Annotated in this window: 45 protein-coding genes, 1 other RNA gene, 1 pseudogene and 1 riboswitch (1 of these 48 running past the window's edge); of the genes and pseudogenes, 15 read left to right on the plus strand and 32 right to left on the minus strand. The window is 69.7% G+C overall.

The features are described from left to right. Positions 1–338 precede the first annotated feature (338 nt). The 3 genes from SLW56_RS09030 to SLW56_RS09040 all read right to left on the minus strand — a co-directional run bounded on the left by SLW56_RS09030 (position 339) and on the right by SLW56_RS09040 (position 5550). Entirely contained in the window at positions 339–1556 is a 1218-nt protein-coding gene (locus SLW56_RS09030; protein ID WP_267085456.1) for a histidine-type phosphatase, read from the minus strand. A 44-nt stretch (positions 1557–1600) separates the two neighbouring features. Continuing rightward, complete coding sequence (locus tag SLW56_RS09035; protein WP_267085455.1) at positions 1601–2677, minus strand: phosphatidylinositol-specific phospholipase C1-like protein; 1077 nt, start codon at positions 2675–2677, stop codon at positions 1601–1603. Between the two features lie 86 nt (positions 2678–2763). Continuing rightward, positions 2764–5550, minus strand: a complete 2787-nt coding sequence (locus SLW56_RS09040; protein WP_320694728.1) for a TonB-dependent receptor — start codon at positions 5548–5550, stop codon at positions 2764–2766. Between SLW56_RS09040 and SLW56_RS09045 the strand changes: the two genes are divergently transcribed. Next, positions 5549–5863, plus strand: a complete 315-nt coding sequence (locus SLW56_RS09045; RefSeq protein ID WP_320694729.1) for a hypothetical protein — start codon at positions 5549–5551, stop codon at positions 5861–5863. The two genes, SLW56_RS09040 and SLW56_RS09045, sit on opposite strands and share 2 nt — an antisense overlap. Before the next feature lie 64 nt (positions 5864–5927). Here the strand turns inward: SLW56_RS09045 and SLW56_RS09050 are convergent, their stop codons facing one another. The 5 genes from SLW56_RS09050 to SLW56_RS09070 all read right to left on the minus strand — a co-directional run bounded on the left by SLW56_RS09050 (position 5928) and on the right by SLW56_RS09070 (position 14991). Beyond that, complete coding sequence (locus tag SLW56_RS09050; protein ID WP_320694730.1) at positions 5928–7877, minus strand: alpha/beta hydrolase; 1950 nt, start codon at positions 7875–7877, stop codon at positions 5928–5930. After that, positions 7874–8854, minus strand: a complete 981-nt coding sequence (locus SLW56_RS09055) for a DUF4105 domain-containing protein (RefSeq protein WP_267085464.1) — start codon at positions 8852–8854, stop codon at positions 7874–7876. Before SLW56_RS09055 ends, SLW56_RS09050 begins: the two co-directional genes overlap by 4 nt. A 59-nt stretch (positions 8855–8913) precedes the next feature. Beyond that, complete coding sequence (locus tag SLW56_RS09060) at positions 8914–9489, minus strand: TetR/AcrR family transcriptional regulator (protein ID WP_152235562.1); 576 nt, start codon at positions 9487–9489, stop codon at positions 8914–8916. Between the two features lie 83 nt (positions 9490–9572). Continuing rightward, positions 9573–12287 (minus strand): phosphoenolpyruvate carboxylase, encoded by a 2715-nt coding sequence (gene ppc / locus SLW56_RS09065; protein ID WP_295937963.1) that lies wholly within the window; start codon positions 12285–12287, stop codon positions 9573–9575. A 160-nt stretch (positions 12288–12447) separates the two neighbouring features. Beyond that, entirely contained in the window at positions 12448–14991 is a 2544-nt protein-coding gene (locus SLW56_RS09070) for a prolyl oligopeptidase family serine peptidase (RefSeq protein ID WP_226978436.1), read from the minus strand. Between the two features lie 152 nt (positions 14992–15143). Next, a riboswitch (S-adenosyl-L-homocysteine riboswitch) is annotated at positions 15144–15243 on the plus strand. 33 nt (positions 15244–15276) lie between these two features. Here SLW56_RS09070 and ahcY point away from each other — a divergent pair. The 3 genes from ahcY (at position 15277) to SLW56_RS09085 (ending at position 17568) form a co-directional block, all read left to right on the plus strand. After that, complete coding sequence (ahcY, locus tag SLW56_RS09075; RefSeq protein ID WP_152235560.1) at positions 15277–16722, plus strand: adenosylhomocysteinase; 1446 nt, start codon at positions 15277–15279, stop codon at positions 16720–16722. Positions 16723–16982: 260 nt separating this feature from the next. Beyond that, the gene (locus SLW56_RS09080) at positions 16983–17267 is read left to right on the plus strand and encodes a ribbon-helix-helix protein, CopG family (protein ID WP_320694731.1); all 285 of its coding nucleotides are present in this window, start codon (positions 16983–16985) and stop codon (positions 17265–17267) included. Position 17268: 1 nt separating this feature from the next. Beyond that, complete coding sequence (locus SLW56_RS09085) at positions 17269–17568, plus strand: type II toxin-antitoxin system RelE/ParE family toxin (protein WP_267085449.1); 300 nt, start codon at positions 17269–17271, stop codon at positions 17566–17568. A 267-nt stretch (positions 17569–17835) separates the two neighbouring features. Here the strand turns inward: SLW56_RS09085 and SLW56_RS09090 are convergent, their stop codons facing one another. Continuing rightward, a complete protein-coding gene (locus SLW56_RS09090) occupies positions 17836–18597 on the minus strand; it encodes a class I SAM-dependent methyltransferase (RefSeq protein WP_267117496.1) in 762 nt (253 codons plus the stop codon). A 533-nt stretch (positions 18598–19130) separates the two neighbouring features. Between SLW56_RS09090 and SLW56_RS09095 the strand changes: the two genes are divergently transcribed. Genes SLW56_RS09095 through SLW56_RS09105 form a run of 3 tightly spaced genes read left to right on the plus strand, consistent with a single transcriptional unit; the run spans position 19131 to position 22127 of the window. Beyond that, entirely contained in the window at positions 19131–20519 is a 1389-nt protein-coding gene (locus SLW56_RS09095; RefSeq protein WP_267103699.1) for a cytochrome P450, read from the plus strand. Next, positions 20512–21426 (plus strand): sulfotransferase domain-containing protein, encoded by a 915-nt coding sequence (locus SLW56_RS09100; protein ID WP_152235557.1) that lies wholly within the window; start codon positions 20512–20514, stop codon positions 21424–21426. The genes SLW56_RS09095 and SLW56_RS09100 overlap by 8 nt, the downstream gene beginning before the upstream one ends. Beyond that, positions 21423–22127 carry a sulfotransferase gene (locus SLW56_RS09105; RefSeq protein ID WP_320694732.1) on the plus strand — a complete coding sequence of 235 codons (705 nt, stop codon included), beginning with the start codon at positions 21423–21425 and terminating at the stop codon, positions 22125–22127. Before SLW56_RS09100 ends, SLW56_RS09105 begins: the two co-directional genes overlap by 4 nt. A 12-nt stretch (positions 22128–22139) precedes the next feature. Here SLW56_RS09105 and SLW56_RS09110 read toward each other — a convergent pair whose 3' ends face one another. The 4 genes from SLW56_RS09110 to SLW56_RS09125 form a co-directional block, all read right to left on the minus strand. Then, positions 22140–22913: a TorF family putative porin gene (locus SLW56_RS09110; protein WP_223875633.1), complete on the minus strand. Its 774-nt coding sequence runs from the start codon at positions 22911–22913 to the stop codon at positions 22140–22142. 5 nt (positions 22914–22918) lie between these two features. After that, positions 22919–25459 (minus strand): methyl-accepting chemotaxis protein, encoded by a 2541-nt coding sequence (locus tag SLW56_RS09115; RefSeq protein WP_152243915.1) that lies wholly within the window; start codon positions 25457–25459, stop codon positions 22919–22921. A 495-nt stretch (positions 25460–25954) separates the two neighbouring features. Next, complete coding sequence (locus tag SLW56_RS09120) at positions 25955–26512, minus strand: DUF3228 family protein (protein WP_017912964.1); 558 nt, start codon at positions 26510–26512, stop codon at positions 25955–25957. 246 nt (positions 26513–26758) lie between these two features. Beyond that, positions 26759–27679: a M14 family metallocarboxypeptidase gene (locus SLW56_RS09125; RefSeq protein WP_267096042.1), complete on the minus strand. Its 921-nt coding sequence runs from the start codon at positions 27677–27679 to the stop codon at positions 26759–26761. Positions 27680–28012: 333 nt separating this feature from the next. On the opposite strand from SLW56_RS09125, the gene SLW56_RS09130 reads away from it, so the two are divergent. The 3 genes from SLW56_RS09130 to SLW56_RS09140 all read left to right on the plus strand — a co-directional run bounded on the left by SLW56_RS09130 (position 28013) and on the right by SLW56_RS09140 (position 31160). Beyond that, a complete protein-coding gene (locus SLW56_RS09130) occupies positions 28013–29383 on the plus strand; it encodes an alpha-amylase family protein (protein ID WP_026143419.1) in 1371 nt (456 codons plus the stop codon). A 151-nt stretch (positions 29384–29534) separates the two neighbouring features. Continuing rightward, on the plus strand, positions 29535–30377 hold the full coding sequence (gene metF / locus SLW56_RS09135) for a methylenetetrahydrofolate reductase [NAD(P)H] (RefSeq protein WP_320694733.1): 843 nt from the start codon (positions 29535–29537) through the stop codon (positions 30375–30377). A 165-nt stretch (positions 30378–30542) separates the two neighbouring features. Beyond that, the gene (locus SLW56_RS09140; protein WP_320694734.1) at positions 30543–31160 is read left to right on the plus strand and encodes a DUF4124 domain-containing protein; all 618 of its coding nucleotides are present in this window, start codon (positions 30543–30545) and stop codon (positions 31158–31160) included. Positions 31161–31535: 375 nt separating this feature from the next. Here SLW56_RS09140 and SLW56_RS09145 read toward each other — a convergent pair whose 3' ends face one another. From SLW56_RS09145 to SLW56_RS09160, 4 genes are all read right to left on the minus strand, one after another. Continuing rightward, positions 31536–32498, minus strand: coding sequence for a Nudix family hydrolase (locus SLW56_RS09145; RefSeq protein WP_320694735.1), 963 nt, complete (start codon positions 32496–32498; stop codon positions 31536–31538). A gap of 290 nt (positions 32499–32788) precedes the next feature. Beyond that, on the minus strand, positions 32789–33163 hold the full coding sequence (locus tag SLW56_RS09150) for a VOC family protein (protein ID WP_320694736.1): 375 nt from the start codon (positions 33161–33163) through the stop codon (positions 32789–32791). A gap of 295 nt (positions 33164–33458) precedes the next feature. Then, positions 33459–36200: a preprotein translocase subunit SecA gene (gene secA / locus SLW56_RS09155; RefSeq protein WP_295972765.1), complete on the minus strand. Its 2742-nt coding sequence runs from the start codon at positions 36198–36200 to the stop codon at positions 33459–33461. Between the two features lie 163 nt (positions 36201–36363). After that, positions 36364–37311 (minus strand): M23 family metallopeptidase, encoded by a 948-nt coding sequence (locus SLW56_RS09160; protein ID WP_017916714.1) that lies wholly within the window; start codon positions 37309–37311, stop codon positions 36364–36366. Positions 37312–37321: 10 nt separating this feature from the next. Here SLW56_RS09160 and SLW56_RS09165 point away from each other — a divergent pair, with 10 nt between their 5' ends. Continuing rightward, entirely contained in the window at positions 37322–37798 is a 477-nt protein-coding gene (locus SLW56_RS09165; protein WP_017909649.1) for a DUF721 domain-containing protein, read from the plus strand. 144 nt (positions 37799–37942) lie between these two features. On the opposite strand, the gene lpxC is transcribed toward SLW56_RS09165, so the two are convergent. From lpxC to mraZ, 15 genes and pseudogenes are all read right to left on the minus strand, one after another. Further along, positions 37943–38857 (minus strand): UDP-3-O-acyl-N-acetylglucosamine deacetylase, encoded by a 915-nt coding sequence (lpxC, locus tag SLW56_RS09170; RefSeq protein WP_010340119.1) that lies wholly within the window; start codon positions 38855–38857, stop codon positions 37943–37945. Positions 38858–39109: 252 nt separating this feature from the next. Then, positions 39110–40336: a cell division protein FtsZ gene (gene ftsZ, locus SLW56_RS09175; protein ID WP_017912957.1), complete on the minus strand. Its 1227-nt coding sequence runs from the start codon at positions 40334–40336 to the stop codon at positions 39110–39112. Positions 40337–40627: 291 nt separating this feature from the next. After that, on the minus strand, positions 40628–41863 hold the full coding sequence (ftsA, locus tag SLW56_RS09180) for a cell division protein FtsA (RefSeq protein ID WP_010340121.1): 1236 nt from the start codon (positions 41861–41863) through the stop codon (positions 40628–40630). 170 nt (positions 41864–42033) lie between these two features. Beyond that, positions 42034–42714: pseudogene (locus tag SLW56_RS09185) on the minus strand (cell division protein FtsQ/DivIB); the annotation flags it as partial. Positions 42715–42835: 121 nt separating this feature from the next. Then, positions 42836–43777: a D-alanine--D-alanine ligase gene (locus tag SLW56_RS09190; protein ID WP_320694737.1), complete on the minus strand. Its 942-nt coding sequence runs from the start codon at positions 43775–43777 to the stop codon at positions 42836–42838. Beyond that, positions 43774–45210 carry a UDP-N-acetylmuramate--L-alanine ligase gene (gene murC / locus SLW56_RS09195; RefSeq protein WP_010340124.1) on the minus strand — a complete coding sequence of 479 codons (1437 nt, stop codon included), beginning with the start codon at positions 45208–45210 and terminating at the stop codon, positions 43774–43776. Before murC ends, SLW56_RS09190 begins: the two co-directional genes overlap by 4 nt. After that, complete coding sequence (gene murG, locus SLW56_RS09200; protein WP_267085440.1) at positions 45207–46454, minus strand: undecaprenyldiphospho-muramoylpentapeptide beta-N-acetylglucosaminyltransferase; 1248 nt, start codon at positions 46452–46454, stop codon at positions 45207–45209. Before murG ends, murC begins: the two co-directional genes overlap by 4 nt. Next, complete coding sequence (ftsW, locus tag SLW56_RS09205) at positions 46451–47773, minus strand: putative lipid II flippase FtsW (RefSeq protein ID WP_017910425.1); 1323 nt, start codon at positions 47771–47773, stop codon at positions 46451–46453. Before ftsW ends, murG begins: the two co-directional genes overlap by 4 nt. Further along, on the minus strand, positions 47773–48858 hold the full coding sequence (mraY, locus tag SLW56_RS09210; RefSeq protein WP_010344435.1) for a phospho-N-acetylmuramoyl-pentapeptide-transferase: 1086 nt from the start codon (positions 48856–48858) through the stop codon (positions 47773–47775). The genes ftsW and mraY overlap by 1 nt, the downstream gene beginning before the upstream one ends. After that, positions 48848–50362, minus strand: a complete 1515-nt coding sequence (gene murF / locus SLW56_RS09215; protein ID WP_320694738.1) for a UDP-N-acetylmuramoyl-tripeptide--D-alanyl-D-alanine ligase — start codon at positions 50360–50362, stop codon at positions 48848–48850. Before murF ends, mraY begins: the two co-directional genes overlap by 11 nt. Continuing rightward, positions 50359–51843, minus strand: a complete 1485-nt coding sequence (locus tag SLW56_RS09220) for a UDP-N-acetylmuramoyl-L-alanyl-D-glutamate--2,6-diaminopimelate ligase (RefSeq protein WP_320694739.1) — start codon at positions 51841–51843, stop codon at positions 50359–50361. Before SLW56_RS09220 ends, murF begins: the two co-directional genes overlap by 4 nt. Beyond that, positions 51840–53708, minus strand: coding sequence for a penicillin-binding transpeptidase domain-containing protein (locus SLW56_RS09225; RefSeq protein WP_320694740.1), 1869 nt, complete (start codon positions 53706–53708; stop codon positions 51840–51842). The genes SLW56_RS09220 and SLW56_RS09225 overlap by 4 nt, the downstream gene beginning before the upstream one ends. Continuing rightward, positions 53705–53968 (minus strand): cell division protein FtsL, encoded by a 264-nt coding sequence (gene ftsL / locus SLW56_RS09230; RefSeq protein WP_010344441.1) that lies wholly within the window; start codon positions 53966–53968, stop codon positions 53705–53707. Before ftsL ends, SLW56_RS09225 begins: the two co-directional genes overlap by 4 nt. Continuing rightward, positions 53965–55077 (minus strand): 16S rRNA (cytosine(1402)-N(4))-methyltransferase RsmH, encoded by a 1113-nt coding sequence (gene rsmH / locus SLW56_RS09235; RefSeq protein WP_320694791.1) that lies wholly within the window; start codon positions 55075–55077, stop codon positions 53965–53967. Before rsmH ends, ftsL begins: the two co-directional genes overlap by 4 nt. 14 nt (positions 55078–55091) lie before the next feature. Next, positions 55092–55538: a division/cell wall cluster transcriptional repressor MraZ gene (gene mraZ / locus SLW56_RS09240; protein WP_026144304.1), complete on the minus strand. Its 447-nt coding sequence runs from the start codon at positions 55536–55538 to the stop codon at positions 55092–55094. A 326-nt stretch (positions 55539–55864) separates the two neighbouring features. On the opposite strand from mraZ, the gene SLW56_RS09245 reads away from it, so the two are divergent. From SLW56_RS09245 to SLW56_RS09260, 4 genes are all read left to right on the plus strand, one after another. Then, complete coding sequence (locus SLW56_RS09245) at positions 55865–56659, plus strand: NRDE family protein (protein WP_320694741.1); 795 nt, start codon at positions 55865–55867, stop codon at positions 56657–56659. Between the two features lie 106 nt (positions 56660–56765). Then, positions 56766–57132, plus strand: an RNA gene (gene rnpB, locus SLW56_RS09250) — RNase P RNA component class A. 143 nt (positions 57133–57275) lie between these two features. Next, positions 57276–57506 (plus strand): DUF4160 domain-containing protein, encoded by a 231-nt coding sequence (locus SLW56_RS09255; protein WP_017914496.1) that lies wholly within the window; start codon positions 57276–57278, stop codon positions 57504–57506. Next, on the plus strand, positions 57503–57671 hold the start of the coding sequence (locus SLW56_RS09260; RefSeq protein ID WP_017911117.1) for a DUF2442 domain-containing protein. It continues 296 nt past the right edge of the window; only the first 169 of its 465 coding nucleotides appear in the window; it begins with the start codon at positions 57503–57505; its stop codon lies beyond the right edge, outside the window. The genes SLW56_RS09255 and SLW56_RS09260 overlap by 4 nt, the downstream gene beginning before the upstream one ends.

Consider the following 57671-nt stretch of genomic DNA (forward strand, 5'->3'; position numbering starts at 1 on the left):
GATCAGTCGGAAGACATGACGCCTGTTTAGGGGCGACATGTCCAGATACAAGGAGCGGCTTCGGCCGCGACATGCGTTGCTTGGAACGCGCGTCGCAACGGAAGTCGTTCCGCAGGATGGACTGGGCCTCCTTGTGGGAGGGACTTCAGTCCCGACGACGGAGGGTGTCAGTCGGCTGTCGGCGGCGCTTGCCGCGGCTGCATGACAGTCGACTCCCGCAGGCAGACACGCGCGCTACCGCATCGTCGGCGTGCGCTCAAGGGCGGCCGTACAGGCGGCACGGCATGTGTGCTTCACCTGGTCCGCCAGGCAGCAGCGATGGTCACGGCGGGAGCGCCTCAGCCGCGGCGCTGCAGCGCGGCCTGCAGCAGCGCCTGGAACTTCGGCAGCGGACACAGCCCGGTCGCGGCGTCGCTGCAACCGGGAATCTGCAGGGTCTGCAGCAGCGGCGGATGGCGCAGGCTCAGCGGGGTCAGCGCGCGCAACTGGTCCAGCGACTGCGCCTGGTAGCGCACACGCACGTAGCGCTGGCCATTGCGTGGGTCGCGCACCTGCTCCACCACCAGCGCCCCGCCGGGGGGCGCGTCGTCGCGGCCGAAACCGGGCAGGTGGAAGTGCAGGTCGAGCAGGCCGCTTAGCGCGGCGATGTGGGTGTCGCTGGCGACCAGCACGCTCAGCCGCGGCGCGTCGTCAGCGCCCAGCGTGTCCAGCAGGCGGTGCGCCAGCGGCGCGCCCGCGCGCGCGGCCATGTACTGCGGCCGTGCGTAGATCTCGAACAGCAAGGCGTGCAGTCGCGACACCGCGGCGATGCGCGCCGGCGTCGCGCGACCCCAGCCGACCTGGTCCAGCGGCATGCCTTCTGCGTACTGCAGGATGAACACCTCGGCCGTGCCCGAGGTCAGGTCCAGCGGGCCGTGCAAGGCCAGGCTGCGCCCGTTCGCGCCCGGGGTCAGCGACGAGGGCATGTGCACGAAGTCGCAGCGCTCCGTGCAGCCGAGGATCTCCTGCATGGTGCGCAGTTCGCGCGCATACGGTGCCAGCACCGCGCCCGGGCCGCCGGTCTGGCGCTGGATCGAGGCCACCGCGGCGGCGGCATCGAACTCCACCGCGCTGGCTTCCACCGGACGGAACAGCGGGTCGTCGCTGCCCTCGGCCTGGTGGCCGGCCTGCAGATGGCAGCCGGGCGCGAGGGTGTCGGCGAGCAGCTCCGCACTGACGATGGTGCGCTGATCGGAGTTGGCGTAGATGCTGACCGTGCCATCGGCCGGGCAGCCCTGCGCCGGCAGCACGCCATCGCGCAGCAGCCATTGCCGGGTGTAGTCGCCGCTGCGTTCCACCGCCGTGCGGCCGTGCGCGGTGAGCAGGCTCGGCGGCGTGTCCCACACCGGCCAGGGTTGCGGCGCCAGCGCGGCGGCCGCGGCCTCGCCCGGCAGCGGCGCGCGCACGCCGTGGCGGAACAGCATCCAGACCTTCTCCACCTGCAGCGCGGGCGCGGCCTTGGACGCCGGCCGCGCCTGCGCGCCCAATGCCGCCACCAGCAGCACGACCCACAGCATCCAACGCGTTCTTGTTTTCATCATCGTCCCCAACATGGAAAGTCTCACGGTGCGCTCGTGCCGCATGCGGCCGTGACCCGGTCGCAGCGCAGGCCCGTGGCGATACCGAGCCAGTAGCCCAGCCGCTGCGGATCCGGGGCGCCAGCGTAGTAATCGGTGCTGATCCATTGCGCGCCGGCCTCCAGCGCCGCCCGTGCGCGGCGGCGGTCGTGCGCGCGCGCCTCGCGGCCATCGGTATCGGCGCGGGTGCGCACCAGGAAGCCCTGCGTCACCAGCGCGCGGATCCGCGGCGCCTCGGCCAGCGGATCCTCGATCGACAGCACCGCCGCTTCCGGCTGGTCCGGCGCGTACCAGCCGAACATCATGCGGCCGCGCAGCGATGGATGATCCTGTCGATACAGCGCCTCGTGCCGCGGATTGCCGTCGAGCACGAACAGCATGCGGCCGCGCGCCTGCGCCACCCGCGGCCAGGCATGCGCCAGCACCGCCTCGCGCAGGCTCGGCGCGGCGCCGCGCACGTCGTCGGGCAGGATCAGGCGCGCGCGCCCGACCACCTCGACGATGTCGCGGTCCAGTGAGTCCAGGTCATGAGCGTCGAACGCGGAACGGTGCGGCCACAGGCCCGGCACCGGATCGAAATCCACCGCATTGACCAGCACCACCAGCGGCGCATGCCTTGGGTGCGCGCGCGACCAGGCGGCGAGGATCGCCAGGCAATCGCGGAAGCGCAGGCAGTGGCTGGCGTAGTCCAGGCCCGGCTGGTGCAGGACCTTGGCGCCGGGCGCGTGCATGCGGGCCCGGGTCGCCGCATCCGCGCGTGCATACGGTGCGGCGTACAGGCCGCCGTGCGGATCGGCGGCCACGTCGAGTTCGAGTTGCCGCAGCCCCAGCGCGAGCTGGGCCTGCAGCGAAGGATGGCCATAGGCCAGTGCCGGCCATTCGGCGGCGTCGTGCGCCTGCAGGCGCTGGCGCACCTGCGCGGTCGGCACCGGCCGATAGCTGTTGTGCGAGCCGAGCAGTTGCACCTGGTCCAGGCGCAGGCCGTCGATCGGCACCGTCACCGGCACCTCTGTCGACCACGCAATTCCCGGCAGGATCGTCAGCGCCAGCCAGACGAACATCGCGGCGATGCCGACAACGCCCCACCCGCCGCACGGCACAGGGCCGTGCGGCGGGTGGCGACGTCCCGCGTGCGCAGGCGCCCGCTTCAGAACGTGTACTTCACGTTCAGCAGCGCGGTGCGGCCGGCATCGACGATGTCGGAGATCGCGGTGCTGTTGTGGCCCACGTGCGCCCAGTAGCTCAGGCGGTTGGTGAGGTTGGCCACCGACAGGTCGGCGCGCAGGTGCTCGTTGAAGGTGTAGCCCACGTGCAGGTCCACGCGGGTGATCGGCTTGACCCACAGGTCGTCCCAGGTGGCGCCGCGGTTGTAGTAGTCGTACACCGAGACGTACTCGCCGGAGTAGTGATAGGCCAGGTTCACCGACAGCGGGCCCTTCTCGTAGAACAGCTCGGCGTTGGCCATCAGGTCCGGCGCGTTCTGGATGCGCTCGTCGTGGAAGCCGTCCATGCCCAGGTCGACGCGGGTGGTCTGGCGGGTGACGTTGGCGCCGATGCCGAAGCCGTCCAGCGGTGCCGGCATGCCCTGCAGGGTCTGCCGCACCGCGGCCTCGACGCCGAGCACCTTGCCGTCGCCGCCGTTCTGCGGACGCACGTAGCGCACATTGCCGGCGCCGGTGCTGGTGCCGGCGTTGGCCGGATCCGAGCCGCTCTCGTAGATGTAGTCGGTCAGGCGCTTGTAGTAGCCGGCCAGCATCGCGTGGCCGCCGTGGCCGTTGTCCCACTCGCCGGACAGGTCGACGTTGAGCGACTTGATCGGCTTCAGGTCCGGATTGCCCTCGGTGATGACCGTGGTGCCGTCGCTGGAGACGTCGTAGTTGGCGCCGCCGCCGAGCTGCACCAGCGCCGGCCGGGTGTAGCTGGTCCACACCGAGGCGCGGTACACCGCATTGCCGTTGCCCGGGCGGTAGTTCAGGAACACGCTCGGCAGCGGCACGTCGTAGCTGGTGTGGCTGCTGCTGAAGAAGCCGGGCAGTTCGTTGCCGTTGGCGTCTTCGGGCATGGTCCAGAAGGTGTTGCGGATGCTGGTGTGCTCGAAGCGCACGCCCGGGATCACTTCCAGGTCGCCGCTGCGGAAGGTGGCCATCGCATACGCCGAGGTCACCGCCTCGTCGCCACGCATGGTCGCGCAGTTCTGGTTGTTGATCGCCAGGCTGCCGCAGGTGTCGAAGCTGGCCGCGGTCAGATGCTGGGCGATCATCGCCTTCAGCCCGCCGTTGCTGAGCTTGACCGTCGGCCATGCGTACTTGCCCGGGTACACCGAGTCGTACTGGCCGACCACCAGGCCGGTGTCGCGCAGCAGGGTGCCGTCGGTGAACTTGCTGTTGGTCCAGTCGCGCGAGGTGAAGTCGCGGGAGCTGTCGACATACTTCACGCCGAACTGGATGTTGCTCAGCGCGCCCTGGTCGAAGTCGTAGCGCACGTCGAACTTGGCGCCGCCCTTGGTCTGGCCGCTGTAGGACTTGGTCAACTGGCCGTAGCGACGCGCATACAGGCTGCCGATGTCGCTGGCCTGGGCCTGCAGCGCCGGGGTCAGCAGCGGCTTGGGGAAGCCGTCGCCGTCGTAGCCGGAGAAGGTGCTGGCACCGCCGTACGGGAACTGGGTGGAGGCGTACTGGTCCACGCGCGCGGAGATTTCCACGTGGTCCGGGCGATCGTTGTCGCCGTAGCTGTAGAACAGGTTCGGCGACAGCGTCCAGTTGCCCAGTTGCTTGTCGGCGCCGAACTGGAAGGTGGCCAGGTCCGCCACTTCCGGGTTGGTCTCGTACCAGTAGCGCACCGCCACGCGGTTGATCTGCGGCTGGTACACGCCGGTGGTGCCGATCTGCGCCAGGCTCACGTTGGCCGGCACCAGCTGGGTGTAGCCGGTGTTCTGCTCGGTCTTGGCGTAGGCGTAGGTGGCGCGCGCGTACAGCTGCAGGCTCGGGTCGACGTGCCAGTCGAAGGACACGTTGCCGCCGTAGCGCGTGGTGTCGCCGGCGGAATAGCCGATGTTGGCGCCGGTGGCCATCAGCAGGTCCTGCGGATCGTAGCCGGGCGCCGGCTGGCCGCTGGCCGTGGTGCGCGAGAAGTACTTCTTGCCCCAGTCGCCACGCGAGGCGGCGGCGTTGGCCACTTCGCTGTTCACGTAGTGGCGCTCGTCGTAGTACGCGCTGGTGTACACGCCGAACTGGTTGTCGGCGCCGAACTTGGCGTGGAATTCGCCGGCCGCGCCCTTGCCCAGGCCGTTGTCGCCGTAGTCGCGCGCGCGGCTTTCCATGCGCCCGCTGGCGGTGACGCTGCCGCCCATCGCCTCGCTGTAGTCGAAGCCGCTGGGGGTGCGGTAGTCGATGGTGCCGCCGATCGCGTCGCCGTCCATCGCCGCGGTGGAGGTCTTGTTCAACACGATGGTCTGCAGGCCCGACGGCGGCAGCAGGCTCAGCTGCACGCTGCGGCTGTAGGGCAGGCCCTGGGCCACGTTGACGCCGTTGATCAGGTTGACGTTGTACTCGGCATTGAGGCCACGCACCGAGGCGAACATGCCCTCGCCGCGCGCGGCGCCGTCGACGCCGCCGAAGTACGACTGCCCGGTGTTGACCACGTTGACGCCGGGCAGCAGTCCCAGCGCCTCGGCGATGTTGTGCACGGCGGTGTACTTCAGGTCCTCGGCCGACAGCACGTTGGCCGTGTTGGTCGCGGCCATCTGCATGTCCGCGGCGTTGTAGCGGGTGACGGCGACGGTGATCTTGTCCAGGGTCTTGGCGCTGGCGTCGGACGCGGCGGTCTGCGTCTCCTGCGCATCCTGCGCCTGGGCCAAGGCCATCGGCGCGACACCGAGCAACGCGGCGGCGATCGCCAGTGACAGGCGTTTCTGAAGATGGATCGAGTGCGACATGAAAAATCCGAACGTAGGCGCGGCCAACGGAACGGGCCGCAGGCCGGGCATGGAGGGGAGAGAGGCCGTGATCGTGTTCGCGGCGGCGCGCATTGTTGGCAGGCGCGGCTGCAATTTGATGACAACGATGTCACCGCAGGTCGTCGACCGACGATTCGGCGCCTTTCCTGCGCAATTCGGCACAATTGAAACCATTCGCCGTGCCGTCTTGCGGCTGCGCCACCGATGGCAGCGCGACATCCTGGCCGCTTCCGTCGACGCGGCGGCCAACGCTCCAGCAGGCGATGCCTCGCCCAGCCCGTGGGGCGCATGAGGCGACAACGCAACCCAGCGGGCGCTCGACGAAGAACGCGCACAACCGCCCGTCACGGGCAGCGTCACCGCGTCGCGGCGGCGTCCACCTGCAATTGCGCATGCAGGATGCGGCGGATCTCCAGGATCGCCTGCGGCGTCTCCTGCACGCTGTGGCCGGAGGTGATCACCAGTTCGGAGACCGCGCCCGGCAGATGCGCGCTGCGGTACGGCACCAAGCCGTCGTCGGAGTCGGCCAGCGGCACCGCCGGATCGCGGCGGGCGATGATGGTGTGGTAGCGCACCGCCGACGAAATCGGCAGGTCCGCCGCCGCGCGCACGAACGGATCGGTGTCGCGCAGGTTGTCGATGCTGTTGGGCACGCGCATCGGCGCGCCGTCGGGGCCGTCGATCCCCTGCAGCAAGGTGTTCAAGCGATCGAGCAGCGTCACCGGCAGGCGCACCAGGCGCCCGGCCAGGCGGCCGAGGCGCCCTTCGGCGAAGGTGGTGCCGCGTTGCGGCGCGGCGATGAAGATGGCGCGGTCCACCTCCGGCAACGGCGCGAAGCGCAGCAGCGGCTGCAACTGCGCCAGCGCCTGCGGGTCCAGCGGGCGCCGGTCGCCGCGCGCGCCGATCAGGTCGTTCCACAGCGTGTCGCCGGAGTCGCTGACCAACAGGCGCCCGATCACCCCGCCCATGCTGTGACCGATCAGGACCATGTGCTGCGAGGCCGGCGCCTGCCCCTGTGGGTCGAACTGGCGCAGGGTCTGCTGCACCAGCGTCTCGATCTGCGCGCGGTTCCAGGCGATCGGCATGTTGGTCGGGTAGTAGACCTGCCAGATCTGGTAGTGGCGGCGCAGTTGTTCATCGCCCATCAGTTCGTTGGCGACGTTGACCCAGGCCTCCGGACTGCTGGCCAGGCCGTGCAGCATCAGGATGATGCGTCGGTCCGGATCGTACGGCTGCATCAGGTACAGATGCGGCTGGTCGATGCCATCCTCGCGGCCGAGCATGGAGCGCAGCGACTGCCGCGCGAAGCCGGCACGGGCCAGCCACAGGCCGTAGGCGGCAGTGAAGTTGGCCGCCAGCGGCAGGCGCTGGCCGTGCACCTCGACCTCGCCGTCGCGGTACGGGTCGTAGGGCGCGACCACCACGCTGCGGGTATCCACCACCTGCGCCAGGCTGTCGCCGTCGAAGCGCAGCAGCACCGTGGTCGGCGCATACGGCATCTCGCTGAACGCGGGCGCGTGCGGGTTTGGCGCGGCCTTGGCGGCCGCCGCCGCGGTCGGATCGCCGACCTTGGACGGCGCGATCTCCGCGACCAGTTCGGCGCCGAAGCCGTCGCGGCGGTAGGTGCTGCGCAGGCCATCGAAGCGCAGCGTCGACGCCGGCAGCATCGCGTCCGGCCGTGCCACGCCACCCGGCAGGCGGAAGCTGCCCATGTCCGCACGCACCTGCCAGCCGGCCGTACGCAGCGTGTCGTCGTCGTGCAACTCGCCGCTGGCGCTGCCGGCGCGCCAGCGCAGGAACAGCTCGCCGACCACCTGCTGCACGGCGTAGTTGTAGTAGTCGCGCACCTGGGTCTGCCGGTCCTCGAAGGCGCGCGCGCTGGCCGGGCGCTGGGTGTAGAACAGGTAGGCGTAGGCGTAGCGCGCGGCTTCCAGCCAGGCCTGCAGCGTCGCATCGTCCAGCGCCCTCGCCTGCCGCGGCGTGCGCACATTGGCCGCATGCACCCACAGCTCCGACAGGGTCGCCAGCCGCCGCTCCTGATCCAGCCCCTGCAGGGCGCGCAGCTGCGTGGCGCAGGCCGCAACGTCCGCCTCGCAGGTCTTGGGATCGAGCGCGAGCACGCGCAACGTCTCCAGACTGGCATCGCTGAGTTTGCCGGTGCTGAGCACGTCGCCGCGCTGGGTGGCGATGTAGTCGGCAGCGCTGCGCGACTGCACGCTGACCATGGCGCAGCCGCTGCCGAGCAGCAGCCCGGCAGCCAGCAGCGCGGTGCCCGCGCACCGCGCAAGACGTAAGTACCGGGTCATGGCGCGACGGCGGGATCGTCGCCGGGAATGCCGGCGCGGATGCGCGTGGAGAAGTCGTCGCCAACGCCAGCCGCGCGCGCGCGTTCGCCGATGCGGCCGCGCGTGCGCAGCGTGGCCAGGCTGTAGCCGGGCACGAAGCCGTGCTGCGCGTAGACGTAGGACGGCAGGTAGCCGGACAGCAGCAGGCGGATGTCGAGCGGCAGTGCGGGATCGAGCTTGCGCGCCAGCTCGAACACGATGGTGGTGCAATTGCTGGTGGCGGTGTTGTAGAACCGCGGCGTGCGCTGCAGTTGCTGCGCCCGCGCCACGTAGCCCAGGAACAGCTGGCGCAGTTGCGCACGCGACAGGTTGAGCCGGTACAGATAGACGTCCTCGCCGCGCACGTTGCTGCGCACCGCCAGGATGTCGCGTTCGTCGGCGGCGACCATCACCTGCTCGAAGTTGCGGAAGAACCCGGCCAGCGCCGAAAACGCCTCGCCGCGCTCCTTGCGGATCTCCAGCGAGAACACCACGCGACGGCCGTCGTCGAAGCCGAACGAGACCAGGGTGTGGGCGATCGCCGGCCCCATCCAGTACGACAGCGCGAGGTCCGCCGAGGCCAGCCGCTCCAGGTCGTAACGGCGCGTCTCCCAGCGCGGGGTGTAGTCGTGGTCGCTGCGCCAGGCGAAATTGCGCACGTTGTGCAGGGTCACCACATGCCCGTCCACCTGCGGCTGCAGCAGTTGCGCGACATCGTCGGCCCAGTCGCGGTTCTGCTGCGGCTGCAGCGCCGACCAGCCCACCGCCATGCCGGCGCAGCCGACCGCGAACAGCAGCGGCAGCACGCGGTACTCGCGCGGATGCCGCAGGCCCCACAGCGCCGCGCCGCCCAAGGCGGCCCACAGCAGCGCCGAGCCGTAGCGCACCACCGCGCCGGTATGCGGCAGATAGCTCAGGAACAGCGCGCCCCACAGGCTGGCGCCGAGCACCGCCAGCATCGCCAGTGCGCGCGCCAGCCGCCATGGCCAGGCGCGTCGACGCGCGGCGCCGTCGGCGCTCACAACTCGGCCGCCGCCGCGGGCGTGGCCAGGGCGTGGCACAGCAGGCGGCAACAACGCTGCGCCAGCGCCTTGCGTTCGGCCTCGTCGCTGCCGCGCTGGCAGGCGCCGAGCATGTCCATCGCCAGGGCCAGGTCCTGCTCGCCCAGGTCCGCGCGGCACAGGCCGGCGGCGATGGCGCGCTGCAGGTACGGCAGCAGGATCGCCATCGCCCGCGTATGCGCCGCGGCGATCGTCGGATGCTCGCGCGGCATCGACCGCCAGTAGTCGGCCAGCGGCGCCGACATCGCGATGTGTTCGGCGACGTCGTACATCAGCAGGAACAGCCCGTCCGGCCGCGTGCCGATCTCGCGCGCGCAGCCCTCCAGGCCGTCCAGGCCGCGTTCCAGCAGCGCCGCCATCAACTCGGTGCGGTCGGCGAAATGGCGGTACAGGGTGGCGCGGCCGAGGCCGGCGCGCTCCACCACCAGTTCCAGCGGCGCCAGCACGCCGTGCTCGCAGAACACCTCGTCGGCGGCGTCCAGCAACAGGCGGCGGCGGTGGGCGGTATCGGCTCGCATTTCCATGCGCGGCATTATCGGACAATTTTGTCCGCTTGCAAGCGAATCACGGCCGGCCGCCGCCGGTATCCACCGGCGGCGCCCTGGAAGCACCGGGCTCAGCCGGTGTTCTGCACGCCCTGGGCGACGCCGTTGACGCAGGCCACCAGCGCCCGCAGCAGGTCCTCGTCTTCGCCGTCGGTAGCGCGCCAGCGCTGCAGCAGGTCCACCTGCAGCACGCTGATGGGGTCGATGTACGGATTGCGCAGGCGGATCGACAAGGCCAGGCGCGGATCGTGCTGCAGCAGCGACGACTGCCCGGTCAGCGCCTTCACCCAGCCCTTGGTCAGCGCCAGTTCGTCGCGGATGCGCGGGAAGAAGCGCTCGTGCAGCGGCCCGGACAGGCGCGAGAACATCTCGGCGATGTTGAGGTCGCCCTTGGACAGGACCATGGCGATGTCGTCGAGGAAGGTGCGGAAGAACGGCCAGTCCGCGGCCATCGCGCGCAGCGCGTCCTCGTGTCCGGCGTCCACCGCCGCCTGCAGGCCGCTGCCCACGCCGTACCAGCCCGGGATCACCGCGCGCGCCTGGCTCCAGGCGAATACCCAGGGAATCGCCCGCAGGTTGGACAGCGCCGCATCCTGGCCGAGCCGCCGCGACGGCCGCGAGCCCAGGGTCATGCGCTCGATCACGTCGATCGGCGTAGCCAGGCGGAAATAGCGCATGAACTCGGCATCGCCGACGAAGCCGCGGTACGCCTGGCTGCTGTGCTCGGCGACCAGGTCCATCACCGGCCGCCAGCCGGCCTCGCGCGCATCGGCCGCACGCGGACGCAGGCTCGACAGCAGCACCGCGCCGGTCATCTGTTCGAGCGAACGCAGCGCCAGCGCGCGGATGCCGTACTTGCGGTGGATCACCTCGCCCTGCTCGGTCACGCGCAGGCGCCCGTCGACGCTGCCGCGCGGCGCCGCCTCCAGCGCGCGCGTGGTCTTGCCGCCGCCGCGCACGATCGAGCCGCCGCGGCCGTGGAAGAAGGTCAGGCGGATGCCGAGTTCGGCCGCCGCCTCCAGCAGTTCCACCTGCGCGCGCTGCAGGCCCCAGCGCGAGGCGGCGATGCCGCCGTCCTTGCCGCTGTCGGAATAGCCGAGCATCACCATCTGCACGTCGTCGCGCGCGGCCAGGTGGCGACGGTAGACCGGGTCGGCCAGCAGGTCGCGCAGGGTCGCGGTGCCGCCGCGCAGGTCGTCCACGGTCTCGAACAGCGGCACGATGTCCAGCGGCACCGCGCCGTCGGCATCGACCAGGCCGCCGCGGCGCGCCAGCGCCAGCACGGTCAGCACGTCGGCGCGGTCGTGCGCCATCGAGATGATGTAGCTGCCCAGCGCGTCGGCGCCGTGCCGCGCGCGCGCATCGGCGAGCGCGGCGAACACCGCGTCCAGCCGCGCATTGCCGTCGTCGTCGGCCGCCGGCAGCGCCTGTTCGCCGCTGGCGTAGGGGCCGAGCAGGCCTGCGCGCGCTTCCACCGCGCGCGCGTCCCAGTCCTGCGTGTCCAGCGCGGCGGCGACCGCACGCGCATGCACGCTGGACTCCTGGCGCACGTCCAGCCGCGCCAGGTGGAAGCCGAAGCTGCGCACCCGCCACAGCAGGCGCCGCACCGCGAACCAGCCGGCGTGCAGGCCCTTGTTGGCCTGCAGGCTGTCCAGGATCAACTGCAGATCGCTTTCCAGTTCGGCCGGCGCGGCATAGGCACCGGGCGCATCGTCCAGGGTGGCCTGCAGGCGCGCGCGCATCAGATCGTTGAGCAGGCGGTACGGCATGTCGCCGTGACGCGGCCGCGAGCGCGCCGCGGCTTCCGGCAGCAGTTGCCGGTAACGCTCCAGTTGCTCCAGCAGCGGCGCGCTGACCGCGACCAGGGTGGTCGACTGGCTGAGCAGGCTGGCGAGCTGCCACAGTTCCTTCAGATAGCGCTCCAGCACCGCACGCCGCTGCGCGTCGAGGGTGGCGGTGATGGTGGCGGCATCGACGTTGGGGTTGCCGTCCATGTCGCCGCCGACCCAGGTGCCGAAGCGCAGCAGCCGCGGCAGGCTCAGCGCCTGCCCGTAGGTCTGCTCGATGGCGTGCTCCAGGGTCTCGTACATCACCGGGATCACCCGGTACAGCACCTGGGTCAGGTAGAAACCGACATGCTCGCGCTCGTCCTCCACGGTGGGACGCACCGGCGAGGAATCGGCGGTCTGCCACGAGGCGGTCAGCGCCATGCGGAAGCGCGCCGCGTCGGTGGCGCGCTCGCCCGGGGTGCGCAGGCCGTCGAGGTTGTCGACCAGGCTGGCCACCATCAACTGTTCCTTCTCCAGCAGCGCACGCCGCACCGCCTCGGTCGGGTGCGCGGTGAACACCGGCTCGACGTCGATGCGCGGCAGCCAGTCGCGCAGTTCGTCGATGCCGACGCCCTGCGCCTTGAGCCGGCGCAAGGCGTCGAGCAGGCCGTCCGGCTGCGGCGTGTCGGCGCTGCTGCGCTGGTAGTCGCGGCGGCGACGGATGCGGTGCACGCGCTCGGCGATGTTGACCACCTGGAAATAGGTGCTGAAGGCGCGCACCAGCGCTTCGGCATCGCGCGGCGCGCGGCCGGCGAGTTGCTCGCTCAGCGAGGACAGCGGCGCGGCGCGCTCGCGGCGCGCGATCGCGGTGGTGCGGATGCGTTCGATCTCGTCGAGGAACTGCGCCGAGACCTGTTCGGCGAGCAGGTCGCCCACCAGGGCGCCGAGGCGGCGCACGTCGTCGCGCAGGGGAAGGTCGGGGGTGGCGAAGACGATGCTGCTGCGGGACTCGTTCATCGGGAAACGCATGGCTCGGCAGTGGGGGCGCCGCAAGCCTAACCGAAAAGGGATCGCGTTCCCGTCGGCCGCGCGACGGTTTCAAAGCGAACCATTTGCACTGCACAGCAGCGCCCTGCGCCACGGCGGCACGCACGTGCGGCCGTGGCGCAGGCGCGGCTCAGCGCGGCGTGGCGCCTGCCGCAGCCGGCATGGACGTCGGCGTGGGCGCCGGTCCCAGATAGGTGCGCAGCCAGCGCTCGCTCTCGGCCAGCATCTGCAGCACCGACTCGCGCGCGCGGTAGGCATGCGCCTCGTTGGGCAGCATCACCAGCCGCGCGGTGCCGCCGTTGCCCTTGATCGCCGCGTACATGCGCTCGCTCTGGATCGGGAAGGTGCCGGAGTTGTTGTCCTCGGCGCCGTGGATCAGCAGCAGCGGATCCTTGATCCGGTCGGCGTAGTTGAACGGCGACATCGCCTGGTACACCGGCTGCGCCTGCCAGTAGGTGCGCTCCTCGGACTGGAAGCCGAACGGGGTCAGCGAGCGGTTGTAGGCGCCGCTGCGGGCGATGCCGGCCTTGAACAGGCGCGTGTGCGCGAGCAGATTGGCGGTCATGAAGGCGCCATAGGAATGCCCGCCGATGGCGATGCGGTTGCGATCGGCGACGCCGCGCCGCACCACCTCGTCCACCGCCGCCTGCGCATCGGCGACCAGTTGCTCGACGTAGGTGTCGTTGGGTTCGCGCGCACCCTCGCCGACGATCGGCATCGACGGATCGTTGAGCACCGCATAGCCCAGCGCCAGGAACGCCTGCGGGCCCCAGTAGCCGATCGCGTTGAAGCGGTACGGCGAATCGGTGACCTGGCTGGCGGCGTCGGCGGATTTGAACTCGCCCGGGTAGGCCCACATCAGCATCGGCAGCGGGCCGTCGCGCTTGGCGTCGTAGCCCGGCGGCAGCAGCAGGGTCGCGGTCAGCTCCACCCCGTCCTTGCGCCGATAGCGGATCTGTTCCTTGTGCACGTCGCGCAACTGCGGCGTGGGATGGGTGAAATGGGTCAGCGCCACCGGCTCCGCGTTCGCAGCGTCGAGCCGGTAGAAATTGCGCGGCTCCTGCGGCGTCTCGCGGGTGATCAGCAGGCGCTGGCCGCTGGCGTCGAGCAAGGCCTGCGGTACCGCGTAGTACGGCGCCTGCGACTGGAACAGGCGCGTGCTTTTCCGCGTGTCCAGATCGTAGCGATCCAGGAACGGTCGATCGCCCTGCGGGGAGGCGCCTTCGCCGCGCAGGAACAGGCTGTGGCCGTCGGCGGCGATCAACAGGCGCGGGTTGCCGGCCGCATCGCGCTCCGTCACCGGCGTGCCCGGATCCGCGTAGCGGTCCTCCTGCGAACGCTCTACCAGCAGCTGCGGCGCCTGCGCGGGATGGTCCGGGGCCACACGCCATTGTCTGGTCTGGCGCGTCTTCCACCAGAACTCGTCGATCAGCGCCAGGTCGCCGCGGCCCCAGGCGATGCCGGCGAAGCGCGACTGCAGGCGCGCCAGCGTCACCGGCGGTGTCTTGAACGGCGCCGCCTGCAGCAGCACCGCGTCGCGCACCGCCGCTTCGCGCGCGGGGTCGCCGCCGTCCTGGGCCTCGGCCCAGACCAGGGTGGCCGGGGCGTCGCTGCGCCAGTCGATATCGCGCACACCGGTGCGCACCGCATCGTTGCCGGTCGGCAGGCCTTCCACCAGCGGCAGCTGCGCCACCGTGTGCACCGGCTTGCCGGCGCGGTCCAGCACCTCGATGGTGCGCGGGAAGCCACTGGCCGGCACCAGGTAGGAGAACGGCCGCTGCAGGCGCTGCGCCAGCAGATAACGGCCGTCCGGCGACGGCGCCAGCGACAGATACAGGTCGGGAGACGCGATGCGCTGCATCCGCCCGTCGACGTCGACCAGCGCCGGCTGCGCGCGTAGTTGATCGTCGAACTGGCGCGCGTCGGCCTCGTTCTTCAGCAGGTCCTGGTAGGTGCGCAAGGCGGTGGCACCGCCACCGGCGGTCTGCTGCACCGCCGGCCCGGTCGGCACCGCGTCGGCGGGCGGCGCCGCGCCCTGCGCCTGCGGCTGCAGCAACACCAGCAACTGGCGGCTGTCGGGCATCCACGCATAGCCCTCGCCGGACACCGTGTTGAGCCGCTCGGCGACACGTCGCGCACGCCGCGCGGCGATGTCCACCACCCACAGCTCGTTGGCGCCGCTGCGCCCGTCGACCCGGTTGAAGGCCAGATGCCGCTGGTCCGGCGCCCAGGCCATGCCGGCGATCGACAGCGGCGACGGCAAACCCTCGATCTGCAGCTCGCTGCCGTCGGCGATGCGCAGCAGCCACAGCTTGTCGCCGAAGGCGAAGCGGCTCTGCGAGCGGGTGCGCGGATGGATGCGCAGCCCGGCCAGCTTGAGTTCCGGCTGCGCGACCTGGGCGATGCCGGGCAGCGCGGGCAACTGCAGCATCGCCGCCAGATCGCGCCGCGGGCTCAGCGACAGCTGCGGCGGCCGCGGCGCATCGACGATGGCCTGCAGCGGCGCCGACGGCAGTTGATAGCCGCTGTCGGACGGATCGGCGCTCACGGCAGCCGCCGCAGGTGCCGAGGCCGCGTTGGCGGCGGCGCTGCCGGCCGCGGCCAGGGCCGCGCACAGCAGGCCGCAGACCGGCCTGGCGACACGGCGGCGCCCGCGCACTGTGATCTGGTTCATCTCTCCCCTCTCCTTCCCATCGATCGAACCGACGACGGTAGCAGGGCCGGCGCCGCCCGCCCCCTGTCGATTGTTGGGCTTGGGCATGCCATTCCCCGCACTGACCCGCGTTCAAGCGCCACACGCGGCAGCCGCTATAATCGGTTACCCCTTGCGCCGAGGGGCGCTGCGACCGGATCGAGACCGGATTCCCCGTCTCCAGATCCGGCCAGGCTCGGCGCGAGGCTTGAGCGACAACGGCGCCCGGACTTCGCGAGTTTCTCGCCATTGACCGGAGCTTTATCGATGAACGCTGCACTCAAGAGCTTTTCCACCGAGGGTGACTACAAGGTCGCCGACATTTCCCTGGCCGATTGGGGCCGCAAGGAACTGGACATCGCCGAGCACGAGATGCCGGGCCTGATGTCGATCCGCCGCCAGTACGCCACCGCCAAGCCGCTGGCCGGCGTGCGCGTGACCGGCTCGCTGCACATGACCATCCAGACCGCGGTGCTGATCGAGACGCTGAAGGACATCGGCGCCGATGTGCGCTGGGCCTCGTGCAACATCTTCTCCACCCAGGACCACGCCGCCGCGGCGATCGCCGCCACCGGCACCCCCGTGTTCGCCTGGAAGGGCGAGACCCTGGAGGAATACTGGGACTGCACCCTCGACGCGCTGACCTTCACCCTGCCCGACGGCACCCAGACCGGCCCGGAACTGGTGGTGGACGACGGCGGCGACGTGACCCTGCTGATCCACAAGGGCTATGAGCTGGAGAACGGCGCCAAGTGGGTGGACGAGCCGTCCTCCTCGCACGAGGAGCAGGTGATCAAGAACCTGCTCAAGCGCGTGGCGGTGGAGCGCCCGGGCTACTGGACCCGCGTGGTCAAGGACTGGAAAGGCGTCTCCGAAGAGACCACCACCGGCGTGCACCGCCTGTACCAGCTGGCCGAAGCCGGCACCCTGCTGATCCCGGCGATCAACGTCAACGACTCGGTGACCAAGAGCAAGTTCGACAACCTGTACGGCTGCCGCGAGTCGCTGGCCGACGGCCTCAAGCGCGCGATGGACGTGATGCTGGCCGGCAAGGTCGCGGTGGTGTGCGGCTACGGCGACGTCGGCAAGGGCTCGGCGCACAGCCTGCGTGCCTACGGCGCCCGCGTCATCGTCACCGAGATCGACCCGATCTGCGCGCTGCAGGCGGCGATGGAAGGCTTCGAGGTCAACACCGTCGAGGACACCCTCGGCCAGGCCGACATCTACGTCACCACCACCGGCAACAAGGACATCATCCGCATCGAGCACCTGACGCAGATGAAGGACCAGGCCATCGTCTGCAACATCGGCCACTTCGACAACGAGATCCAGGTCGAGGCGCTGTACAAGCTGCCGGGCGTGCAGAAGATCAACATCAAGCCGCAGGTGGACAAGTTCGTGCTGCCCAACGGCAACGCGATCTTCCTGCTGGCCGAAGGCCGCCTGGTCAACCTGGGCTGCGCCACCGGCCACCCCAGCTTCGTGATGTCCAACAGCTTCGCCAACCAGACCCTGGCGCAGATCGACCTTTGGCAGAACAAGGACAGCTACGAGAAGCAGGTGTACCGCCTGCCGAAGAAGCTGGACGAGGAAGTGGCACGCCTGCACCTGGAGAAGATCGGCGTGAAGCTGACCAAGCTCACCGACGCGCAGGCCGCCTACCTGGGCGTGCCGGTCGATGGCCCGTTCAAGCCGGAGCACTACCGCTACTGAGCCATCGGCAGCACATCGCCAGGCAGACAGGAACGGGCGCCGCGAGGCGCCCGTTTTTTTGTGCGATCGGCGCAGCAAGCGTGTGGGGGGAAGGGAGCTGGAAATTCGTACGGAGCGAAAAACCGCAGACGTCGCCACCTTGCGCCAATCCCTGCTCCAAGCGGCCTTTTCCGGCCAGTCGGCCGACGCGCCTGCCCAGCCAGGCCGTCTGTACCACACCTGTGCTACATTGATTCCACACCAATCGCCTGGAGCTCCCCATGAGCACCACCACCATCCGCCTGCCGGACGCGCTCAAGGCCCGCGTCGCCAAGGCCGCGGAAGCGGCCGGCACCACGTCGCACAACTTCATCCTGGAAGCCATCGCCGAGAAGGCCGAGCTGGCCGAGCGGCGCGTCGACTTCCATGCCCAGGCCGATCAGCGCTGGGCCGAGTTCCTGGAAACGGGTGAGACCATTCCCTGGGACCAAGCGCGTGCCTATTTCAAGGCACTGGCCGCAGGAAAGCCCGCAAAGCGGCCGGTAGCGCGCAAGCTGGAAGACTGAGGTGACGCGCGTCCGCATCGCTCCCGGCGTGATCGAGGATCTGGAGCGGATCGCTGCGTATTTGCGCGAGCACGAGAGCCAGCATGCCGAGGCGAGGACCGAGGAGATCGTCAGCGCGTTCGACGTACTGGCGGGTAATCCCTTGATCGGCCGCCCGGTCCATGGAGACAACCGCGAACTGGTGATGGGCCGCGGTGCGCATGGGTATGTGGCGTTGTATCGCTATGTGGATGTGACCGATACGGTGATCGTGATGGCCATCCGCGCACAGCGGGAGGCGGGCTATGCGCTCGGCGGATGAAACCGAGTCGACGTCCGCACCACCGCATCGACGGATGCCGGCAGGGGCATCGTGGATCGCCCTCGGGCCATCGCCAACTGATTGATCCTCACCTCGCCCCCGACGGCAACCAGTGCGGCATCTCGCTGTCGGCGGATTGGATACTGAATGACCTTCGGCGGGTACCGCCGGCATGGACACCAACCCAAAGGCGACACGGTCCTGCCGATACCGATGCCGCAATTGTAGATAGGACGCCGTCATCCAACGCCTGCAACGGCACGATCTTCAGGCCGTGCACTCGCTGGCCGGCGCGTACACCGAAATTTGAATCCGGCTGCGCGCGTGATACGGCGTGCGTGCCCAGTCGCTCCAGCGCGCCTCCAGGCGCAGGCCGGCGATCTGCGCCATCAGGTCCAGCTCCGATGGCCACACGTAGCGGCGGCGCTCGCTGAAGATGCGCGTACCGGATTCGCCCAGTACCACCACGCGCTGGTCGATGCGCTGCTGCAGCGGATCGGGCTGCGAGCACACCAGCATCACTGCCGCGCCGTCGCCCTGGGTGTCCGGCACGTCCAGCACCTGGCTGACCTTGCCGCCGCTTTCGAACAGCTCCGCACCCGGCACCGCGCTCTGGATCAGCAAGCGGCCGTCGGGCGCCAGGCAGCGCGCCGCGTTGACCATGCAACGCAGCTGCTCGGCCTGCGTCAGCAGATACCCGAATGCCGCCACCGCGTAGATCAGGCCGAACGGGCCGCATACCGGCATGTCGGCGAAATCGGCGCAGACCAGGTGCAGGCGTTCGCTGCCGGGCTTGGCACGCAAGGCCTCGAGCATCGCAGGCGAATTGTCGATACCGGTGACCGGCACATCGCAGTGCGCGAGCGGCAAGCCAATGCGGCCAGTGCCGATGCCCAGTTCCAGCGCCGCACGGCCCGCGGCCAGCTCGGCGAGGACACCGACGCACTGCTGGGTGACGGCGGCAGGCCAGCGATCGTAGAAACGGTCGTAGATCGCGGCCAGGCGATCGTACTCGTGGGTCACGGGCATCCGCAGCCACTCGTTGCCGAAGTGGCGCGACCATAGCACGCAGCGATGGCGACGCAGTGGCCACACATGCAGGGCGGCACCCTGCATGGCAGGCGCGGCGATGCGCTGCAATCGCGTGCGACACACGCCACAAAACTGCAGATGACATGCGCATTGCAGTTGGCCGCGCTTCAGTCTTTTGCTTGCGCCGCCGCATCCAAGCGAGGATGCTTTTTCCCGCGCCTGCCACGCTGAGGCAGGCGCGACAATCGCAACAGATCCCCCGCTCAATCAGGAGTATCGCCATGAAACGCCTTTTTGATTCGCTGTCGCGTTGGGTGCAGAGCCTCGGTGGCCGCAAGCTCGGCTACATCTACACCTACTGACCTCCCCCGCCACCGTCGCGTGGCATGACCGTGCGAGAGGGGGCGACCCGCCCCCTCTCCCCAGCGCTCTCCGCTTCGCACGGCCGCACGCCCGTTCGCCATCGGCTCCATGTCCCCTCCTGCGTCGCGGTGTGACCCGCCGACACGGCTATTCGTGCGGATCTGCACGTGACCGATCCGCATCCGCGCCCGCCAGGCCCGCGCGGGCACTGGGCATTCGGCAACCGGCAGGCTTTCGCCACCGATCCCCTCGGCTTCCTGCAACACTGCGCACGCACGCATGGCGACGTGGTGCGGATCGCCGAGCGCACCTATCTGCTCGCAGCACCAACCGCGATCGCCACGGTGCTCGGCGACGACGGCAGCCTCTACGCCAAATCCGATCCGGATCCGCGTGCGCGGCGCGCTGCATTTCCGGCATCGGTGATGAACAGCGAGGGCGAGGCCTGGCGGCGCAAGCGCCAGGCGCTGCAGCCCGCGTTCCGCGCCAGCCTGGTGCGCGACTACGCCGCAAAGGCGGCCGCCGCCACACAGGCGCTGCTGCGATCGCGCGACGACATCGACAACGTGCACGACCTGCGCCTGACCATGACCGCGCTCTGCGCGCAACTGGGCGCCGGCTTCCTGCTCGGCGATGCGGTGCACGCGCCGGCGCTGCTGCGGATGCTGCCGATGGTCGATGCGATCCTGCAGCAGACGCGTACGCCGTCCGCGGCGCCGGCCTGGTGGCCGAGTGCCGGCAAGCGCCGCCTGCGTGCCGCACGCGGCGCACTGGACACCGCGCTGACGCAGATCCTGACGTCGCCACATTCTGATGGCGCAGACGCCTCGGTGCTGGAGCTGCTGCGACGCGACGCTCCGCAGGCCGACGACGACTGGTGCCGCGACGAAGCGGCGGCGATGCTGATGTCGGCGCTGGAGCCGATGGCGGCCGGCCTGACCTGGACGCTGTTGCTGCTGGCGCAACATCCATCGATCGCGCAGGCCGTGGCGGAGGAAGCCGATGCCCTGCCCGGTATCGACGGCGCATCCAGCACGCCCTGCGCCGATGCGCTCGTCGAACGCCTGCCGCTGACGCGCGCCTGCGTGAAGGAGGCCATGCGCCTGTATCCGCCGGCGTGGATGACCGCGCGCATCGCGCAACGCGACACCACGCTGGGCGGCTTCGCGGTGCCGCGCGGTACCCAGCTGATCGTCAGCCAGTGGGTGGTGCAGCGCGATCCGCGTCACTTCTCCGCGCCGGACCGCTTCCTGCCGGCGCGCTGGCTGGACCCGGCGCAGACACCGGCGCGCTACACCTACTTTCCGTTCGGCGGCGGTCCGCGCAGTTGCATCGGCAGCCAGTTGGCGCTGGTGCAGATGACCGTGGTCGTGGCCGGCCTGTTGCGCGAGCGCACGCTGCACCTGGCGACGGATGCACGGCCACGGCCGTATCCGGCGCTGGTGCTGCGTCCACTCGATGTCCGCATCGCCTTGCGCCCGCGCACGACAACCCTGTCCCGCCAGTCGCCCGCGACGGCGCCCTTCCCCCGCACACCGGAAACCCCGCATGGCTGATTCCACTGCCTTCGCCAAGACCCGGGAATACTCCAACCGCTTTTTCGATTCCGCCGCCTGGAACGAACTGGAGTTTCGCGACGGCGACATCGTCATCGCCAGCTACGCCAAGGCCGGCACCACCTGGCTGCAGCAGATCGTCGCGCAGTTGCTGTTCGAGGGCGCGGCGGACGTCGACGTGTCGGCGATCTCGCCGTGGCTGGACGGTGTGTACCCGGACCGCACGAGCAAGCTCGCGCTGCTGCAGGCGCAGACCCACCGGCGCTTCATCAAGACGCATCTGCCCGCCGATGCGCTGGTGGTCAGCGATCGCGCCAAATACCTGTACATCGGCCGCGACGGCCGCGACATCGCGCTGAGCCTGTACGACCACCAGTGTGCGGTCAGCCAGGATGCGCAGGCGCGGCTGGATGCCGGGGCGGCCGAACCGGGCAAGCTGCGCGTGGTGCCGCCGCCGAGCCTGCCGATGGATGCCTACGTGGCGCATTGGCTGGCCCACGACGGCGCACCGTTCTGGCCGTTCTGGGAAGGCGTGCGCAGCTGGTGGCAGCAGCGCGCGCAGCCGAACGTGCTGCTGGTGCACTACGCCGACCTGCTGCAGGATCTGCCCGGGCAAGTGCGGCGCATCGCCGCGTTCCTGGAGATTCCGGTGCGCGAGACGGACCGGGAGACCATCCTGGCGCACTGCCAGTTCGGCTACATGCGCCAGCACGCCGCGCGCTACGTGCCGCAGGGCGCCGGGCTGTGGCGCGAAGGCGGCAAGGCCTTCTTCAACCAGGGCCGCAGCGGCCGCTGGCGTACGCTGTTGCCGGCGACCGTCGCCGCCGACTACGAGGCGCGCGCGCAGGCGGAGCTGGGCCGCGAGGCCACGCAGTGGCTGGCGCAGGGCGCCGGGGCGTCGGCATGAGCCTGTGCGTCGTCGGCGCCGGCCTCGGCCGCACCGGCACCCTGTCGCTGAAGCTGGCGCTGGAACATCTGGGCCTGGGCCGCTGCTATCACGCCATGGAACTGGCCGCGCACCTGCGCCAGGCCTTGCCGCTGTGGGACGCGGCGATCGACGGGCAGGCGGACTGGGACACGCTGTTCGCCGGCTGTACCGCCACCGTCGACTATCCCGGCTGCTGCTTCTGGCGCGAGCTGGTCGCGCGCTACCCGCAGGCCAAGGTGATCCTGACCGTGCGCGATGCCGATGCCTGGTTCGAGTCGGTGCGCAGCACCATCTTCGCCAGCGACGGCAGGGTGCCGGCCCTGTTCGGCGCCGAGGGCCAGCGGCTGAGCCAGTTCCTGCGCCGCGACTTCGCCACGCGCATCGACGATCGCAGCTTCATGACCGACTATTTCCGCCGCTGGAACCAGGCGGTCATCGCCAGCGTGCCGGCGCAGCGCCTGCTGGTGCTCGACACCGACGCGCAGACGGGCTGGGAGCCGCTGTGCGCCTTCCTGGGCGTGCCGGTGCCGGCACAGCCGTATCCACGCGTGCATGCGCGCAGCGGCGGCGGCACGCAAGCGCGCCCGCTGCCCAGCGACCCGGCGCAACGCGAGCAACGCCTGCGCGCCTACCTGGACCGGCTCGCCGTCGAGGCGTTCGCAGCGCCCGCCGACGGCTGAGCGCGCGTCCGCCTATAGCGAGAAGTTGCGCTTGATCGAGAACGACCAGGCGCCGTCGATCGGGTTGGAGACGTGCACCCGGCCCTCGCCATCCGCCACGCCGGTGGTGTAGCGGCGATAGACGCCGGCGCTGTTCCAGGCCCGTGCGTAGCTCAGGCCGAACTCGGTGCCGCGCCAGGTGCGGCTCAGGCCCACGCGCGCGTCGGTCCAGCCGTAGTCGGCGAAGTTGCGCACGTGCTGGTGGCCGGCATGCACGCTGGCCTGCCAGTCCGGCGCCAGCGGCAGCGTGGCGTCCAGCGCCAGATAACCGGAGCCGCGCGAGTGCCGGCCCTGGCCGACGCCCAGCGTGGCGCTGTTGTAGCCGAAGTAGTCGCGCGTCCAGGTGCTGGCGTAGGACAGTTCCAGCGTGCGCCAGTGCCCGGCGACGATGGCCTCGCCATAGTCGTAGCGCGTGCCGCTGGCGCTCATGCGCGCGCCGGGGTAGGCGTAGTGGTAGACGCCGGCGCGCCAGCCCCAGTCGCCATGGCTGGCCGCGTAGCCGGCATACACGTCCCACTCCACGTGCCCGCCTTCGATGAAGTACGGACTCACCCCGGATGCCCAGGTGCCGGCATACCAGCCGCTGTCCGCGGCCACGTCCAGCCCGCCCTGCAGCACCGGCCGCCCCCAGCTCTGCTCGAATCCGCGCGAGACGTAGTTCGAGGTCGCCGCCAGATTGGCGCTGGCGGTCCCGGCCCAGGCCGGTGCGGCGACGCCCAGCGCCAGCAGCAGCGCTGCGCTGCGCATGGCGCTCACGACACCAGCTCCAGCCGCGCCCGGCCCGCCGCGGCCAGGCCGCCCGACGAAGGTGCCGCGAGCTTGAACAGCGCCACCGCGCGCTGCAGTTCCTCGGCCTGATCCTCCATCGCCCGCGCCGCCGCCGTGGCCTCCTCGACCAGCGCGGCGTTCTGTTGGGTGGCTTCGTCCATCTGCACGATGGTCTTGCTCACCTGTTCGATACCGGCGCTCTGCTCCTGCGAGGCGGCAGCGATCTCGCTCATGATGTCGGTGACCCGGCGCACGCTGGCCACCACCTCGCGCATGGTGTCGCCAGCGCCGTTGACCAGTGCGGTGCCATCGTCGATCTTGCCGACCGAGGCGTCGATCAGGCCCTTGATCTCGTGCGCCGCGGTCGCCGAGCGCTGCGCCAGCGCGCGCACCTCGCTGGCCACCACCGCGAAACCGCGGCCCTGCTCGCCGGCGCGCGCCGCCTCCACCGCGGCGTTGAGCGCCAGGATGTTGGTCTGGAAGGCGATGCCGTCGATCACGCCGATGATCTCGGCCATCTTCTTCGATGCTTCGGCGATGCCGGACATGGTGTCCACCACCTGCTCGACCACCGCGCCGCCACGCGAGGCCACGCCCGCGGTGTCCTGCGCCAGGCGGTTGGCCTGATGCGCATGCTCGGCGTTCTGCTTCACCGTCGAGGTCAGCTCCTCCATCGAGGCCGCGGTTTCTTCCAGATTGGCCGCCTGCTGCTCGGTGCGACGCGACAGGTCGTCGTTGCCGGCGGCGATCTCGCTGGCGGCGGAGTTGATCGCAGTGGTGGCCTGCTGGATGCGGCCGACGATGCCGGTCAGCTGTTCCACCGTGGCATTGGCATCGTCGCGCATCTGCGCGAATACGCCGTGGAATTCACCGTGCATGCGCGCGGTGAGGTCGCCCTGGGCCACGGCACGCAACAGCGCCGACAAGGCCGAGAGGTTGCCTTCGGTCAACTCCATCAGCCGGTTCAGCCCGACCACCATGCCGCGGAAGTCGTACTGGAAGCGCTCGGCGTCGCCGCGCCGGGAGAAATCGCCGGAAGCCGCGGCCTGCGCCAGTTCGGTGATGGCCTGGTTGATCGCCTGCAGGCTGCGTTTGGTGGTGCGCATCGCCTCGGTGATCGCCGCCTTCTCGCCCGGCAGCGGTTCCATGTCCACCTGCATGTTGCCGATCGCGTACTGCGACATCACCTCGACCAGGCGCCGCTGCACGTCCACGTGCGCGGCCACCAGCGCGTTGGTGCCATGGACCATGCGTCCGTACTCGCCGGGGAAACGTTCGGCGTCCATCCGGTAGCTCATCTCGCCGGCGTCGTGGCGCTGCGCCATCTCCGCCTGCGCCTGCATCACCGCCTGCAACTGCGTCTGCATGCTGCCCATCGCATCCAGCAACTGGCCCAGCTCGTCGTCGCGGCGATGCCGGACCTGGCTGTCCAGGCGCCCGGCGGCGACTGCCGAAGACACCCGCACGGCCTCGGCCAGCGGGTCGAGCACCTGCCGGCGCAGCAGCAGGTACAGCGCGCCGCTCAGCAACAACGCCGAGAGCAGGCCGACCGCGACGATGGTCCACAACAGTGCACGCGCCTTGGCCATGACCAGCGCGTACGGCACCGAGACGCCAAGCGCGAACGTCTGCGGCGCATCGCCGATCTTCAGCGGCACGAACACGTTCAACGCATCCTCGCCGTCGGTGCGGCGATGGTCGAACACCACCTGGCCCTTGGCCACGCGCGCCAGCATGTCCTTGGACCAGGCATCGCTGCGGGTCTTGCCGACCTGCTGCGGATCGCGGCTGGCCATCACCATGCCCAACGGCGACAGCAGGCTGGCATGGCCCTCGCCCATCGGCCGCAGCGCGGCGATGCGCTGCTGCAGGGTATCGAGGGTGAAGTCGACGGTGACCACGCCCAGGAAACGCCCGTTCTCCAGGATCGGCGTGGCCAGCGTGGTCATCAGCGTGTCCTTGCCGGCCACCGGATAGTAGTAGGGCTCGATCACCACCGGCTTGTGCGTGTTGCGCGCCAGCAGGTACCAGTCGCCGTCGCCCGGCTTCTCGTAGTCGCGCAGCGCCTCGCGCACCAGCTTGCCGTTCTGCCGCGACCACCAGGTCATGTAGCGGCCGGTGGCGTCGTGGCCCTCGGTGCCGACGAAGGCCTTGTCGTTGCCGTCGAACGCGTCCGGCTCCCACATGGTGCTGATGCCCAGCCACTGCGGATGCGCGTCGAGCTGGCTGCGCAGCACCGCGGTGGCGGTGGCGCGCGACAGACCGGCGGCGTGCTGCACGCGGAAGCTGTTGGCCAGCGCGTCGCTGGCGTCGAAGGCCACGCCGATTTCGCGCGACACCCGCTGAGCCTCCACTTGCGCCAGGTTCTCGATGCTGGTGCGCGAGGTCGACAGCAACGCATCGCTGCTGCGCCAGTAGATGATCATTGCGGTCAGGCCGAAGCAGGCCAGCGCAAGCAGGCCGGTACCGAGCATCAGGCGTTTGGCGACGCTGCCGCGACGGCGCTGCGGCGACGGAGTGGACATGACGACTTCCTTGGCAAGGGGGAGGGAATACGGTCGCGGGGAACGCCCCCACGCGGCAGCCCGCCACGGCGCGCGGCACGAGTGCGCCGTGTCCGCTGCCGATGACCTGCCCGAGGCGCCTTCCCCACCGGGCCACGATGCGCGGCCGGACATTGCGTCCTGGCGCCGCTGCATGGCGACCCACCCTCTCGCTATCGTCCCGCCGTCCGCAAACTTGATGGTCATTGCGCGTCATGCCGATGAACGGACAGGGCGTCGCGGCGAGAACGCGCGGCTGCGCGCAGTTCTGTTCAGCACTTATGCGCCAGTGCACAAGCGCGTGCACGGATGCAGCACGGCGGGCCGGCGACGGCAACGTGCAGGGATGCGTGAAGGCGGCTGCGCGAATGCGTGACCGCGTCCGGAGCGATCACGCCTGCGCGCGGTAACGTGCGCCGCATGCACCGCGATGCGTGCCCGGCGAGGTCACTGCGCGCGGACCGTGTCTGGCCGCGCTTACGGCCGCCAGTTGGCGTTGTGCTCCCAGAACGCCACGCTGCGCCGATAGGCGTCGCGATCCAGCGGCACGCCCGAGCCGCCCTCCTCCACGCCCAGCGCATTGCGCAGCATGGTGATCGGCGCCATCGGGATCTCCTGCGGCTCGGCGGTATACAGGCAACCGACCACGCCCCAGTCCGCCTCGATCGGCGCGCCCTCGTGCGCGAGCTGTTCGCGGCTGTAGAGGATCGGCAGCAGGTACTCGGCCACCGGCGGCTCGACCCCTTCGAACCAGCGCACCAGGACCGGCAGCTCTTCACGGCTGCGCGCCTCGTAGCCCGAGCGCAGCAGGCGCCGGTTGGCGTCGGTGATCGGCACGGTCAGGCAGCGCGTCGAGGTCCAGTTGCGGTGCACGTGCAACTTGCAGAACGGTGCGTAGCCGTCCAGCACCTGCAGCGGCGTGTGCGCGTTGAGGTGCTGCTCGAACTGCTCGGGCGTGCAGTCCTGGATCGCATTGCGGCGGCCATCGCGCGGGAACAGACGCGTGCGGGCAAACGGCGTGAGGACGATGGACATGGGGTACATGGCAAACGAGGGCCCACAAGCGTAGCGCGCGGCAGGGTCGGTGCCCACCGCTGCCACCTTCGCAGCCGGTGGCGCAAGGCCATGCGGAACAGCGCTTAGCGGAACTTGCGATACCTCGACTGGGTGCACTGTGGGAGGGACTTCAGTCCCGACGCCGTGCAAGGTTGGGTACCCAGCAGGCGTCGCTCGTCGCAGCTGCGTGACAGGTGTCCTGCAAATCGTGCATCCACCTGGCGACTACGGATGCGCCAAGGCGTAGTCGATCGCCGCGCGTACCGCCGCCACCTGCGCGGCGTTGCACTGCTGCGGCGTGGCGCTGGCGCTGTCCGGATACACCTCGGTGGTCGTGGTGTAGCGCGCGTCGGTGATGCCTGCGCACAGACCCAGCCGCTTCACCGGGTAGTTGATGACCCCCGGCGCCGCCAGCGGCGTGCCGATGAGTTCGCCGGCGGCGTCGGCCGGCGCGATATGGGTGACCTGCGCGACTGCGGCCAGCACCGCCTGCTGGAACGCGGGCTGCGGGTTCTCGCTGTCGCCGACCAGGTAGAAACCGTCGGGAATGCCGCCCGGCGCGTAGGCGATGCCATCGCGCGCGGCCAGCGCCGGCCGGAATTCGGACTCGTCGCTGTCGGTGGTCTCGTGCAGGTCGATGTGCATGCGCACTTGATCGCGCAACGGCGCGACCAGGCGCAGCAGCGCAGCCGATTCCTGCGCCGGGCTGTCGGCGCGGAACGAACGGTTGGGATCCAGCGCATCGGCGTTCCAGCGGTGGATGCGCTCGTACGCCCACGGGCTCACGCACGGCGCCACCAGCACGTTGGCGCGGCCGGCGTAGTCCCCGGCATGCTGCTGGGCGAACTGCAGCGCGCCGTGCACGCCGCTGGTCTCGTAACCATGCACGCCGCCGGTAACCAGCATGCACGGCAAGGCGTCGTCCCAGTTGCGGCTGCGCAAGGCCAGCAGCGGATAGCGCTCCTGCGCGTACGCCAGTTCCCCGTACGCGACCACCTCCCACTGCCCGCGCAGGCCTTCGATGGCAGCGACCACCTCGTCCTGGTAGCTGCGCCGGCGCGGCTGACCCGCCAGCCAGGCCGCCTTCTCGGCCGCGCCCCAAGGCACGCCGGGGGTTCCGATCGGATAGAAGGCTGCGCTGGTCATGATGCGGCTCCGCGTCGACAGGTGAGGGCGGCGACTGTAGCAAAGGGCGTGGGCCGCGATGCGGCATGTGCCATGAATGCAGCGCGCACGGCGCTCCCGAGCGGAAGCGGATGCCGATCCCGCTTTCGTACGCTGTCGCCATGAATACGTATGTAGCGCGCGCATGTTGCGCCGCGATGCGCGCTTAGCATCCTCCGGCCGCACGCCAGCCCCGCGGCGACGTCATGCCCCTGTCCTGCAGGCGTCCTGCCTGCGCCCACGCACCGAGGAGATCGAACGATGCGCGTCCCATCCGCTGCAAATCGTCTGCTGCACCTGCACCGCTGGCGCAGCCTGCTGGTCGGCCTGCTGCTGCTCCTGGCCACCGCCAGCGCCCAGGCCGACGTCATCCTGCATGCCTTCAACTGGCCCTACGCCACCGTGGAAGCGCGTGCCGCGCAGATCGCCGCCGCCGGCTACCGCAAGGTGCTGGTGGCGCCGGCCTACCGCTCGCAGGGCGACGCCTGGTGGGCGCGCTACCAGCCGCAGGACATGCGTCTGATCGACAACCCGCTCGGCGACACCGACGCCTTCGCCAGCATGGTGCAGGCGCTGAAGGCGGTGGGCGTGGAAACCTATGCCGACGTGGTGCTCAACCACATGGCCAATGAAGCGGCCACGCGCTCGGACCTGAACTACCCGGGCAGCGCGGTGCTGGGCCAGTACGCCGCCAATCCGCAGCGCTATGCGTCGCTGCGGTTGTTCGGCGACCTCTCGCAGAATTTCCTCAGCGCCAACGATTTTGGCCCGGCGCAGTGCATCACCAACTACAACGATCCCTACCAGGTGCGCACCTACCGCATCTGCGGCGGCGGCAACGATCCCGGCCTGCCGGATCTGGTCGGCAACGACTGGGTGGTGCAGCAGCAGCGCAACTACCTGCTGGCGCTGAAGGCGCTGGGCGTCACCGGTTTCCGCATCGACGCGGCCAAGCACATGACCTTCGATCATCTGAACAAGGTGCTCGATGCGCAGGTCCGCTCCGGCGTGCTGGTGTTCGGCGAGGTGATCACCGGCGGCGGCAGCGGCAACTCCGACTACGACCAGTTCTTGGCACCGTACCTGCAGGCCACCCCGCACGCGGCCTACGACTTCCCGCTGTTCAACTCGGTGCGCAACGCCTTCGCCTACGGCGGCAGCATGGACCTGCTGGTGGATCCGGGCGCCTACGGCCAGGCGCTGCCCGGTGCGCGCGCGGTGACTTTCGCCATCACCCACGACATCCCCAACAACGCCGGCTTCCGCTACGCGATCATGGACCCGGTCGACGAGACCCTGGCCTACGCCTACCTGCTCGGCCGCGACGGCGGCGTGCCGATGGTGTACTCGGACAACAACGAGAGCGGCGACAACCGCTGGGTCAACGCCTACCAGCGCGACGACCTCAAGCGCATGGTCGGGTTCCACAACGCCGCACAGGGCCGCGACATGCAGGTGCTGGCGCACGGCGCCTGCTACCTGCTGTTCCGCCGCGGCGACCTGGGCATCGTCGGCATCAACAAGTGCGGCAATACCGTCACCGCCGCGGTACCGATGAACGGCAGCGTATTGCGCTGGAACGTCGACTACACCGATGCGCTGGGTTCCGGCAGCGTGGTGCGTATTTCCAGCGGCAGCTACACCTTCAGCCTGCCGCCGCGGCAGGCGCGGATGTGGAAGCGCTGAGCCTGGGAGCGGACGCGGCGCGCCCACCGGCGCGCCGCGCGGGGAGCGCGTCGCCGCCCCCGGGCGACGCGGCGATCGCGCGACCGCGACCTCTTGCACATCCATCCGGATGAAGAGATATACTCGCCACACCGCCCGCTGCGTTGCGCCCATGACCGCCATCAGCTTCGAGTTCTATCCGCCCAAGACCGACGAACAGCGCGCGCAGCTCGACCGCACCGCCGCGCGGCTCAAGGCCTATGCCCCGGAGTACGTCTCCTGCACCTTCGGCGCCGGCGGCTCGACCCTGAGCTACACCTCCGAGACCGTGCGCCACCTCAAGCAGCACCACCGTTTCGAGGCCGCGCCGCATCTGTCCTGCGTGGGCGGCAGCCGCGAGGAGATCCGCGAGCTGCTCAAGCTGTACCGCGCCATCGGCTGCCGCCGCCTGGTCGCGCTGCGTGGCGACCTGCCGTCGGGCATGGGCCACCCGGGCGACCTGCGCTATGCCGCCGACCTGATCGCCTTCATCCGCGCCGAGCACGGCGACGCCTTCCATCTGGAAGTGGGCGCGTATCCGGAGACGCACCCGCAGGCCCACGATGCGCTCAGCGACCTGCGCCACTTCAAGGCCAAGGTCGATGCCGGCGCCGATGCCGCCATCACCCAGTACTTCTACAACGCCGACGCCTACTTCCACTTCGTCGACGCAGTCCGCAAGCTCGGCGTGCAGATCCCGATCGTGCCCGGCATCATGCCGATCTCCAACTTCAGTCAGCTGCGGCGTTTCTCCGAGCAGTGCGGCGCGGAAATCCCGCGCTGGATCGGCAAGCGCATGCAGGCCTACGGCGACGATGCCGAGGCCATTCGCGAGTTCGGCGCCGACGTGGTCGCCACCTTGTGCCAACGCCTGGTCGACGGCGGCGCCCCCGGGCTGCATTTCTATACGCTCAACCTGGCCAAGCCCACCACCAGCGTCCTGGCACGTCTGCCCTCAGCCGTCGTCGCCGGCTGAGTGTCGCGGCCGCTGGCCGAACGCCGGGATTGGGGATTCGGGATTGGAGATTGGTAACAGCGGCGCGCGGCCTCGCTTTGGCGAATCCCCAATCTCCAATCCCGAATCCGAGCGCTCGTAAGGCATTCGCTCCGCGGTCACACCGGCTGCGGCTACGCTGCGCCGATGCGCGCCCTTCCGCCGATATTGCTGCTCCTGTGCCTATGCGTGTTCGCCCCGCCTGCCATGGCGCAGCGGGTGAACCGCTGCAGCGGGCCCGACGGCACCACCGTGTTCAGCGATCGCCGATGCGAGGACGTCGGCGCGATCGACCGGCTACCGCCACCGGCGGCGCCCGGCAATGTCGGCAGCGCCGCTCGCGGCCTGGCGCCGCCGCAGTGCGTGCGCCGGCTCAGTGTGCTGGTCCAGCAGATCCGCAGCGCCGTGGACGCCCGCGACGTCAATCGGCTATCGGCGCTGTACTGGTGGAACGGCGTTTCCGACGACGGCGCGCAACGCATCTTCGACCGTCTGGAGGCGATCGTGCGCCGCCCCTTGGTGGCGATCGTGCCGGTGTTGCCGGACACCGGCGGGACGACCGCTCCCGCAGCCGGCACGTCGTCGACAGCCGCGTCCGCGACAACGGCCACGTCGGCCGCGGCGGAGGCCGACGGTGGCGAGGCACCATCGCGCCCGCATCCGACCGGCCTGCGCCTGCAGCAGACCCTCGCCGGCAGCATCACCCCCGCCTCCACCGTGCTGGACCTGCGCCGGCAGTACGACTGCTTCTGGATCAGTTTCTGAGGAGCCGGGAATGGGGAATGGGGATTGGGGAATCGCAACAACGGCATCCCGTACGCGCCACCCTACTCTCGCGCAGGAGCGCACCGGCCTAGTTGGAGGATCACTGTGGGAGGGACTTCAGTCCCGACGCATTGCGCCATCGGAAAGCACGCCACTTCTTCTGAGGAGCCGGGATTCGGGAATGGGTATTGGGGAATCGCAACAGCGGCATCCCGTACGCACCCCCCCTACTCTCGTGCAGGAGCGGCACCGGCCTCGTTGGAGGATCACTGTGGGAGGGACTTCAGTCCCGACGCATTGCGCCATCGGAAGCACGCCACTTCGCGTTTCGCGGCTGCATGACAGTTGACCAGGGAGCGGTTGCTGTCGCCCCACTCACGCCACATCGGCCGCCAGCAGCCACAGCCCGCGGATCGCGGCGATGCCCTGGCCGCCATGGCGGCGCGCCTCGGCGACTTGCGTCGACGCCAGGCCGCCGATCGGATAGATCGGCAGGGCGACCTGCTCGCGCAGGCGCTCGAACGCCTCCCAGCCCAGCGGCGCGGCGCCTGGGTGGCTGGCGGTGGGGGCCAGCGGCCCGACCACCGCGAAATCGCAGCCGATGCGCTGCGCCGCCTGCAATTCTTCGACGGTATGACAGGACGCCGCCACGGCCTGCCCGGCCGGCAACGGGCGCGCCTGCCACTGCGGCAGCTGCTCCGCGCCCAGGTGCACGCCGACACCCAGTTCCTGTGCCAGCGCCACGTCGCGGTTGAGCAGCACCTGCGCGCCACGCGTCGCGCACAGCGTCGCCGCGGTCCGCGCCAGCGGCGCCCACTGCTCGGCCGGCAGGCTGCGCGCACGCAACTGCACGCGGCGCACGCCGGCGTCCAGCGCGCGCTCCAGCGCCGCCAACCAGGGACCCGGCTCGGCCGGCTCCGGCGTCACCAGGTAGCAGGCGGGCTGGCGCAGCATCGCCACCACCGGCTGGTCGGCCGGCGGCATCGCGTAGCGACCCAGCTTGTCGGCGCTCACCCAGGTCAGCGCCTGGCCCTCGCGGCCGCGCGGCGTGCCCTTCCACGCCGCCACCTGGCGCACTTCCAGGCGCAGCCGCTTGTCCGGGTAGCGTTGCGGCACTTCCATCAGCCACTCGCCGACGACGGCCTCGATGCCCAGTTCCTCCTGCAACTCGCGCACCAGCGCCTGCTCCGAGGTCTCGCCGGGTTCGCGCTTGCCGCCAGGGAATTCCCACAGCCCGGCGAGGTCGCGGCCCTCGGTGCGGCGGGTCAGCAGGATACGGCCACGCGCATCGGTGATGACGCCGGCGACGACATGAATGGATCTGAGCGGTTCGGACATGGCGCAAGCTTGCCGTTTCCGGCAGCGCCAGCGCAATCAACCAGGGTCACATTGGCGCCGATCGGCTGTGGAGGGCAGCGACGCCCACGCAGCCAGGCAGTCCCCAGGCGATGGTCTTTTTGGCGGCGCGCCAATGACGGCAGGCGCCTACCGCACCAACGCCAGAGCGTCATCGGAAATGGCCGTGAGTGGGCGCTGGTCCGCCTGCAACGCTGCCCGGCGCGCGCCGCGCAACGCGCTGCGGCGGCGCGCATGGCGGTGATTGCCGCACTTCCACCACCGCCGCCCGCTCAGGCGCCCAGGCTGTGGCCGATCCGCCACAGCACGCCACCGGGGTCGTGCAGGGTGAAGTCGCGCATGCCCCAGGGACGGTCCTCGGGCTCGCCCAGGCGCGCGCCGTAACGGCCCGCCAGGTCGGCTGCATGCAGCCGCCGCCACCAGGCATCGGCGTCCTCCACCCACAGATGCAGCACGAGGTTGCGCGCCAGGCCCGCGTGGTAGAAATCCTGCAGCAGGAACGCGCAACGGTCGCCATGGCGGAAGCAGATCATGCCGTCGCCGAGCGGCTCGGGCGCGAAGCCTACGTCGGCATAGAACCGCGCAGACAGCGCGAGATCCTGCGCCGGCACGAAGACCTTCAGTTCCAGGCTGGGCGAAGGCTCCACGGCAGGCCTACAGAGGCAATGGCGACATCGGCCAGCCTACGCGCCGCACGCACGATACGCCACGTCGGCAAGCGCATCGCTCCAAGCCCTTCCCAAAAACAGAATGCCCCGCGCAAGGCGGGGCTATTCGCAAACGTGTGATCGATCCGACACCTGCATCCGTCGCTCACTCCTTCACCGAAGGGAGTGCACCGGCTGGCGTGCGGATGTGATGGCCGGCGCACCGGCACCCACAGCGTGCGACGCCGAAGCGGGGCCGCCGCGCGCTTGCGCAGCGGTCCGCGCAAGGCCAGGCTCAGCTCAGCTGGCCGTGGCAGTGCTTGTACTTCTTGCCGCTGCCGCAGGGGCACGGATCGTTGCGGCCGACCTTCGGCGCTTCGCGGGTCACCTGCGCCACGGTCGGCGCACCCGCCTCGCCGCGCTGCACCTGCTCGGCTTCCTCGTCGGCGCCGTAACCGCCGGCGTCCTGGTGCTGGAACTGCGCCTGGCGCAACTGCGCCTCCACCTGCTGACGCTCCTGCGCTTCGAGCGCGGCCACTTCCTCCTCGCTGCGGATGCGCACCCGCGCCAGCAGGGTGACCACTTCGCGCTTGGCGTGCTCCAGCATCTCCGAGAACAGCTCGAAGGCTTCCTTCTTGTATTCCTGCTTGGGCTGCTTCTGCGCATAACCGCGCAGGTGGATGCCCTGGCGCAGGTAGTCCATGCGCGCCAGATGCTCCTTCCAGCTCTGGTCGAGCACGGTGAGCATCACGTGCTTCTCCAGCGCGCGCATGGTCTCGCCGCCGATCGCCGATTCCTTCTCGCGGAAATGGCGGTCCACTTCCTCGCGCACCTTCTCGACGATACCGTCCGCGTCCAGTTCCTCGTGGCGCTTGACCAGGTCGGTGATCGACAGCGACAGGCCGAGTTCGCTGGCCAGCGTGGCTTCCAGGCCCGGCAGGTCCCACTGGTCGTCCACCGAGTTCGGCGGCACGAAGCGCGAGACGATGTCGTAGATCACGTCGTCGCGGATGCCGTCGACGTTCTCCTTGACCGACTCGGCGTCCAGCAGTTCGTCGCGCTGGGCGTAGATCACCTTGCGCTGGTCGTTGTTGACGTCGTCGAAGTCGAGCAGGTTCTTGCGGATGTCGAAGTTGTGCGCCTCGACCTTGCGCTGCGCCTTCTCGATCTGCCGGCTGACCAGCTTGTCCTCGATGACGTCGTCTTCCTTCATGCCCATCATGCGCATCGCCTTCTGCACCCAGTCCGAGGCGAAGATGCGCATCAGGTTGTCTTCCAGCGACAGGTAGAACCGCGAGGAACCCGGGTCGCCCTGGCGGCCGGAACGGCCGCGCAGCTGGTTGTCGATACGCCGCGACTCGTGGCGCTCGGTGCCGATGATGTGCAGGCCGCCGGCGGCCTTGACCGCGTCGTGGCGCTCCTGCCAGGCCGCCTTCAGGCGCGCGCGCGTCGCGTCGTCAAGCTCCTCGCCCAACGCATGCAGTTCGGCTTCCAGCGAGCCGCCGAGCACGATGTCGGTACCGCGGCCAGCCATGTTGGTGGCGATGGTCACCGCGCCCGGCTGGCCGGCGTTGGCGACGATCTGCGCTTCGCGCTCGTGCTGCTTGGCGTTGAGCACCTCGTGCTTCACGCCCGCCTTGCGCAGGTGCTCGGACAGCATCTCCGAGGTCTCGATCGAGGTGGTGCCGACCAGCACCGGCTGGCCGCGCTTGGCGCAGTCCTCGATGTCGGCCAGCACGGCGTTGAACTTGCCCTGGCGGTTGAGGAACACCTGGTCCGGCCAGTCCTTGCGGATGGTCGGGCGGTTGGTCGGGATCACCACCACTTCCAGGCCGTAGATGCTCTGGAACTCGTAGGCTTCGGTATCGGCCGTACCGGTCATGCCGGACAGCTTCTTGTACATGCGGAACAGGTTCTGGAAGGTGATGCTGGCCAGCGTCTGGTTCTCGCGCTGCACCGGCACGCCTTCCTTCGCTTCCACCGCCTGGTGCAGGCCGTCGGACCAACGGCGGCCCGGCAGGGTGCGCCCGGTGAACTCATCGACGATCACCACCTCGCCGTCGCGCACGATGTAGTCGACGTCGCGCTGGTAGATCGCGTGCGCACGCAGCGCCGCGTTGAGGTGGTGCACCACGCTCAGGTTCTGCGCGCCGTACAGGCGGTCTTCCTCGTCGGCGAGGATGCCGGCGGCGCGCAGCAGTTCTTCGGCGTGCTCCATGCCCGCTTCGGACAGGTGCACCTGCTTGCCCTTCTCGTCGACCCAGAAGTCGCCCTCGCCCTCTTCGGACTCCTGCTTGACCAACTGCGGCACGATGCGGTTGACGCGGATGTACAGCTCCGGCGACTCGTCGGCCGGGCCGGAGATGATCAGCGGGGTGCGCGCTTCGTCGATCAGGATCGAGTCGACCTCGTCGACGATGGCGTAGTTGAGGCCGCGCTGGAAGCGGTCGGCCTTGGACAGCGCCATGTTGTCGCGCAGGTAGTCGAAGCCGAATTCGTTGTTGGTGCCGTAGGTGATGTCGGCGGCATAGGCGGCGTGCTTGTCGCTGTGCGGCATGCCCGGGTACACCACGCCGACGCTCAGGCCCAGCCAGTTGTACAGCTTGCCCATCTGCGCGGCGTCGCGACGCGCCAGGTAGTCGTTGACGGTGACCACGTGCACGCCCTTGTCTTCCAGCGCGTTGAGGTACACCGGCAGCGTCGCGACCAGGGTCTTGCCCTCGCCGGTGCGCATTTCCGCGATCTTGCCCAGGTGCAGGACCATGCCGCCGATCAACTGCACGTCGTAGTGGCGCATGCCCAGCACGCGTCGGCTGGCCTCGCGGCACACCGCGAACGCTTCCGGCAGCACCTTGTCCAGGGTCTCGCCGCCGGCGATGCGCCCACGCAGTTCCGGGGTCTTGGCCTGCAGCTGCTCGTCGGAGAGCTGCTCCATCTCCGGCTCCAGCGCATTGATCTTGGCGACGATACGGTGGAGCTGGCGCAGTTGGCGCTCGTTGCGGCTACCGAAAACGCGAGTAAGCAGACTGTTGATCATTGAAGGAACCGGTTGGAAAGGAACGCCTCGACGGCCCGATCCCCAGGGAATCGACGGGCCGCAAACGAAACAGGGCGCGAGGCGCCCTGTCGATGGCAAAGCACATTGTAGCTTGGGGCGGCGCCCGGCGATTCAAGCGCCGGCACGCCAGCCCCCGCGCAGCTCAGCCACGGCCGCGGCGGCCCACCGGAATGGCGCCATCGCCGAGGAACTTGGCCGGGTTCACCACCACCCCGTCCTTCCACACCTCGAAGTGCACATGGGCGCCGGTGGAACGGCCGGTGGAGCCGGCCTTGGCCACTTCCTGGCCAACCCGCACCAGGTCGCCGACCTTCACCGACAGCCGCGAATTGTGCGCGTAGCGGGTGACATAGCCATTGCCGTGGTCGACCTCGACCACGTTGCCGTAGCCGCCGCGCACGCCGGCGTAGCTGACCACGCCGTCGGCCACCGCCAGCACCGGGTCGCCGACATTGGCGTGGAAGTCGATGCCCTTGTGGTTGCCGGTGCCGCGGCCGAACGGGTCGGCGCGGCCGCCGAAGGCCGAGGTGATGTAGCTGTTGCGGATCGGCATCCGCGAAGGCACCGCGTTCTGGTCCAGCTGGTGGTCGAACAGCAGCGATTCCAGCACCGACAGCTGCTGGCCGGAGGTGGCGAACTGCTGCTGCAGCCCGTCCAGTTCCTTGCCGAGCTGCTGCGCGGGCATGTCGTGGCTGGGCTCGTCGTCGCCGCCACCGACGCCGACCGGCTGGTCGAAATCGAACTCGCCGTCCTGCAGCTTGCCCATGCGGGTCAGGCGATCGCCGAGCGCGTTGAGCCGGGTCGCCTGCGCCTGCAGTTCGCCCAGCCGGGCCGCCAGGGCGTTGACCTGGGTCTGCGCGTCGCGGCGCACCTGCGCCAGTTCCTGGTCCTGCCGCTCGAGCTTGGCGCGCATCTGCGCCGAACCACCCCATCCGGCTGCGGCGCTGACGCCGATGCCGAGTACCATGCCGAGGCCGAGCACCGCACCGAGCGCGGCGAGGGGACGACGATCGGCGAATTCGCGCAATCGCCACGGCAACGTCTTGACCCCCTTTTCACTGGAACGGATTACGATCTTCTTGAACGTCATATGAGTTTTCATGTCTAAGCGAAAGTCCGGCGAAGGCCATACCGCCACGCCGCAGCCGGCGCTGGACGCCGCACTGGCGGACAAGGCGGGCGACCCATTGCGCCGCGCCCTGTGGCTCGACGCGCTGGACCGGCAGTTACGCCCCCATTTGCCGCCGAACCTGGCGCCCCGTTGCCGGTTGGCCAATGTGAACGGCGAACAGCTCGTTTTTCTCGTTGAGTCTCCGGTCTGGCACGCCCGGGTCAGGCTGGCCGAGGCCGACATCCTTGCTGCGGCCCGTTCCCTCGGGCTGAAAGCCACCAAAGTGACCGTCAAGACTGCTACTGCACCCGCGCATTCCCCAATGCAGCAGGCAAGAAGCACGCCGGCTCCGGTTTCTGCAGCCACGCACAAGGGGTTGCGCGAGGCTCTGGCTTCCCTGCAGGACGTCGTCTCCGCGACGCCCGATGCGACCACGGGCTCCGACCGTGGCCGTCGACGTACGTAGACACGCACGCCGCGACCGACGCATCCTAGCGGGCGTCGGGCGCGAGGTCGTTACCGATTCGTTAAATCGGCGTTAAGGGGAGAAGAAGGAACGGCCGATTGCCGATTCCGTGATACCCACCCGGCCGTCACCGGGTTGAACGGTTCAGGCGTAAGCCGCCGCCCCGTAAGCCACCGGCGCCTGCTGCGCGGCGGATTCGAAGCTGACCCATTCCCAGGCCGCCTGTTCGGCGAGCAGGGCGCGGACCAGCTTGTTGTTCAGTGCGTGGCCGGACTTGTAGCCCTCGTAGGCGCCGAGGATGGCACCGCCGGCCAGGTACAGGTCGCCGATCGCATCGAGGATCTTGTGGCGCACGAACTCGTCGGCGTAGCGCAGGCCGTCGTCGTTGAGCACGCGGAACTCGTCGAGCACGATGGCGTTGTCCATCGAACCGCCCAGGCCGAGATTGCGCTCGCGCATGTACTCCAGGTCGCGCATGAAGCCGAAGGTGCGCGCGCGGGAGATTTCCTTGATGTAGGCCATCGTCGAGAACTCGATCTCCTGGCGCGACTGCTTGGCCGGGATCATCGGGTGGTCGAACTGGATGGTGAAACCGAGCTTGTAGCCGCCGTCGTAGGGCACGAAACGGGCGATCTTGTCGCCGTCGCGCACTTCCACTTCGCGCTTGATGCGGATGAAGCGCTTGGCCTTGTCCTGCTCGACGATGCCCGCCGACTGCAGCAGGAACACGAACGGACCGGCCGAGCCGTCCATGATCGGCAGTTCGGCCGAGGACAGTTCGACGATGGCGTTGTCCACGCCGAGGCCGGCCATCGCCGACATCAGGTGCTCCACCGTCTGGATCTTGGCCTGGCCGCGGCTCAGGCCGGTGCACAGCGTGGTCTCGGTGACCAGCTCGGCATCGGCAGGCACGTCCACCGCCGGATCCAGGTCCACGCGTCGGAACACGATGCCGTGGTCGGCCGGTGCGGGGCGCAGGGTCATGTAGACCTTGTCGCCGCTGTGCAGGCCCACGCCGGTGGCGCGGATCGTGTTCTTGAGGGTGCGTTGCTGGGTCATGGCAGACAGTCTGGGAACGTCTGTTCGCACGGGAACTGAACAGACAACGAGAATATCACGCGTTTAGCTAAATTTTAACAAAGCGGTCACAGCATCCCATCGGTGCAACGCTGGCCCGTGCCGGCGTCGCGGTCGCAAAAACCTGCCGGGTCGCGGGGACCCGGCAGCAAGGGACACGGCGCGCCGGCCAGGGAGGCGCTCCTGGACGGCGGTGTTGCGGGCCGGCGCGAACGCCGGCCGATGATGCAGACCTCAGTCGGCCTGACGGCGCAGGAACGCCGGGATGTCCAGGTAGTCGCTCGGCAGGTCGGCCGCAGCCGGCGCCGGGGCGGACGCCGCGGTGCTCATCGACTCGCCGCTCGGACGACGCAGGCCCAGGCCCATCGCACCGCCGACCGCCTTGGACACGGCGTCGCCGCCGTGCTCGAAGTCGCCGAACTCCGGCTGGCCGGTGGTGGCGTTGCGCACCAGCTTGATCGGCGCGCGCTGCTCCGGACGCTGCGACTGGCGCGACACCGCGCGGTTCAGGCCGGTGGCGACCACGGTCACGCGCACTTCGTCCTGCATGTCCGGATCCAGCACGGTGCCGACCACCACGGTGGCGTCCTCGGAGGAGAAGCCTTCGATGGTGCGGCCGATCTCGTCGAACTCGGCCATGGTGAAGTCCGGGCCGGCGGTGATGTTGACCAGGATGCCGTTGGCGCCGGCCAGGTTGACGTCGTCCAGCAGCGGGTTCTGGATCGCCGCCTCGGCGGCGGCCTGCGCGCGGTCGTCGCCGCGGGCCGAGCCTGTGCCCATCATCGCCAGGCCCATTTCCGACATCACGGTGCGCACGTCGGCGAAGTCGACGTTGATCAGGCCCGGACGCACGATCAGGTCGGCGATGCCCTGCACCGCGCCCTGCAGCACGTCGTTGGCGGCGCGGAACGCCTGAATCATGGTGGCGTTGCGGCCGAGCACGGTGATCAGTTTTTCATTCGGAATGGTGATCAGCGAGTCGCAGTGCTGGCTCAGTTCCTCGATGCCCTTCAGCGCCACCTGCATGCGGCGGCGGCCCTCGAACGGGAACGGCTTGGTGACCACGGCCACGGTCAGGATGCCCATTTCCTTGGCCAGTTGCGCCACCACCGGCGCGGCGCCGGTGCCGGTGCCGCCGCCCATGCCGGCGGTGATGAACACCATGTCCGCGCCCTGCAGCGCGTCCATGATGCGCTCGCGGTCTTCCAGCGCGGCCTGGCGGCCGACTTCCGGGTTCGCGCCCGCGCCCAGGCCCTTGGTGACGTTGGTGCCGAGTTGCAGCTGCAGCTTGGCGCCGCAGTTCTTGATCGCCTGCGAGTCGGTGTTGGCGGTGATGAACTCCACGCCGTCCACGCTGCTGCTGACCATGTGCGCGACCGCATTGCCGCCGCCGCCGCCCACGCCAACGACCTTGATCACTGCATTGGGTGCCATCTTTTCAATCAGTTCGAAATGCGCCATGTCCGTTTCCTCTTTGAGCCGTGAATGGGGAATCGGGAATGGGGAATCGGATCGCTCCGTTCGCCTGCCCGACACCCGCATTTCGGCGAGTGTTGTTGTTTGGAAGCTGGGAATGGGGAATCGGGAGTGGGGAATCGCAACAGCGCGTCTCCAGCCCGGGACCTTTCCTCAGCGGAATTGCAAAAAAACCACGCCTATCTACCTTCTCTCACCGCTCTCCACCGATCTCACCGCACTGCCTTTGCTTTTGCTCTTACCCATTCCCAATTCCCGATTCACCATTCCCGGCTCTCAAAACTCGCCGCGATACCAGTTCTTCAATTTCTTGAACAAGCTGCCGGCGCGGCCGGTCGGCAGCGACGGGCGGCGCGGGTGTTCGATCTGGCTGCCCATCAGCAGCAGGCCCACGCCGGTGGCGTGGACCGGGTTGCCGACGACTTCGCCCAAGCCGGTGACGTGCTGGGGAATGCCCACGCGCACCGGCATCTGCACCATTTCCTCGGCCAGTTCGACCACGCCTTCCATCTTCGAGGCGCCACCGGTCAGCACCATGCCGGCGCGCACCAGTTCCTCGAAGCCGGAGCGGCGCAGCTCGGCCTGCACCATCTCGAAGATCTCCTCGTAGCGGCCCTGCACCGCCTGCGCCAGCGAATGGCGCGGCATGCGCCGCGGCGGACGGTCGCCGACGCTGGGCACCTGGATGCTTTCTTCCGCGGTGGCCAGCTGCGCCAGCGCGCAGGCGTAACGCACCTTGATCTGCTCGGCTTCCGGGGTCGGCGTGCGCAGCATGTGCGCGATGTCGTTGGTGACGTGGTCGCCGGCGATCGGCAGCGAGGCGGTGTGGCAGATCGCGCCCTGCACGAACACCGCCAGATCGGTGGTGCCGGCGCCCATGTCCACCAGCACCACGCCCAGCTCGCGCTCGTCGGCGGTCAGCACCGCCACCGAGGACGCCAGCGAGGACAGGATCAGGTCGTCCACCTGCAGGCCGCAGCGCTGCACGCACTTGCTGATGTTGGCCGCGGCCGACTGCGCGCACACCACCAGGTGCGCGTGCACCTCCAGGCGCACGCCGGTCATGCCGACCGGGTTGCGGATGCCTTCCTGCGAATCGTCCAGCACGTATTCGCGCGGGATCGCGTGGAGGATGCGCTGGTCGGCCGGGATCGCCACCGCCTTGGCCGCTTCCAGCACGCGGTCCAGGTCGTTCCAGGTCACCTCGCCGTCGCGGATCGGCACGATGCCCGGCGAGTTCTTGCACTGCACGTGGTTGCCGGAGATCGACGCGTACACCGAGCGGATCTCGCAGCCGGCCATCAGCTCGGCTTCCTCGATCGCGCGCTGGATCGACTGCACGGTGGATTCGATGTCCACCACCACGCCGCGCTTGAGCCCGCGCGACTCGTGCGAACCGATGCCGATCACCTCGATCGGGTTGCCGGGCGAGTATTCGCCGACCAGCGCGACGACCTTGGAGGTGCCGATGTCCAGTCCAACGATGAGGGATTTGTCGCCTTTGCGGTTCATGTCTTGGAGCCGGAAATAGAGAATCGGGAATGGGGAAGGGAGAAGAGCGGGCTCTCGCGATGGGATGGAGGGTCGGCCAGTGCCGCATGCCGCGCGGGCTGGGCCGGCGCCGCAGGCTTCTTCTCCTTGCCCGGCTCCTTACCCGGCTCTTTGCTCTCGGGTACCCATGCCACGGTGAATCCGTTGGTGTAGCGAAGATCGGCGCGCGCCAGCGGCGGCTGGCCCGGCTGCAGCAATTGCGGCAGCACCCGGGCGAAGCGCTCCAGGCGGGCGCGCGCGTCGTCGCGGCCGACCACCACCTGCACGCCGTTGCCCAGCGCCAGCGACCAACTGCCGCGCGCGTCCAGTGCCACGCCCTGCACCGGCAGGCCGACCGGCGCGAACAGTGCGCGCGAGGTGTTGTACAGCGCGACCACGTCGGCGGCCTTGGCGTCCGGGCCGGCCAGATGCGGCAGCGCCACGTCGCGCAGTTCGTTGGGCAGGGCGAAGATGCGGCCCTGCTCGGACAGCATGCGGTCCGCACCCCAGCGCGCGAACGGGCGGTGCTCGACGACGCGCACTTCCAGCACGTCCGGCCAGCGCTTGCGCACGCGCGCACTCTCGACCCACGGCAGGCGCTCGATCGCGTCCTGCGCATCCTGCAGGCGCACCGCGAAGAAGCCGCGGCGTGCATACGGCAGCACCACCTGGCGCAACTGCTCGGCGGACACGCGCTTGAAGTCGCCGCTCACCTGCAACCGGCTCAGCGGCCAGCGCTCGGCCCCGACCCAGCCGTTGAGCACGGCCACGATCGGCAGCGCGACCAGGGCAAGCGCCAGCAGCCAGGCGAGGATGCGCAGGGAGGCGTTCATTGGCGCACCGTCCGGTGCGCGGGAATGGGGAATCGGGAATGGGGAATGGACAAGGCACAAGCGGCCGCGCACGCGGCACCGCTCTTGCCCATTCCCCATTCCCGATTTCCGATTCCCGGCGTCACAGCGTCTGCTCCAGGATGCGCCAGCACAGGCCGGCGAAATCCACGCCCAGTTGCGCCGCGGCCTTGGGCACCAGCGAGTGGCTGGTCATGCCCGGGGCGGTGTTGACCTCGATCAGTTGCAGGCCGCGCACGCGGTCGCGCATCACGTCCACGCGGCCCCAGCCGCTGCAGCCGGCGGCGGCAAAGGCCTGCAGCGCGAGCTGGCGGATCTCGGTCTCGTCCTCGCCCTGCATGCCCGGGCACAGGTACTGGGTGTCCTCGGCGATGTACTTGGCGTGGTAGTCGTACCAGTCGCCGGCGGGGACGATGCGGATCGACGGCAGCGCGATATCGCCGAGGATGCCGACGGTGTATTCCTCGCCCTGCACCATCTGCTCCATCAGCAGCTCGCCGCGGTAGTCGGCGGCGAAGGCGCGCACCGGCGCCAAATCGGCCTCGGACAGCACGCGGAACACGCCGACGCTGGAGCCTTCGCAGGCCGGCTTGACGAACAGCGGGTAGCCCAGCGCGGCGGCGGCCGCGGCCAGGTCGGCCTGGGCGTCGATGCGGGCGAAGCCGGGGGTCGGCAGGCCGGCGGCGATCCACACCTGCTTGGTGCGGATCTTGTCCAGGGTCAGCGCGCTGCCGAGCACGTCGGGGCCGGTGAACGGCACCTGCAACGCACGCAGCAGGCCCTGCAGCACGCCGTTCTCGCCGTCGCCGCCGTGCAGGATGTTGAACACGCGGTCGACTTCGCCGGCGCGGATGCGCTCGAGCAAGGCGGGAATGCCGTCCACCGGCTGCGCGTCGACGCCGCGGCTGCGCAGCGCCTCGAGCACGTTGGCGCCGGAGTTCAGCGACACCTCGCGTTCGCTGGACGTGCCGCCGAGCAGCACGGCGACGCGGCCGAACGCGGCCGGGTCGGTGACGCGCGGCGGCGGCAGGGTCTGCGCGCTCATGCGTCGGCTCCGCCGGCGAAGCCGTGCTGGGCGATGTGCTGGGCGACGTAGCCGATGTCGCCCGCGCCCATCATCAGCAGCAGGTCGCCGTCCTGCAGCACGTCCGGCAGCACGCTGTCGAGTTCGCCGACCTGGCCGACCACGACCGGCTCGCTGCGGCCGCGCGCGCGGATCGCGCGCGCCAGCGAGCGCGCGTCTGCGCCCGGGATCGGCGCTTCGCCGGCCGGGTAGACCTCGCTGAGCACCAGCGCGTCCACTTCCGACAGCACCGCGGCGAACGCGTCGAACTGGTCGCGGGTGCGGCTGTAGCGATGCGGCTGGAACGCGACCACCAGGCGCTTGTCCGGCCAGCCGCCGCGGGCGGCGGCGAACACCGCGGCCAACTCGCGCGGGTGGTGGCCGTAGTCGTCGACCACGCGCACGCGCGCGCCGCCGGCGGTGGTCACTTCGCCCAGGTCGTTGAAGCGGCGGCCGATGCCGGCGAAGCTCTGCAGCGCGCTGGCGATCGCCTCCGGCGCCACGCCCAGCTGCCAGCCGATGGCGGCGGCGGCCAGCGCGTTGAGCACGTTGTGGCGGCCCGGCAGCGCCAGGGTCACCGGGATGCTGCTGCCTTCGGGCAGGCGCAGGGTGAAGCGCATGCGCGGGCCGTCCTGCACCACGTCCTCGGCGCGCACGTCGGCGTTCTCGCTGAGACCGTAGCTCATCACGTGGCGCGGGGTCTTCGCCGCCAGCGCGGCCACTTCCGGATCGTCGATGCACAGCACCGCCAGGCCGTAGAACGGCAGGCGCTGCAGGAACTCGGCGAACGCCGCCTGGACCCGGGCGAAGTCGTTGCCGTAGTTCTCCAGGTGATCGGCATCGATGTTGGTGATGACCGAGATCAGCGGGTTCAGGCGCAGGAAGCTGCCGTCGCTCTCGTCGGCCTCGGCCACCAGCCACTGGCCGCCGCCGAGCTTGGCGTTGGCGCCAGCGGCGAGCAGCTGGCCGCCGATCACGAAGGTCGGGTCCAGCCCGCCTTCGCTGAGCACCGCCGCGGCCAGGCTGGTGGTGGTGGTCTTGCCGTGGGTGCCGGCCACCGCGATGCCGCGGCGGAAGCGCATCAGTTCGGCCAGCATCGCCGCGCGCGGCATGATCGGAATGCGCTGGCTGCGCGCTTCCATCAGTTCCGGATTGTCCTCGCGGATCGCGCTGGACACCACCACGCAGTCGGTGCCGAGCACGTTGGCGGCCGAGTGCCCGCGCATCACCCGCGCACCGAGCTTGACCAGGCGCCGGGTCGCCGCGTTGTCGGCGTTGTCCGAGCCGGAGACCTCATAGCCCAGCGTCAGCATGACCTCGGCGATGCCGCTCATGCCGGTGCCGCCGATGCCGACGAAATGCACGCGCGGGAACGCGCGGACCAGATCGCCGGTGTCGTGGAGGCGGCGGATCATTGCTGGCCTCCTGCGGAGGCGGGAATGGGGAAACGGGAATCGGGAATTGGAAGAAGCGCGGCGGCTGCAGCGATCCGTGCCTGTCGCGTGTTCGTGTCTGCGTGTGTCACTGCGTGATTCTGCCCTTGATTGTGCTTGTACCCATTCCCCATTCCCGGTTCTCCATTCCCGGCTTCTTCCAAAACGATGTCCGCAATCCGCTCGGCCGCATCCGGCTTGGCCAGCTGGCGCGCGGCCTCGGCCATCGCCAGGCGCTGCGCCGGCTGCGCCATCAGGTCGCGCAGCACGCGCTGCAGGTGGCCGGCCAGGGCGTCGTCCTGCTTCAGCAGCACGGCGGCGCCGCGTTCGACCAGGTATTCGGCGTTGCGGGTCTGGTGGTCGTCGACGGCGGCGGCGAACGGCACCAGCACGCTGCCGATGCCGACCGCGCACAGTTCGGCCAGGGTCGAGGCGCCGGCGCGGCACACCACCAGGTCGGCCCAGGCATAGGCGGCGGCCATGTCGCCGATGAAGGCTTCAACGCTGGCTTCGACGCCGGCGTCGGCGTAGGCGCGCGCGGCTTCCTCGCGCAGCGCTTCGCCGCACTGGTGGCGCACTTCCACGGTCACGCCGAGCGCGGCCAGCGCCTGCGGCAGCGCCTGGTTGAGTACGCGCGCGCCCTGGCTGCCGCCCAGCACCAGCAGCCGCGGCGCGCCGTGGCGCCCCGCCAGGCGCTGCGCCGGCGGCGCCAGCGCAGCGATCTCGGCACGCACCGGGTTGCCCACCGCTTCCTCGCGCGTGGCGAAGCTGCCGGGGAAGCCGGTCAGCACGCGCCGCGCGACCCGCGCCAGCACCTTGTTGGTCAGGCCCGGCGCGCGGTTCTGTTCGTGCACCAGCAGCGGCAGCTTGAGCAGGCGCGCGGCCAGGCCGCCGGGACCGGCCGCGAAGCCGCCGAAGCTGATCACCGCACGCGGCGCCCGCCGGCGCAGCACGAAGCCGGCGGCGCGCACCGCACGCATCACCCGCACCGGCGCACCGAACAGGGCCAGCGCGCCCTTGCCGCGCAGCCCGCCGATCTCGATCGTGTCCAGCTCGATGCCGTGCTCCGGCACCAGCCGCGTTTCCATGCGCCCGGCCGCGCCCAGCCACACCACCGGCACGCCGCGCGCGCGCAGCACCTTGGCCACGGCCAGCGCGGGGAAGATGTGCCCGCCGGTGCCGCCGGCGAGGATCATCACCGGACGATCGCCCTGAACCGCGCTCATCCGAGCCTCCCGAAGGTGGGTTCGACGCGCGGCTGCATCCGGCTGGTGCCGCGCCCCGGGGTGCCGCCCTGGATCGCCGCGGCGACCGCGCTGGCGCTGGCCTCGCGTGCGGCCTGCAGGTCCTCGGCGTTGTCCACGGTCTGCTTGACCGGCATCGCCGCGTCGCTGCGTACCAGCGCCACCTGGCGCTCGGCGCGATTGAGTTCGTAGGACACGCGCAGCAGCAGGCCCATCGCCACGCAGGTCATCAGCACGCTGGAACCACCGGCGGAGATCAGCGGCAGGGTCAGGCCCTTGGTCGGCAGGATGCCCAGGTTCACGCCGACCGAGACGAAGCTCTGCAGGCTGATCCACAGACCGATGCCGAAGGCGATGTAGCCGGAGAAGTGGCGCTTCATTTCCACGCAACGCATGCCCAGCCAGAACGCGCGGCCGACCAGCAGCGCGTACAGCGAGATGATCAGGCACACGCCGACGAAGCCCAGTTCCTCGGCGATGACCGAGAAGATGAAGTCGGTGTGCGCTTCCGGCAGGTAGTTGAGCTTCTGCACCGAGCCGCCCAGGCCGACCCCGAACAGTTCGCCGCGGCCCACCGCCATCAGCGCGTTGGACAGCTGGTAGCCGGAACCGAGCTGGTCGGCCCACGGATCCAGGAAGGAGGTGATGCGGCGCAGGCGGTACGGCTCGAGGATCGCGATGAAGGCGAACACCGGCAGGCCGATCACGATCGGCATCGACATGCGCGGCAGATTCACCCCGCCCAGCACCAGCATGCCGGCGGTGATCGCCAGCAGCAGCGTGGAGGAACCGAAGTCCGGCTGCAGCAGCAGCAGGCCGACCAGCGCCACCGCCACACCCAGCGGCTTGAGCATCGCCGGCCAGGTCGCGTTGACCTCGTCGCGGAAACGCACCAGGTAGCTGGACAGCCACACGATGTACAGCACCTTCACCGCTTCCACGGTCTGGAAACGCGAGATGCCCAGGTTGATCCAGCGCCGCGCGCCGTTGACGGTGCTGCCCAGCCCGGGCACGAACACCACCAGCAGCAGGCCGAAGCAGGCCAGCAGCAGCAACTGGTTGTACTGCTCGATGTTCTTCAGCTCGGTGCGCATCGCCCAGATCGCCAGGCCGACACCGCCGGCCAGGAACAGCAGGTGACGGCTCAGGTAGTAGAACGGGCTAGTGGTCAGCTCGATCGAGCTGGAGCCGACCATGACCACGCCCAGCGACGCCAGCGCCACCGCGGCGCCGAGCAGCCACGGGTCGTAGCGGCCACCGATGGCCTCCAGGCGGGTCGCTTGGCGGGCGGGGTCGTTCATCAGCGCACCTTCAACGTGGCCAGGCCGACCAGCACCAGCACCACCGAAATGATCCAGAAGCGCACGATCACCCGCGGCTCCGGCCAGCCCTTCAGTTCGAAGTGGTGGTGGATCGGCGCCATGCGGAACACGCGCTTGCCGGTGAGCTTGAACGAGGCGACCTGGATCATCACCGACAGGGTCTCGATGACGAACACGCCGCCCATGATCACCAGCACCAGTTCCTGGCGCACGATCACCGCGATGGTGCCCAGCACCGCGCCCAGCGCCAGCGCGCCGATGTCGCCCATGAACACCATCGCCGGGTAGGTGTTGAACCACAAGAAGCCCAGGCCCGCGCCGGCGATCGCCGCGCAGATGATGATCAGCTCGCCGGCGCCGGGGATGGTCGGGATCTTCAGGTAGGCCGAGAACACCGCGTTGCCCGAGGCATAGGCGAACACGCCCAGCGCGCAAGCCACCAGCACCGTCGGCATGATCGCCAGGCCGTCCAGGCCGTCGGTCAGGTTGACCGCGTTGGAGAAGCCGACGATCCAGAAGTAGGCGATGGCCACGAAGCTGATCCCGGCCAGCGGCAGCGCGATCGACTTGAACATCGGGATGTAGAAGGTGATCGCCGCCGGCACGTCGGCGGTGTAGTACAGGAACAGGCCCGCGGCCAGGCCGAAGATCGACTGCAGCAGGTACTTCCAGCGCGACTTCAGCCCGTTCGGGTCGCGGCGCACGATCTTGATCCAGTCGTCGTACCAGCCGATCACGCCGAACGCCAGCATCACCGCCAGCACCAACCACACGTAGCGGTTGCGCAGGTCGCCCCACAGCAGCACCGACAGCAGCACGGTGAGCAGGATCAGCGAGCCGCCCATGGTCGGGGTGCCGGCCTTGGAGAAATGGGTCTGCGGGCCGTCCTGGCGGATCGGCTGGCCGCCCTTGAACTGCGCCAGCTTGCGGATCACCGCCGGGCCCAGCCACAGCGACAGGAACAGCGAGGTGAGCGCCGCGAGGATGCCGCGGAAGGTCAGATAGCCGAACAGCCCGAACATGCTTTCGAGCTGCTGCAGCCAGCGGGCGAGTTCAAGCAGCATGCGGCGCCTCCTGTGCCTGGTTCAGCAGCGCACGCACCACGGTGTCCATGGCGCTGCCGCGCGAGCCCTTGACGAGGAGCGTGGCCGGGGCCGGCTGGAGCGCGCCAACGGACGGCACGCTGGTGTTCTCATGCATCTGCTTCACTTCCTGCTCTTGATCCTGCTCTTGCCGATTCCCGGCTCCCGATTCCCGATTCCCGGCCACCGCGGCCAGATCGCGCTGCAGCGCCTCGATCAGCGCCGCATGGCTGTCGAACACACGGCCGTTCTCGCCGAACGCCTGCGCGGCGTGGGCGCTGAGCGGGCCGAGCGCGTACAGCCGGGTCAGCCCGGCATCGCGCGCGCGGCGCCCGCCGCTGGCATGCAGCGCCTCGGCGCCGGCGCCGAGTTCGCGCATGTCGCCCAGCACCAGCCAGCGCTCGCCGCCGGCCGCGGCCAGGGCGTCGATCGCCGCGGCCAGCGAGCCGGGGTTGGCGTTGTAGCTGTCGTCGATCAGCACCGCGCCGTTGGGCAGCGTGTGGGTGATCTGGCGGCCCGGCACCGGCTGCACCTGCGCCAGGCCGGCGGCGATGCGCGCCGGCGCCACGTCCAGCGCCAGCGCCAGCGCGGCGGCGGCCAGCGCGTTCTGCAGGTTGTGCCGGCCCGGCAACGGCAGCGTCGCCTCGACGTCGCCGCGCGGGGTGGTCAGCACGAACTGGGTACGGTCGGCGGCCATGCGGACCTGCGCGGCGCCGACCTCGGCGCCCGGCTGCAGGCCGAAGCGCAGCACCTGCGGCCGCGCCTCGTCGCTCGCCAGGCGCTGCTCGAACCACAGACCGAAGGCGTCGTCGGCATTGATCACCGCGGTGCCGTCGGCCGGCAGCGCGGTGTAGATCGCGCCCTTGGTCTGCGCCACGCCGAGCAGGCTGCCCATGCGCTCCAGGTGCGCAGCGGCGATGTTGTTGACCAGCGACACCTGCGGCGGCGCAATGTCGGTGAGATAGGCGATGTCGCCCGGCTTGCCGGCGCCCATCTCGTAGATCGCGTAGTCGGCGTCGTCCGGCGCCTCGATCACCGCCAGCGGCAGGCCGATCTCGTTGTTGCGGTTGCCGGGATTGGCGTAGACGCTGCCGCCGTCGATGCGGCAGGCATGCTGCAGGATCGCCAGCAGCAGCGCCTTGACGCTGGTCTTGCCATTGCTGCCGGTGATCGCGGCCACGCGGGTGGCACGGCCACGCTGCATGCCGGCGGCGATCCGCGCCAGCGCCAGCTGGGTGTCGGCGACGACGATCTGCGGCAGTTCGATCTGCGGCTGCACGCGCTCCACCAGCAGCGCGCTGGCGCCGCGCGCGGCGGCGTCGGCGACGAAGGCGTGGCCATCGAAACGCTCGCCGCGCAGCGCCACGTACAGGCTGCCGGCGGCCAGGCTGCGGGTGTCGTGACTGATCGCATCGATCGCCACGTCGTCGCCGTGCAGCTCGGCGCCGGCCCAGTGCGCGATCATCGACAACGGCAGGCGCTTCATCGGGCCGCCTCCGCCGCATGCGCGCGCAGGGCCTGCGCGGCGACCTCGGTGTCGTCGAACGGATGGCGCACGCCGGCGATCTCCTGGTACGGCTCGTGGCCCTTGCCGGCGATCAGCACGATGTCCTCGGCGCCGGCGTCGGCGACCGCCATGGCGATCGCCTGCGCGCGGTCGCGCTGCACCTGCACCGCCTGCATGCCATCGAAGCCGGCCAGGATGTCGGCGACGATACGGTCGCCGTCCTCGCCACGCGGGTTGTCGTCGGTGACCACCACGCGCTCGGCCAGGCGCTGCGCGATCTCCGCCATCTGCGGGCGCTTGCCGGTGTCGCGCTCGCCACCGCAGCCGAACACGCAGGTGATGCGGCCCTGTGCGTGCGCGCGCAGGCTCTGCAGCGCCTGTTCCAGCGCGTCGGGGGTGTGTGCGTAGTCGACCACCACCAGCGGCTGCGCACCATCGCCGCCGAGCCGGTTCATGCGCCCGCGGATCGGCTGCAGCTGCGCCAGGATGGCGGCGATGCGCACCGGCGCCACGTCCAGCGCGTGCAGCGCGCCAGCCACGGCCAGCAGGTTGTCGACGTTGAAACGGCCCAGCAACGGCGACTGCAGCGGATGCCGCTCCTCGCCGATCGCCAGGGTGAAACCGATGCCGCGCGCGTCCAGGCGCAGCGCCTCGGCGCGCACCTGCGCGCCGTCCTGGCCGCGCGAGCTGACCGCGATGCGGCGCAGCGCCGGATCCAGCTTGGCCAGCAGTTCGCGGCCGAACGCATCGTCCAGGTTGACCACCGCCGACTTCAGCCCCGGCGTGGCGAACAGGCGCGCCTTGGCGGCGCCGTAACTGGCCATGTCGCCGTGGTAGTCGAGATGGTCGCGGGTGAGATTGGTGAACACCGCCACGTCGAAATGCACCGCGTCCACGCGGCCCTGGTCGAGCGCGTGCGAGCTGACTTCCATCGCCACCGCCTGCGCGCCGGCGTCGCGCAGCTGCGCCAGCACCGCGTGCAGCGGCAGCACCAGCGGTGTGGTGAAGCCGGTCGGCTGCACCTGCCCGTACAGGCCGGCGCCGAGCGTGCCGATGCTGCCGCTGCGCGTGCCCAGCAGGTGCCAGGCCTGCGCCAGCAGTTGCACGGTGGAGGTCTTGCCGTTGGTGCCGGTGACCCCGACCATGGTCATGGTCTGCGACGGATGGCCGTGGAACTGGTCGGCCATCGCGCCCATGCGCGCGCGCAGGCCCGGCACCGCGATCGCGTCGGCCGGCGCCGGCAGCTCGGCCGGGGCCGGCGGGTCGTACAGCACCGCGACCGCACCGTTGGCGCGCGCCTGCTCGACGAAGCCCAGGCCGTGCGCACCGAACCCGGCGATCGCCACGAAGGCATCGCCCGGACGCACCGCGCGGCTGTCCATGACCAGCCCGGACACCTGCACGTCGTGCGCCAGCGCCACACCCGGCAGCAGTTGCGACAGCGACATCGCGCGGGTCACTGGCGGGTCTCCTGCAGCGGAGCCGGCAACGCGGCCGGCGCCGGCGGCGCCACGGCGCGCGCGCTGGGCAGCGCGGCATCGACTTCGGCGGCGGCGTCGGGCACGGTCGCCGGATCCGGCTCCACCGGCGCCGACGGCGGCGCGTGACCGCTCTTGCCGGCGGCCTGCGCGGCCAGCCACGACTGGATGTCGTCCGGCGGCACGTCCATCAGCCGCAGCGCGCCTTCCATCACGTTGTGGAACACCGGCGCCGAGACCAGGCCGCCGTAGTACTTGGCGCCCTGCGGGTCGTTGATCACGATGACCGTGGCGAAGCGCGGGTTGCTCGCCGGCACCAGGCCCGCGAACAGCGCGTTGTAGTGGCCGCGCTCGTAGCCGCCAGGGCCGGCCTTGCGCGCGGTGCCGGTCTTGCCGGCGACGTGGTAGCCCAGGATCGCCGCGCCCTTGGCGCCGCCCTGGGTGACCACGGTCTCCATCATCGCCACCACTTCCTTGGAGATCGCCGGGTCCAGCACCTGCTTGCTGTCCTCGTGCTGGCCCTTGACGAAGGTCGGGGTGACCAGGCGGCCGCCGTTGCCCAGCGCGCAGTAGGCGCGGGCGATCTGCAGCGGCGTCACCGACAGGCCGTAGCCGTAGGACATGGTGGTCTTGGACGAGCCGCTCCAGCGCGCCGGCGACGGAAACACGCCGGCCGATTCGCCGGGGAAGCCGCTGTGCGGGGAACTGCCGTAGCCGTAGCTGTGGACCTGGTCGTAGAAGGTCTGGTCCGGCAGCTTGGCCGCGATCTTGGCCGCGCCGATGTTGGAGCTGCGGGTGATCACCCCGGTCACGGTCAGCACGCCGTTGTTGCGCGGCACGTCCTTGATCGTGAAGCGGCCCACCGACATGTAGCCGGGGTTGGTGTCGATCAGCGTGTCCTTGGTCACCACCCCGGCCTTGAGCGCGGTGGAGATGGTCAGCGGCTTCATCGTCGAGCCCGGCTCGACCAAGTCGGTGACCGCGCGGTTGCGGCGCACGTCCGGGTTGACCCCGTTGACCGCGTTGGGGTTGTAGGTCGGCAGGTTGACCATGGCCAGGATCTCGCCGGTGGCCACGTCCATGATCACGATCGAGCCGCCGGCGGCCTTGTTCTCGACCAGCGCGTTGCGCAGTTCCTTGTAGGCCAGGAACTGGATGCGGCGGTCGATGCTCAGGGTCAGGTCCTTGCCCGGCTGCGCCGGCTTGACCAGGTCGATGCTCTCGACGATCGCGCCCTTGCGGTCGCGGATCACCCGCTTGGCGCCCGGCTTGCCGCGCAACCAGGAATCGAACGCCAGCTCCAGTCCTTCCTGGCCGCGGTCGTCGATGTTGGTGAAGCCCAGCACGTGCGCCATCGCTTCGCCCTGCGGGTAGAAGCGGCGGAATTCGCGCTGCGAGAACACGCCGGGGATGCCCAGCGCGACCACCGCATGCGCCTTGTCCGGATTGATCCGGCGCTTGAGGTACATGAACTCCTTGTCCGCCTTCTGCGAGAGCTTGGCGGTGAGTTCGTCGACCGGCAGCTCCAGCGCCTGCGCCAGTTGCGGGATGCGGTCCGGGCTGCGCAGCAGTTCCTGCGGATTGACCCAGATCGACTCCACCGGCGTGGACACCGCCAGCGGCTCGCCGTTGCGGTCGGTGATCATGCCGCGCGAGGTGGCGATCGGCAGTTCGCGCAGGTAGCGCGCTTCGCCCTGGCGCTGGTAGAAATCGCTGTTGATCAGCTGCACGTAGGCCGCGCGGCCGATCAGGGTCACCGAGCACAGGCCCAGCGCGGCGCCGACCAGCACCAGGCGGCCGCGCAGGTTGAAGTTGCTGCGGGGGCGATTGCGGCCGCTCTTGCTCACGGACGCACCACCACGATGTCGCCGGTCTCGGGGAACTTCATCCCCAGCCGCTCGCGCGCGACCTGGTCGACGCGATTGCTCTCCGCCCAGGTCGCCTGCTCCAGCTGCAGCCGGCCGAACTCGATGTTCAGCTCGTCGCGGTTGTGCTCCAGCCGCGACAGCTCCACGAACAACTGGCGATGGCGATGGCGCATGTACACCACCCCGATCGCCGAGGCGATGGTGCAGGCGAGCAGCACGAGCAGCAGCAACCGGCTCATTGGGCGCTCCTGTGGAGCGCGCCATGCGCCGGCGGGAATGGGGAAACGGGAATGGGGAATGGGGAAGAGCCGGTCGACCGCACACGGAAACCTTCCGTCCCGGGAAACGCGCTCTTGCTTTCGCCTTTCCCGATTCCCGATTCCCGATTCCCCACTCCCAGCTTCTCCGCCACCCGCAACACCGCGCTGCGCGCGCGCGGGTTCACCGCCAGTTCGTCGGCGTCGGCCTTGATCGCGCCGCCGTGCAGGCGCAGGGTCGGCACGAAGGTGGTGGCCTCCGGCAGGCGGCGGTTGCTCGGCGGGGCCTTGGCGTGGCGCTGCATGAACTGCTTGACGATGCGATCTTCCAGCGAGTGGAAGCTGATCACCGCCAGGCGGCCGCCGGGCTTGAGCCGGGCCAGCGCCGCGTCCAGGCCGGTTTCCAGATCGGCCAGTTCGCGATTGATATAGATACGGATGGCCTGGAAGCTGCGCGTGGCCGGGTGGGTCTTGCTGTCGCCGCGCGGCATCACGCTGGCGATCAGCTCGGCCAGTTCGGCGGTGCGGGTCAGCGGCTGCTTCTCGCGGCGGGCGACGATGGCGCGAGCGATGCGCCGACTCTGCCGCTCTTCGCCGTAGGTCCACAGCACGTCGGCGATCTCGCGCTCCTCGGCGCGCGCCAGCCACTGCGCGGCGCTCTCGCCGGTGTCCGGGTCCATGCGCATGTCCAGCGGGCCGTCCTTGCCGAAGGAGAAGCCGCGCGCGGCCACGTCCAGCTGCGGCGAGGACACGCCGAGGTCGAACAGCACGCCATCCAGTGCGGTGGCGGCGTCCCACCGGCCCAGTTCGGCGAAGCTGCCGCGATAGATGGACACGCGCGCGTCGCCGCCGAACGCATGTTCGGCTTCGGCGATCGCCTCGGGATCCTTGTCCATCACCAGCAGCCGGCCTCCTGGGCCGAGTTTGTGCAGCACCCCGCGCGCGTGTCCGCCACGCCCGAACGTGCCATCCAGATAGATTCCGTTTTCGATCACCTGCAGCCCGTCCAGGACCTGCGCGAACAACACCGGCACATGCGCCGCCGATGGTTGCGACACCGGGAGGTGACCGGCCTGCGCCTGTCCGCGCATCCGGACACCCCGACTCACAACTTCAGATCGAGCAATCCATCGCCCAGATCCTCGTCAGACAACGTCTGCTGGATCAGTGCGCGATGAGCCTGCTCGCTCCACAGTTCGAACTTGTCGCCCATGCCCAACAGCACGGCGCGCTTTTCAATGCCCACCGCGGCGCGATGGCTCGGCGGAATGGTGATGCGGGCATTGGCATCCAGCTCCAGCGCGGCCGACGAACCCACCAGCTTCTGCTGCAGGACCCGCACCACGCGCTGGGTGTTGGGCTTGGCCATGACGTCGTCACGGACCCGCTCCCACTCCTTCTCCGCATACAGCCACAGGCAGCCGGCCTCGAACGGGTTGTAGGTCAGCACCAGCCGATTGCCGCTCACGCGCGCGACGAGGTCGCGGTACGCGGTGGGAACCGCCATACGCCCCTTGTCGTCCACAGTGATTGCGGTCTCGCCCTGAAACACGACGCCTGCACCTTTCCGAATCCGCCTGGGCGGTCATTGAACCACGAAAAACCACAAAAAACCCGGTTTCCCCTCAAGTGCCCACCTTAGCAGCGCGCAACGGGTTGTCAACAACTTTGCGAGCGGTAAATCGCTAGCGGGATCAATGGTTTGCAACGATCTTTAGAGACTTGTTCAAGGCTTATCCACAAGTTACTGTTTCGTCTCAAATTTTGAGATTGAACGGAAATTCAGGCCTGTGTACGCGGCGTTAAGGCCATCGTCACCGGCTGTCGACATGGCGCCCGGGCTCGCGCCGCGTTGCGCAAGCGCGCACACTGCCGGGCATGTGTCTGGTCGTTCTCGCGCACGCTGCGCACCCGCGATGGCGCTTGCTGCTGGTCGGCAACCGCGACGAATTCCACGCCCGCCCGACCGCGCCGCTGCAGCGCTGGCCGGCCCCGGCGCAGCGCCTGCTGGCCGGGCGCGACCTGCGCTCCGGCGGCACCTGGGTGGGGCTGGACGCCGCCGGCCGCTGCGCCGTGGTCACCAACGTGCGCGACCCGCTGGCGTCGATGTCCGGCGCCTCGCGCGGCGCCCTGATCGCCGACTACCTGACCGGCGCCGAGCCGGCTGCGGCCTTCGCCGACGCGCTGGCCGCGCGCGCCGACGCCTATCCGCCGTTCAACCTGCTGCTGGCCGATGCCGCCGGCGCCGCCTACGTGGGCAACCACCCGCCCGGCCGCAGCGCCCTGGCGCCCGGCGTGCACGGCATGTCCAACGGCGCGCTCGACGCGCCCTGGCCGAAGACCCTGCGCCTGCGCGCGGCCGTGACCGCCTGGATCGCCGCCGGCGACGACGACCTGGCGCCGCTGTGGCGGGCGCTGGCCGACGAGACCCTGGCCGACCCGGCCGACCTGCCCGACACCGGGGTCGGCCCGGACCTGGAACGGCGGCTGTCGCCGGCCTTCATCCGCGGCCACGACTACGGCACCCGCGCCAGCACCATCGTCGCGGTGGACGCCGCCGGCCACGGCTGGATCCATGAGCGCCGGTTCGGCCCGGACGGAGTGTTCATTGGGGAGACGCGACTGGAGAACCGGGACCCAGGTGCGGGGGCCAGGGACCCGGAAAAGCGATGATGATGCAGGCGGCCGAGGCTGCTTTCGGCTGCATCGCCCGTCAGAGGTACGGCTTTGGCATTTGCGGGACCCGGGTCCCGTCTTAACATGCGACAATGCCCGCGGCGGAGCCGGCCAGACAGTCGCGTCATCCCATCGCATTTCGGTGCGGCGGGATGCCGAGGAAAGTCCGGGCTCCATAGGGCAAGGTGCCAGGTAACGCCTGGGCGGCGCGAGCCGACGGACTAGTGCAACAGAAAGATACCGCCTACGTCTGCGCAAGCAGGCCGGTAAGGGTGAAATGGTGCGGTAAGAGCGCACCGCGAGTCCGGTAACGGACCGGCACGGCAAACCCCACCTGGAGCAAGACCAAATAGGGACCTCATGGCGCGGCCCGCGTCGGGTCCGGGTAGGTTGCTTGAGCGTACCGGTGACGGTGCGCCTAGAAGAATGACTGTCCACGACAGAACCCGGCTTATCGGCCGGCTCCGCCACTTTTTTCAGAACGTCGAAAACTCCAAACCTTCACTGAGGGCGCGGAGCGCCAGGCGTTGATGCCCCCCCCCCTTCTGGCCTCCGACCCGCTGCGAACAGGATCCTTGTTGCGAAAGTGCAATCATTGCACTATGTTCCGCACATGCCGACGATCGTCCGTTTCGCCAACAGCGTTGTCACGATGTATGCGGCCGACCATCTGCCGCCTCACTTCCATGTGCGTACCCGAGATGGTCGGGAAGCGCTGATCGTCATCGACACCCTGGCAGTTCTGTCCGGCCGCCTGAGCCGACGCGAATTGAGCGCCGCGCTTGAATGGGCCGCGGCGAACAAAGCCACCCTCATCGCCCGATGGCAGGAATTGAATCCATGAACCAACCTCAATTCGTCATTACCAAGGTGAAGGCAGTCGCGGCGCGCGAACTTGCACTGACCTTTGCCGACGGCTTCACTTGCACTGTCGACCTCAGCGAGGTCTTGGCCTCGCATCCTTCCCTGAAAAAGGCACGGCTGCCGCATGTCTTTCATAAGGTCTCGC

It is taken from the genome of Xanthomonas sp. LF07-6 (assembly GCF_034105445.1).
GTDB classification, from domain to species: domain Bacteria; phylum Pseudomonadota; class Gammaproteobacteria; order Xanthomonadales; family Xanthomonadaceae; genus Xanthomonas_A; species Xanthomonas_A sontii.

Excerpts from the sequence above, each read along its gene's own strand:
- SLW56_RS09030 (WP_267085456.1), bottom strand. The coding sequence starts at position 1,556 with ATGCTGTGGGTCGTGCTGCTGGTGGCGGCATTGGGCGCGCAGGCGCGG.
- SLW56_RS09035 (WP_267085455.1), bottom strand. The coding sequence starts at position 2,677 with ATGTTCGTCTGGCTGGCGCTGACGATCCTGCCGGGAATTGCGTGGTCG.
- SLW56_RS09045 (WP_320694729.1), top strand. The coding sequence starts at position 5,549 with ATGAAAAATCCGAACGTAGGCGCGGCCAACGGAACGGGCCGCAGGCCG.
- SLW56_RS09040 (WP_320694728.1), bottom strand. The coding sequence starts at position 5,550 with ATGTCGCACTCGATCCATCTTCAGAAACGCCTGTCACTGGCGATCGCC.
- SLW56_RS09050 (WP_320694730.1), bottom strand. The coding sequence starts at position 7,877 with ATGACCCGGTACTTACGTCTTGCGCGGTGCGCGGGCACCGCGCTGCTG.
- SLW56_RS09055 (WP_267085464.1), bottom strand. The coding sequence starts at position 8,854 with ATGCTGGCGGTGCTCGGCGCCAGCCTGTGGGGCGCGCTGTTCCTGAGC.
- SLW56_RS09060 (WP_152235562.1), bottom strand. The coding sequence starts at position 9,489 with ATGCCGCGCATGGAAATGCGAGCCGATACCGCCCACCGCCGCCGCCTG.
- ppc (WP_295937963.1), bottom strand. The coding sequence starts at position 12,287 with ATGAACGAGTCCCGCAGCAGCATCGTCTTCGCCACCCCCGACCTTCCC.
- SLW56_RS09070 (WP_226978436.1), bottom strand. The coding sequence starts at position 14,991 with ATGAACCAGATCACAGTGCGCGGGCGCCGCCGTGTCGCCAGGCCGGTC.
- ahcY (WP_152235560.1), top strand. The coding sequence starts at position 15,277 with ATGAACGCTGCACTCAAGAGCTTTTCCACCGAGGGTGACTACAAGGTC.
- SLW56_RS09080 (WP_320694731.1), top strand. The coding sequence starts at position 16,983 with ATGAGCACCACCACCATCCGCCTGCCGGACGCGCTCAAGGCCCGCGTC.
- SLW56_RS09090 (WP_267117496.1), bottom strand. The coding sequence starts at position 18,597 with ATGCCCGTGACCCACGAGTACGATCGCCTGGCCGCGATCTACGACCGT.
- SLW56_RS09100 (WP_152235557.1), top strand. The coding sequence starts at position 20,512 with ATGGCTGATTCCACTGCCTTCGCCAAGACCCGGGAATACTCCAACCGC.
- SLW56_RS09105 (WP_320694732.1), top strand. The coding sequence starts at position 21,423 with ATGAGCCTGTGCGTCGTCGGCGCCGGCCTCGGCCGCACCGGCACCCTG.
- SLW56_RS09110 (WP_223875633.1), bottom strand. The coding sequence starts at position 22,913 with ATGCGCAGCGCAGCGCTGCTGCTGGCGCTGGGCGTCGCCGCACCGGCC.
- SLW56_RS09115 (WP_152243915.1), bottom strand. The coding sequence starts at position 25,459 with ATGTCCACTCCGTCGCCGCAGCGCCGTCGCGGCAGCGTCGCCAAACGC.
- SLW56_RS09120 (WP_017912964.1), bottom strand. The coding sequence starts at position 26,512 with ATGTCCATCGTCCTCACGCCGTTTGCCCGCACGCGTCTGTTCCCGCGC.
- SLW56_RS09125 (WP_267096042.1), bottom strand. The coding sequence starts at position 27,679 with ATGACCAGCGCAGCCTTCTATCCGATCGGAACCCCCGGCGTGCCTTGG.
- metF (WP_320694733.1), top strand. The coding sequence starts at position 29,535 with ATGACCGCCATCAGCTTCGAGTTCTATCCGCCCAAGACCGACGAACAG.
- SLW56_RS09140 (WP_320694734.1), top strand. The coding sequence starts at position 30,543 with ATGCGCGCCCTTCCGCCGATATTGCTGCTCCTGTGCCTATGCGTGTTC.
- SLW56_RS09145 (WP_320694735.1), bottom strand. The coding sequence starts at position 32,498 with ATGTCCGAACCGCTCAGATCCATTCATGTCGTCGCCGGCGTCATCACC.
- secA (WP_295972765.1), bottom strand. The coding sequence starts at position 36,200 with ATGATCAACAGTCTGCTTACTCGCGTTTTCGGTAGCCGCAACGAGCGC.
- SLW56_RS09160 (WP_017916714.1), bottom strand. The coding sequence starts at position 37,311 with ATGACGTTCAAGAAGATCGTAATCCGTTCCAGTGAAAAGGGGGTCAAG.
- SLW56_RS09165 (WP_017909649.1), top strand. The coding sequence starts at position 37,322 with ATGTCTAAGCGAAAGTCCGGCGAAGGCCATACCGCCACGCCGCAGCCG.
- lpxC (WP_010340119.1), bottom strand. The coding sequence starts at position 38,857 with ATGACCCAGCAACGCACCCTCAAGAACACGATCCGCGCCACCGGCGTG.
- ftsZ (WP_017912957.1), bottom strand. The coding sequence starts at position 40,336 with ATGGCGCATTTCGAACTGATTGAAAAGATGGCACCCAATGCAGTGATC.
- ftsA (WP_010340121.1), bottom strand. The coding sequence starts at position 41,863 with ATGAACCGCAAAGGCGACAAATCCCTCATCGTTGGACTGGACATCGGC.
- SLW56_RS09190 (WP_320694737.1), bottom strand. The coding sequence starts at position 43,777 with ATGAGCGCGCAGACCCTGCCGCCGCCGCGCGTCACCGACCCGGCCGCG.
- murC (WP_010340124.1), bottom strand. The coding sequence starts at position 45,210 with ATGATCCGCCGCCTCCACGACACCGGCGATCTGGTCCGCGCGTTCCCG.
- murG (WP_267085440.1), bottom strand. The coding sequence starts at position 46,454 with ATGAGCGCGGTTCAGGGCGATCGTCCGGTGATGATCCTCGCCGGCGGC.
- ftsW (WP_017910425.1), bottom strand. The coding sequence starts at position 47,773 with ATGAACGACCCCGCCCGCCAAGCGACCCGCCTGGAGGCCATCGGTGGC.
- mraY (WP_010344435.1), bottom strand. The coding sequence starts at position 48,858 with ATGCTGCTTGAACTCGCCCGCTGGCTGCAGCAGCTCGAAAGCATGTTC.
- murF (WP_320694738.1), bottom strand. The coding sequence starts at position 50,362 with ATGAAGCGCCTGCCGTTGTCGATGATCGCGCACTGGGCCGGCGCCGAG.
- ftsL (WP_010344441.1), bottom strand. The coding sequence starts at position 53,968 with ATGAGCCGGTTGCTGCTGCTCGTGCTGCTCGCCTGCACCATCGCCTCG.
- rsmH (WP_320694791.1), bottom strand. The coding sequence starts at position 55,077 with ATGCGCGGACAGGCGCAGGCCGGTCACCTCCCGGTGTCGCAACCATCG.
- SLW56_RS09245 (WP_320694741.1), top strand. The coding sequence starts at position 55,865 with ATGTGTCTGGTCGTTCTCGCGCACGCTGCGCACCCGCGATGGCGCTTG.
- SLW56_RS09255 (WP_017914496.1), top strand. The coding sequence starts at position 57,276 with ATGCCGACGATCGTCCGTTTCGCCAACAGCGTTGTCACGATGTATGCG.